This window comes from Mesocryomonas lacus (assembly GCF_055730135.2).
On record NZ_JBUZWE020000010.1, the window covers coordinates 1 to 57671 of the forward strand.

At 64.9% G+C, this 57671-nt stretch carries 48 protein-coding genes and 4 pseudogenes (1 of these 52 running past the window's edge); 29 read left to right on the forward strand and 23 right to left on the reverse strand.

Annotated elements, in window-relative coordinates; all coding sequences use genetic code 11:
• Both ACZLZY_RS15925 and ACZLZY_RS15930 read left to right on the forward strand, forming a co-directional pair.
• Positions 1-742 (forward strand): annotated as a pseudogene (locus tag ACZLZY_RS15925) (HlyD family secretion protein); the annotation flags it as partial.
• The gene (locus ACZLZY_RS15930; protein ID WP_472935186.1) at positions 739-2340 is read left to right on the forward strand and encodes an MFS transporter; all 1602 of its coding nucleotides are present in this window, start codon (positions 739-741) and stop codon (positions 2338-2340) included. The pseudogene ACZLZY_RS15925 and the gene ACZLZY_RS15930, both read left to right, overlap by 4 nt.
• Positions 2341-2492: 152 nt before the next feature.
• Here ACZLZY_RS15930 and ACZLZY_RS15935 read toward each other — a convergent pair whose 3' ends face one another.
• Positions 2493-4814, reverse strand: coding sequence for a putative bifunctional diguanylate cyclase/phosphodiesterase (locus ACZLZY_RS15935; RefSeq protein WP_472935187.1), 2322 nt, complete (start codon positions 4812-4814; stop codon positions 2493-2495).
• 246 nt (positions 4815-5060) lie between these two features.
• Here ACZLZY_RS15935 and ACZLZY_RS15940 point away from each other — a divergent pair, with 246 nt between their 5' ends.
• Positions 5061-5834 (forward strand): HAD family hydrolase, encoded by a 774-nt coding sequence (locus ACZLZY_RS15940; RefSeq protein ID WP_472935188.1) that lies wholly within the window; start codon positions 5061-5063, stop codon positions 5832-5834.
• A 777-nt stretch (positions 5835-6611) separates the two neighbouring features.
• Here the strand turns inward: ACZLZY_RS15940 and ACZLZY_RS15945 are convergent.
• Complete coding sequence (locus tag ACZLZY_RS15945; RefSeq protein ID WP_472935189.1) at positions 6612-7619, reverse strand: SDR family oxidoreductase; 1008 nt, start codon at positions 7617-7619, stop codon at positions 6612-6614.
• 173 nt (positions 7620-7792) lie between these two features.
• On the opposite strand from ACZLZY_RS15945, the gene ACZLZY_RS15950 reads away from it, so the two are divergent.
• Entirely contained in the window at positions 7793-8233 is a 441-nt protein-coding gene (locus tag ACZLZY_RS15950) for a DUF2383 domain-containing protein (protein ID WP_472935190.1), read from the forward strand.
• Between the two features lie 66 nt (positions 8234-8299).
• Here ACZLZY_RS15950 and ACZLZY_RS15955 read toward each other — a convergent pair.
• The 5 genes and pseudogenes from ACZLZY_RS15955 to ACZLZY_RS15975 form a co-directional block, all read right to left on the reverse strand.
• Positions 8300-8638, reverse strand: a pseudogene (locus ACZLZY_RS15955) (YciE/YciF ferroxidase family protein); the annotation flags it as partial.
• Positions 8639-8894: 256 nt separating this feature from the next.
• A complete protein-coding gene (locus ACZLZY_RS15960; protein ID WP_472935191.1) occupies positions 8895-9806 on the reverse strand; it encodes a hypothetical protein in 912 nt (303 codons plus the stop codon).
• Entirely contained in the window at positions 9803-10198 is a 396-nt protein-coding gene (locus tag ACZLZY_RS15965) for a phage holin family protein (RefSeq protein ID WP_472935192.1), read from the reverse strand. The genes ACZLZY_RS15960 and ACZLZY_RS15965 overlap by 4 nt, the downstream gene beginning before the upstream one ends.
• Positions 10199-10209: 11 nt before the next feature.
• Complete coding sequence (locus ACZLZY_RS15970; protein WP_472935193.1) at positions 10210-10776, reverse strand: hypothetical protein; 567 nt, start codon at positions 10774-10776, stop codon at positions 10210-10212.
• A gap of 50 nt (positions 10777-10826) precedes the next feature.
• Complete coding sequence (locus ACZLZY_RS15975; protein ID WP_472935194.1) at positions 10827-11864, reverse strand: hypothetical protein; 1038 nt, start codon at positions 11862-11864, stop codon at positions 10827-10829.
• A 419-nt stretch (positions 11865-12283) separates the two neighbouring features.
• On the opposite strand from ACZLZY_RS15975, the gene ACZLZY_RS15980 reads away from it, so the two are divergent.
• The gene (locus ACZLZY_RS15980) at positions 12284-13330 is read left to right on the forward strand and encodes a YihY/virulence factor BrkB family protein (RefSeq protein ID WP_472935195.1); all 1047 of its coding nucleotides are present in this window, start codon (positions 12284-12286) and stop codon (positions 13328-13330) included.
• A gap of 642 nt (positions 13331-13972) precedes the next feature.
• A complete protein-coding gene (locus ACZLZY_RS15985) occupies positions 13973-14719 on the forward strand; it encodes an SDR family oxidoreductase (protein WP_472935196.1) in 747 nt (248 codons plus the stop codon).
• Between the two features lie 115 nt (positions 14720-14834).
• Here the strand turns inward: ACZLZY_RS15985 and ACZLZY_RS15990 are convergent, their stop codons facing one another.
• Positions 14835-15089 carry a LysR substrate-binding domain-containing protein gene (locus ACZLZY_RS15990; protein WP_472935197.1) on the reverse strand — a complete coding sequence of 85 codons (255 nt, stop codon included), beginning with the start codon at positions 15087-15089 and terminating at the stop codon, positions 14835-14837.
• Positions 15005-15745, reverse strand: a complete 741-nt coding sequence (locus ACZLZY_RS15995; RefSeq protein WP_472935198.1) for a LysR family transcriptional regulator — start codon at positions 15743-15745, stop codon at positions 15005-15007. Before ACZLZY_RS15995 ends, ACZLZY_RS15990 begins: the two co-directional genes overlap by 85 nt.
• Before the next feature lie 88 nt (positions 15746-15833).
• Between ACZLZY_RS15995 and ACZLZY_RS16000 the strand changes: the two genes are divergently transcribed.
• Positions 15834-16319 (forward strand): MATE family efflux transporter, encoded by a 486-nt coding sequence (locus tag ACZLZY_RS16000; protein WP_472935375.1) that lies wholly within the window; start codon positions 15834-15836, stop codon positions 16317-16319.
• A 276-nt stretch (positions 16320-16595) separates the two neighbouring features.
• Here the strand turns inward: ACZLZY_RS16000 and ACZLZY_RS16005 are convergent, their stop codons facing one another.
• The 5 genes and pseudogenes from ACZLZY_RS16005 to ACZLZY_RS16025 form a co-directional block, all read right to left on the reverse strand.
• Positions 16596-19754, reverse strand: coding sequence for a PAS domain S-box protein (locus ACZLZY_RS16005; RefSeq protein WP_472935199.1), 3159 nt, complete (start codon positions 19752-19754; stop codon positions 16596-16598).
• Between the two features lie 39 nt (positions 19755-19793).
• Positions 19794-20183 carry a response regulator gene (locus ACZLZY_RS16010; RefSeq protein WP_472935200.1) on the reverse strand — a complete coding sequence of 130 codons (390 nt, stop codon included), beginning with the start codon at positions 20181-20183 and terminating at the stop codon, positions 19794-19796.
• 149 nt (positions 20184-20332) lie between these two features.
• A pseudogene (locus ACZLZY_RS16015) lies at positions 20333-21415 on the reverse strand (catalase family protein).
• A gap of 94 nt (positions 21416-21509) precedes the next feature.
• Complete coding sequence (locus ACZLZY_RS16020) at positions 21510-22040, reverse strand: DUF4142 domain-containing protein (RefSeq protein ID WP_472935201.1); 531 nt, start codon at positions 22038-22040, stop codon at positions 21510-21512.
• A gap of 44 nt (positions 22041-22084) precedes the next feature.
• Positions 22085-23149, reverse strand: a complete 1065-nt coding sequence (locus tag ACZLZY_RS16025) for an alpha/beta hydrolase (RefSeq protein WP_472935202.1) — start codon at positions 23147-23149, stop codon at positions 22085-22087.
• Positions 23150-23435: 286 nt separating this feature from the next.
• Between ACZLZY_RS16025 and lov the strand changes: the two genes are divergently transcribed.
• Both lov and ACZLZY_RS16035 read left to right on the forward strand, forming a co-directional pair.
• Complete coding sequence (lov, locus tag ACZLZY_RS16030) at positions 23436-24467, forward strand: blue-light-activated histidine kinase (protein WP_472935203.1); 1032 nt, start codon at positions 23436-23438, stop codon at positions 24465-24467.
• Positions 24468-24853: 386 nt separating this feature from the next.
• A complete protein-coding gene (locus ACZLZY_RS16035) occupies positions 24854-27280 on the forward strand; it encodes a hybrid sensor histidine kinase/response regulator (RefSeq protein WP_472935204.1) in 2427 nt (808 codons plus the stop codon).
• A 4-nt stretch (positions 27281-27284) separates the two neighbouring features.
• Here the strand turns inward: ACZLZY_RS16035 and ACZLZY_RS16040 are convergent, their stop codons facing one another.
• On the reverse strand, positions 27285-27632 hold the full coding sequence (locus ACZLZY_RS16040) for a response regulator (RefSeq protein WP_472935205.1): 348 nt from the start codon (positions 27630-27632) through the stop codon (positions 27285-27287).
• Positions 27633-28041: 409 nt separating this feature from the next.
• Positions 28042-29496: a diguanylate cyclase domain-containing protein gene (locus ACZLZY_RS16045; protein WP_472935206.1), complete on the reverse strand. Its 1455-nt coding sequence runs from the start codon at positions 29494-29496 to the stop codon at positions 28042-28044.
• 241 nt (positions 29497-29737) lie between these two features.
• On the opposite strand from ACZLZY_RS16045, the gene ACZLZY_RS16050 reads away from it, so the two are divergent.
• Together ACZLZY_RS16050 and ACZLZY_RS16055 are read left to right on the forward strand one after the other, a co-directional pair.
• Positions 29738-30232: a YciE/YciF ferroxidase family protein gene (locus ACZLZY_RS16050; RefSeq protein ID WP_472935207.1), complete on the forward strand. Its 495-nt coding sequence runs from the start codon at positions 29738-29740 to the stop codon at positions 30230-30232.
• 240 nt (positions 30233-30472) lie between these two features.
• Positions 30473-32260, forward strand: a complete 1788-nt coding sequence (locus ACZLZY_RS16055; RefSeq protein WP_472935208.1) for a sensor domain-containing phosphodiesterase — start codon at positions 30473-30475, stop codon at positions 32258-32260.
• 501 nt (positions 32261-32761) lie between these two features.
• On the opposite strand, the gene ACZLZY_RS16060 is transcribed toward ACZLZY_RS16055, so the two are convergent.
• The 4 genes from ACZLZY_RS16060 to ACZLZY_RS16075 form a co-directional block, all read right to left on the reverse strand.
• Positions 32762-33409: a YidB family protein gene (locus ACZLZY_RS16060; RefSeq protein ID WP_472935209.1), complete on the reverse strand. Its 648-nt coding sequence runs from the start codon at positions 33407-33409 to the stop codon at positions 32762-32764.
• Between the two features lie 62 nt (positions 33410-33471).
• Positions 33472-34404, reverse strand: coding sequence for a YsnF/AvaK domain-containing protein (locus ACZLZY_RS16065; RefSeq protein WP_472935210.1), 933 nt, complete (start codon positions 34402-34404; stop codon positions 33472-33474).
• The gene (locus tag ACZLZY_RS16070) at positions 34401-34805 is read right to left on the reverse strand and encodes a DUF2382 domain-containing protein (protein WP_472935211.1); all 405 of its coding nucleotides are present in this window, start codon (positions 34803-34805) and stop codon (positions 34401-34403) included. The genes ACZLZY_RS16065 and ACZLZY_RS16070 overlap by 4 nt, the downstream gene beginning before the upstream one ends.
• 20 nt (positions 34806-34825) lie before the next feature.
• Entirely contained in the window at positions 34826-34948 is a 123-nt protein-coding gene (locus ACZLZY_RS16075; protein ID WP_472935212.1) for a hypothetical protein, read from the reverse strand.
• Positions 34949-35246: 298 nt separating this feature from the next.
• Between ACZLZY_RS16075 and ACZLZY_RS16080 the strand changes: the two genes are divergently transcribed.
• Positions 35247-36167 (forward strand): hypothetical protein, encoded by a 921-nt coding sequence (locus tag ACZLZY_RS16080; RefSeq protein WP_472935213.1) that lies wholly within the window; start codon positions 35247-35249, stop codon positions 36165-36167.
• Positions 36168-36282: 115 nt separating this feature from the next.
• Here the strand turns inward: ACZLZY_RS16080 and ACZLZY_RS16085 are convergent, their stop codons facing one another.
• The gene (locus tag ACZLZY_RS16085) at positions 36283-37254 is read right to left on the reverse strand and encodes a GlxA family transcriptional regulator (protein ID WP_472935214.1); all 972 of its coding nucleotides are present in this window, start codon (positions 37252-37254) and stop codon (positions 36283-36285) included.
• Between the two features lie 97 nt (positions 37255-37351).
• Between ACZLZY_RS16085 and ACZLZY_RS16090 the strand changes: the two genes are divergently transcribed.
• The 8 genes from ACZLZY_RS16090 to ACZLZY_RS16125 all read left to right on the forward strand — a co-directional run bounded on the left by ACZLZY_RS16090 (position 37352) and on the right by ACZLZY_RS16125 (position 47244).
• Entirely contained in the window at positions 37352-37900 is a 549-nt protein-coding gene (locus tag ACZLZY_RS16090) for a cysteine hydrolase family protein (RefSeq protein ID WP_472935215.1), read from the forward strand.
• Positions 37901-37943: 43 nt separating this feature from the next.
• Complete coding sequence (locus ACZLZY_RS16095; RefSeq protein WP_472935216.1) at positions 37944-38846, forward strand: MBL fold metallo-hydrolase; 903 nt, start codon at positions 37944-37946, stop codon at positions 38844-38846.
• Positions 38847-39016: 170 nt separating this feature from the next.
• Positions 39017-40207 carry an MFS transporter gene (locus ACZLZY_RS16100; protein WP_472935217.1) on the forward strand — a complete coding sequence of 397 codons (1191 nt, stop codon included), beginning with the start codon at positions 39017-39019 and terminating at the stop codon, positions 40205-40207.
• 232 nt (positions 40208-40439) lie between these two features.
• Entirely contained in the window at positions 40440-41315 is an 876-nt protein-coding gene (locus ACZLZY_RS16105) for an arginase family protein (protein WP_472935218.1), read from the forward strand.
• A gap of 529 nt (positions 41316-41844) precedes the next feature.
• Positions 41845-43872 (forward strand): putative bifunctional diguanylate cyclase/phosphodiesterase, encoded by a 2028-nt coding sequence (locus ACZLZY_RS16110; RefSeq protein WP_472935219.1) that lies wholly within the window; start codon positions 41845-41847, stop codon positions 43870-43872.
• Positions 43873-44184: 312 nt separating this feature from the next.
• Positions 44185-45639 carry a diguanylate cyclase domain-containing protein gene (locus tag ACZLZY_RS16115; RefSeq protein ID WP_472935220.1) on the forward strand — a complete coding sequence of 485 codons (1455 nt, stop codon included), beginning with the start codon at positions 44185-44187 and terminating at the stop codon, positions 45637-45639.
• A 364-nt stretch (positions 45640-46003) separates the two neighbouring features.
• On the forward strand, positions 46004-46957 hold the full coding sequence (locus ACZLZY_RS16120) for a Na/Pi cotransporter family protein (RefSeq protein WP_472935221.1): 954 nt from the start codon (positions 46004-46006) through the stop codon (positions 46955-46957).
• Entirely contained in the window at positions 46954-47244 is a 291-nt protein-coding gene (locus tag ACZLZY_RS16125; RefSeq protein WP_472935222.1) for a hypothetical protein, read from the forward strand. The genes ACZLZY_RS16120 and ACZLZY_RS16125 overlap by 4 nt, the downstream gene beginning before the upstream one ends.
• Here the strand turns inward: ACZLZY_RS16125 and ACZLZY_RS16130 are convergent.
• A complete protein-coding gene (locus ACZLZY_RS16130) occupies positions 47235-47534 on the reverse strand; it encodes a hypothetical protein (RefSeq protein WP_472935223.1) in 300 nt (99 codons plus the stop codon). The genes ACZLZY_RS16125 and ACZLZY_RS16130 overlap by 10 nt on opposite strands.
• Positions 47535-47672: 138 nt before the next feature.
• On the opposite strand from ACZLZY_RS16130, the gene ACZLZY_RS16135 reads away from it, so the two are divergent.
• The 6 genes from ACZLZY_RS16135 to ACZLZY_RS16160 all read left to right on the forward strand — a co-directional run bounded on the left by ACZLZY_RS16135 (position 47673) and on the right by ACZLZY_RS16160 (position 51270).
• On the forward strand, positions 47673-48626 hold the full coding sequence (locus tag ACZLZY_RS16135) for a thermonuclease family protein (RefSeq protein WP_472935224.1): 954 nt from the start codon (positions 47673-47675) through the stop codon (positions 48624-48626).
• Complete coding sequence (locus ACZLZY_RS16140; protein ID WP_472935225.1) at positions 48623-48805, forward strand: hypothetical protein; 183 nt, start codon at positions 48623-48625, stop codon at positions 48803-48805. The genes ACZLZY_RS16135 and ACZLZY_RS16140 overlap by 4 nt, the downstream gene beginning before the upstream one ends.
• 44 nt (positions 48806-48849) lie before the next feature.
• A complete protein-coding gene (locus tag ACZLZY_RS16145; protein WP_472935226.1) occupies positions 48850-49212 on the forward strand; it encodes a DUF433 domain-containing protein in 363 nt (120 codons plus the stop codon).
• Positions 49213-49328: 116 nt separating this feature from the next.
• Entirely contained in the window at positions 49329-49529 is a 201-nt protein-coding gene (locus tag ACZLZY_RS16150) for a hypothetical protein (RefSeq protein WP_472935227.1), read from the forward strand.
• Positions 49505-50467, forward strand: a complete 963-nt coding sequence (locus ACZLZY_RS16155; protein ID WP_472935228.1) for a diacylglycerol/lipid kinase family protein — start codon at positions 49505-49507, stop codon at positions 50465-50467. Before ACZLZY_RS16150 ends, ACZLZY_RS16155 begins: the two co-directional genes overlap by 25 nt.
• A complete protein-coding gene (locus ACZLZY_RS16160) occupies positions 50467-51270 on the forward strand; it encodes a metallophosphoesterase family protein (RefSeq protein ID WP_472935229.1) in 804 nt (267 codons plus the stop codon). The genes ACZLZY_RS16155 and ACZLZY_RS16160 overlap by 1 nt, the downstream gene beginning before the upstream one ends.
• A 528-nt stretch (positions 51271-51798) precedes the next feature.
• Here the strand turns inward: ACZLZY_RS16160 and ACZLZY_RS16165 are convergent.
• A complete protein-coding gene (locus ACZLZY_RS16165) occupies positions 51799-52401 on the reverse strand; it encodes a TetR/AcrR family transcriptional regulator (protein WP_472935230.1) in 603 nt (200 codons plus the stop codon).
• Between the two features lie 104 nt (positions 52402-52505).
• Here ACZLZY_RS16165 and ACZLZY_RS16170 point away from each other — a divergent pair, with 104 nt between their 5' ends.
• The 3 genes and pseudogenes from ACZLZY_RS16170 to ACZLZY_RS16180 all read left to right on the forward strand — a co-directional run.
• Positions 52506-53618: an efflux RND transporter periplasmic adaptor subunit gene (locus ACZLZY_RS16170; RefSeq protein WP_472935231.1), complete on the forward strand. Its 1113-nt coding sequence runs from the start codon at positions 52506-52508 to the stop codon at positions 53616-53618.
• Positions 53619-53621: 3 nt separating this feature from the next.
• Positions 53622-56746: pseudogene (locus ACZLZY_RS16175) on the forward strand (efflux RND transporter permease subunit).
• Between the two features lie 48 nt (positions 56747-56794).
• Positions 56795-57671, forward strand: partial view of an MATE family efflux transporter gene (locus ACZLZY_RS16180; RefSeq protein ID WP_472935232.1) — the 5' portion only. Its footprint extends 530 nt past the window's final position; 877 of the gene's 1407 nt are visible here — the first part of the coding sequence; it begins with the start codon at positions 56795-56797; its stop codon lies beyond the right edge, outside the window.

Here is a 57671-nt window from a genome sequence, read left to right on the forward strand (position 1 = left end):
CGCCAATCTCGACAACCGGTTCGAGCTCCAGGAGGCGACGATCGCCCAAGCTGACGCCGCCCGCGGCGCGGCGCAGGCGACGCTCATGCAGGCGGAGCAGGAGTTCCGCCGCCAGCAGAGCCTGACACGCTCGGAATACGGCACTACGCAGAAGCTCGAGCAGGCGCAGACGTCACTCTCCAAAGCCGAGAGCGACCTTGCCGCAACCGAGGCGGCCCGTTCCGCGCAACGCGCCCAGCTCGCTGTCCTGAAGGGCACGAAGAAGCAGCGCGAGGCCGAGGTCGCGACTGCGGAGGCCAGCCTCTCGGCGGCTCAGCTCCGCCTCTCCTACACGGAGATCCGCGCACCGTTCGACGGCGTCGTTGGCGAAAGGCAGGTCCAAGTGGGCGACTACGTTGGCATCGGAGGCGCGCTCATCACGGTCGTACCCCTTCCCGACGTCTATATGGTCGCCAACTACAAGGAGACGCAGTTGACCCGCGTGGTGCCCGGGCAGCCTGTTGCCATTGAGGTCGACGGTCTTCCCGGCGAACGCCTTTCCGGAACGGTGGAGCGCATCTCGCCCGCCAGCGGGTCCCAGTTCGCGCTCCTGCCGCCCGACAACGCGACGGGCAACTTCACCAAGGTCGTCCAGAGGCTCGCGGTCAGGATCGCCCTCGATCCCGGTCAGGATCTCGCGACGCGGCTTCGCCCCGGGATGTCGGTCGTCACGACGATCGATGTCGGGAAAGCGATGCCGTGAGCACGGGAAGGGCTGACACCGGCCCGATCTCCGTCGGCCGCCGAACCCATCATCCGGTCTGCGCCGTGGGTGCCGTCCTGCTCGGGTCCTTCATCGTCGGCGTGCACGGCCGCCTCTTCGGGATCGGCCTGACAGATCTTCGGGGCGCGTTCTCTCTCGGCGTCGACGAAGGGGCCTGGTTGAACACCGCGGCCCTGGCTCCGCAGATCCTCGTCGCGCCCGCCGTGGCCTGGCTCGCCACGGCATACGGGGTACGACGCGTGCTCGCGGTCCCGAGCCTTGCCTACGCCGCGATCTCCCTCGTCATTCCCTTCGTCCGCAACTACGAGCTCCTCGTTGTCCTGCACGTCCTCCACGGGGCGTTGCTCGGTCTTTTCGTCCCGGCGACCATCATCGTGATCTTCCGCAACCTGCGGCTCTCGTGGTGGCTCCCCGCATTGGCGGTCTATGCGTTCCGATCGTCATTCAGCCTGAACTCGGGCGTATCCCTGGCGGGATGGTACGTCGACCTCAGCGGGTGGCAGTGGATCTACTGGCAGGACGTGATCGCGGCGCCGCTGATGGGCCTCCTGGTCTGCCTTGGCGCACCGCACGAACCCGTCAACCGCGGCCTTGTCCGCTCGGCCGACTGGGGCGGCATGATCCTCCTCGGGGCCGGACTGGCAATGCTTTTTGCGGGCCTCGACCAAGGCAACCGCCTGGACTGGTCTGAGTCCGGCACCGTCGTTCCCCTGCTGGTCGGCGGGACGGCGCTCCTCGTCGCGTTCCTCGTGAACGAACTCATCGTCCGCGAGCCCTGGGCCTGGATCGGCGTGATCCTTTCGAGGAACGTCGGCCTTGCCCTCGTCGCGGCGGTTCTCTTCACCCTCAGCAGTGTTTCCAACACCTCTCTCGTGCCGAACTTCCTGATCGGCGTCGGGCACCTCCGCCCCGATCAGATCGGCCCTTTGCTCATGCGGTATGGCGCCCTGCCGCTCATCCCGATGACGCTTGCCTGCGTGTATCTCCTTCGACGCGTGGACCCACGTCCGGTCCTCGTCGTCGGGCTTGCCGCGTTCGCCACGGCTGCCCTCCTCGGCACCCGCGTCACCCATGACTGGGCACCGGACGACTTCGTGCCGATCGTCCTCCTTCAGTCGGTCGGTTTCGCGTTCAGCTTCCTGCCGATCATCATCATCTCGGTCTCGAACCTGAATCCGGCCAGGGCGGTCGCCTTCTCCGCCTACATTCAGGTCATCAGGTTGGGCGGCGCGGAGATCGGCGTTGCCGTCATGGGAACGCTCCTGCGGGTTCGGGAGCAGTTCCACTCGAACAACCTCGGCCAGCACGTGGCGGAGGGCGACACGGTCGTCACGCGGACCCTGTCTGCCCTTACTGCCCGCTTCGTTGCGCACGGAGCCGCGGAAGCGTCTGCCCGGGGGGCGTCGTCGCTGGCCACCATCGTGCAGCGGGAGGCGAACGTTCTCGCTTATGCCGACGGGTTCTGGTTCGCGTTCTGGGCGGCTGTCGCGGGTCTCGTAGTGGCGGCGTTCATCGGCAGGGCACCCGTAGGACCATTCACACCAAAGCCCGTCTTGGCACGACGCACAGTCGCCTGAGGGTCAACGAACCGCGTCCAGTGCAAAGTGTTGGTTGCTGTCGCGTTTCATTGCTTGAATGTCCGCTTGCGAGGCGACCCATGGCCGACGTGAGTGTCTTAATTGGGTCGTGAGCTGCCGGAGCGACTGGCGGCTTCTGCTCCCGAATGCCGCTAAACTTCCTGGGTTTTGAGCAGGTCCTCGAAGTCCGACGCGGACATCGGCTTCCCGAGCAAATACCCTTGGACGGAGTGGCAGCCGATCTTGGCCAGTTGCGCCAACTGAGCTGCCTCCTCGACTCCCTCGGCGATGATGTCGAGGTCGAGAATGTGGCCCAGCCGGACTATCGTTTCCACGATCGCCAGTGTCCTCGGCCGCATCAGCATCTTGGCGACGAACGACTGATCGATCTTGATGGCGTCGAGCGGGTAGCGGTCGAGATAGCTCAAGGACGAGAAGCCCGTGCCGAAATCGTCGAGTGCGACGCGCACTCCCATGGACCGGATCCCGGTCAGAACTCCTTCCACGAGATCGGCATCCTCGATGAACACCCCCTCGGTTATCTCGATCTGTAGGTCGCGGGGAGCGAAGCCTGTCGACGCCAACGTCGTTTGAAGGCCCGGGAGGAAGTTCGCGTCCCGCAACTCCGGCGCCGAAGCGTTGACGCTGAGCCGCAGGGCCAGATCCGGGAAGCGTGTCTGCCAGAGCCGGGCCTGGCCACAGGCTTCGCGTAGGATCCAGCGACCGATGTCGCGGATCAAGCCGGAGGCTTCCGCCGCCTCGATGAACTCGGACGGCGGCACCGACCCGCGCTCCGGGTGTTGCCAGCGAACCAGTGCCTCCATTCCCGTCAGGCGCAGGGTTCCGGCGGCCCAGATCGGCTGGTACTCTATGTAGAACTCGCCGCGGCCGACAGCGTTCTGGAGGTCGGTCTGTGTCTCAAGCGCCTCCACGGCTGCGCTGTGCATCTCCTCCGCGAAAATAGCGTAGGATCCGGCTTCGGTCTTCTTCGCGCGGTACATGGCGATGTCGGCGTCGCGGATGATCTCCTCCGGGATGCGGTGCCGGGATGCGGCCTTTACGATCCCGACGCTGCAAGAGGAGAAGATCTCCTGCGCGCCGAGCCAGACGGGCTCGCGCATGACCTCGCCCATCCTCCTGGCCAAACCGACGGCTGTGGCCATCGCGTCAGCTCCCTCGATCAGGAAAGCGAACTCGTCGCCGCAGACACGCGCGATCGTGTCCCCGACCGCGACGCATGCCTTCAGACGGTCGGCTATCTCCATCAGAAGGAGATCTCCGGCACGGTGGCCGAGGCTGTCGTTGACCAGCTTGAACCTGTCGAGGTCGATGAAGAGGACCGCACATTGGTATCGACCGTCGTTCTGGGTCCGCCGGAGCGCCGACGTCAGGCGAGCGATGAAGAAGGCTCGGTTATGCAGCTTGGTGAGGTCGTCGTGCGAAGCGGTGTAGAGGAGCTCGGCCTCGACACCCTTCCGCTCCATGATCTCCGCCTCGAGACTGGCATTCTGCGCCTCGACGATGCGCGCGCGGGTTATCGTCTCCTCAAAGGCCTTCCGGTCACTGACGTCGCGTTGAACCGATACCCAGTGCGTGAACCAACCCTTCTCGTTCGCGACCGGCGCGATGCTGAGTTCGACCCAGAACTCCGTGCCGTCCTTGTGGGTGTTGAGGAGCTCCACCTCGATCGGTTTCCATGCCGAAAGAGCCGCGCGAAGGCGATCGAGGGCGCCTCGATCGGTTTTGGCCGATTGCAGGATGCGCGGCGTCAGGCCAAGTATCTCAGCCTCGCCGTAGCCCGTCGTGCGGGTGAACGCCGCATTGCAATACACAATCTCCGGCCCGGGAAGATTGATCGGCTCCGCCCTCGTGATCAGGATCGCGTCGTTTGCGTTGACAACGACGGACTCCAGCAAGCGCAGGCGCTGCGTCTCCTGTTCGCGCGATCTTTCCGATGCGACTGCGCGGTCCCTGAAACCTTCCAGGTCGAAGAAGGCTCCTATCTGGGCCGCGTGCGAGCGCAGCACGTAGGTCTTCGCTGCACTGAGTCCGGCTTGGGGCTTATGATCCGCCACCACCAGCACGCCGATCACGGCGCCGCCCCCATCCACCACGCGGACCGCCGCGGTAAATCGCAGGGGCGTGGTCTTGGGTTCGAAGTCCGTTAGCGCCGCCTCTCGACGTACGTCGTTGACGACACGGACATCGCCGTCGGCTCCGGCGGCGGCGGACGAAAGCAGGGCATGCCCGACCAAGCGGGACAACTCGGTTCCGTCGTCGAAGGAGATCACGCGATCGTACCCTTCCGCGCTTGCGACGTAGAAGGCTGCGGAAGGGCATTCCGTCGCATATGCGGAGCTCCGCACGATCCGGTCGATCGCGGGATCCATCGACACGCTCATGGACGCCTGTGCGGCCTCTTGATCCCCGGCGTACAGGGTCTCTGTACCCGCCTGCGGGTAGTCACTTTGCATTTAGCGCATTCTGACGGAGGGTGCAGACACCGCTATGGTCCCTGCATAAGCTGGAAATCGAAGTTGTAGCAGCAGAACGTTTCAGAACTCCCTCGATTATCGATGTCGTGAAACCACATCTGGGCTGGTTCAATATTGCAACTCGAATGGTCAATTCGCTCCGCCTAGAACTCGGCACGAGCGTTCGATGCCCTGTAAACATTGCGCGCCACTGGTATCGATGCGTCGCCAGCCGGGGCATTGGCCTTGGACATCGACCTTGGCCACATCGCAATTGAAGGGCTCGAGTTGTCCGAAAGGACGGAACAACCGGACATCGAGGTACTTGGGTCCGTAACCCAAGGGAACCTTATGACCGTAAAAGCCATCCTGTTCGACGTCGACGGAACGCTCGTCGATAGCAACGACCTGCACGCAGCGGCTTGGGTGGAAGCCTTCGCCGAGTTCGACATTGTCATTCCGCATGCGGACGTTCATGACCAGATCGGCAAGGGCGGCGACAACCTCATGCCCGCACTCCTCGACGAGAAGGTCGTGGACGAGCACGGCAAAGCGATTTCGGAAGCGCGCGCTCGCATCTTCAAGGAACGCCATGCGAGCAAGGTCGAGCCCTTCGCCGACGTCGCGACTCTCTTCCGGAGGGCGCGCAATGATGGCTGGAAGATTGTCCTCGCGACCTCAGGCGAGACTGACGAAGTCGAACCCCATATCGACAGGCTTGGCATCCGCGATCTTCTGGACGTCGTGACGACCGCGACCGACGCCGAGCACTCAAAGCCCGACCCCGACATTTTTGCCGCGGCCCTCGAGAAGGTCGGCGCCAAAGCTGCCGATGCCATCGTGGTCGGTGACAGCCCATACGACATCCAGGCGGCGGCAAAGCTCGGGCTTCGCACCATCGCCGTCCGGAGCGGTGGTTTCGACGACCAGGTGCTGACGGAAGCGGGCGCCGTGGCGATCTACGACAATCCTGCCGACTTGCTGGCCAGGTACGATACCTCCCCCTTGGCATCACATTAGCCCAAGGCTCGTGGCTCCAAGGAGGAGCAACCTCATGGCCGGCTCCGCGCCGTTCCCGCCCGGCTAACAACCCGAATGGCCAGCGCGACGACAAGTGCGTCCTCCACGACGCCTGTCGGCCATTGGCCGTAACGGGCAATGAAGCGTTTACGGACCTCAAGCGTGAAGTACGAGGATGCCACGGCCGCGGCTGCACCAACCACTGCTCCTGCCTTCTTGTCGGCGATGGCCGCTCCCGCGATCCCGCCCGTCATCAACCTGGCCAACATGCCGAGAGGGACGGTTCGGTCGGGTGCCGAGCGCATCTTGTCCCCAACAGTTCGGCGACTGTCAGCGCGATTGCGCCTGCAAAGACCCACGGGTTTGCAGGCAGCCTGACGGGAGGACTCCAGCCGGAAAGGCGGCGCGCTCGCGCAAGCAGTGAGACGGCGGCAAGCCGGGTCACCAATCGTGACCCGGCAACGACGCCCATGACGAGGGGCGCAATCATTCAGCGGGCCTTACATGCCAAGTAGATGGTTTCGTCCTCTGTCTTCTCCCATTCGTTCCGTGATCCGAACGGAGAGCGCGGCGCGGGGTTGCGACTCGAGAATATGTCGGCCCAGTCTCGCGACGACAGTCATCTTTTACGCTGTAGTGACCTGAAGGGTCCGGTTATAACGGCCGCCCCCGTAGCCACGTCGCCGCTGATCGTCGACTACCAGCGCGTTGCGGTGGCGGATTGGCTCGTGACGGTTCGGCCGCGGACCCTCCCAGCCCTCGTACTCGAGGCGGGATTTAGGGGAAACCCTTGCCACCATGCGCACCAACCGCCGTCCCCGTGCTGAAGGTCGCTTCGCCGGACGCAAGCGCGACATAAAGCGACGCCAGCTCGGCTGGCTGGCCGGCCCGCCCAAGCGAAGTCTGCTGGCCAAACTCGCCCATCTTGCCGGGTAGCTGGCCGCCCGCGACTTGCAATGGGGTCCAGATCGGCCCCGGCGAAACGGCGTTTACCCTGATGCCCTTCTTGGCGAGCTGCTTGGCCATGCCGCGGGTCAGGTTCTGGATCGCCGCCTTGGTCGAGGCGTAGTCGATCAAGTCCTCGCCAGGATCGTAGGAGTTTTGCGAGATCGTGTTGATGATCACCGAGCCGGGCGGCAGGCTTGGGATAGCCGCCTTGCTGAATCGGAACACGTGGAAGACGTTCGTCTCGTACGTACGGACGAACTGCTCGTCCGAGATCTCCATGATGTCCGCCTTGGACTGCTGGTAGGCAGCATTGTTGACGAGGAGGTCGAGACCGCCAAGTTCAGCGATTGCCTTGCGGACGACCTCCTCGCAGGCGGCCTGCGTCCGTATGTCGGCGGGGATGGCAACTGCCTTGCGGCCGGCCTCGCGGATCAGCGCGATCACTTCCTGAGCGTCAGACTCCTCGTCGGGATGGTAGTTGATGGCAACGTCCGCGCCCTCCCGGGCAAACGCGATGACCGCGGCCCGTCCGATCCCGCTGTCGCCACCCGTTACCAGGGCGCGGCGTCCTGTCAGCTTGCCTGAACCACGGTAGCTCTTCTCGCCATGGTCCGGCACCGGGTCCATCTTGCTCGCCAGCGCAGGCCAGGGCTGCTTCTGTTCGGGGAAGGGCTCGCGAGTAAACCTGTCGCGCGGATCGACGAGCGACGGCGCCGTGCCTTCGGCTTGGGCGCCCGCATCGCCGGTCTGCGCTGCGGCTGACGCGGCGGCACCGACGGCGAGGCCGACGGCAGCACTGCCGAGCACTGCGCGGCGGGTCATATGGTGATCGGTCATCTGGGGTCTCCGTCCGTTCGAAGGGTCATGTTTCACATCGCGAACGGCGTTGGAGGGAGATCGCTCCCCGTCTCATCATGATGTGACCTGACCGTACGGTACATGCCCCCTTCCTCGGCGAAACCGATTGCGTTCAAAGGCATTCCCCCATTCCAACCAACCGGAGAATTTCCATGGTCACGACCGTCGGCACCGAAAGCACGTTCGAGAAGCTCGTCCAGAACCTTCTCATCCTCGAGCATGACGCGATCGCCGCCTATGAGAGCACGATTGCCAAGCTGGACAGCGAGATATTCAAGACAAAGATTGCCGAGTTCAAGGCGGATCACGATGCCCACGTCGCCGAGCTCACCAAGATGGCCCAGCGTCTCGGCGTTAAAGCTCCGACCGAGGGAGACATGAAGGAATATCTGACCACAGGAAAGGTGGCGCTCGCCTCGATCATCGGCGACGGCACCATCCTGAAGGCGATGTCGACCAACGAAATCGAGACAAAGATGGCATACGACCAAGCCTCGAAGAACACCGCAGCTCCCGCCGAAGCACAGGCCTACTTCCGCAAGGCGTTCGAGGACGAAAGCCGTCACAAGGCCTGGATGGACGCCAACGCCTGATCAGACAAACGAAGGCCCGTCACAATTTCCGTGGCGGGCCCTCTGACTTCCGATCGTGACAGTCTGCTACTTCGAGGTGGGCATGTCCTCGGCAATCTGCGTCAGGAGATCGTCCGTCCGCTTCTCCTCCTGAAGGGTCTCGTCTAGCAAAGTCACCGCCTCGTCGTGGCCCAGCTTGGTAGCCCATGACTTCAACAGGCCGTAACGCGCGATCTCGTAGTGCTCGATGGCCTGCGCGCAGCCGATAAGGACATCGTCCGACGCCGCGGTATCACCGAAGTCCTCAAGGTCTTCTTCCATTTCAGACGTCAGGCCGACCATGGCTTCGCAGGTCTTGCCCCGGGCGGGTTTGCCGATGAGCTCGAACACCTGCGTCAGTCTTTCCACCTGGTTCGCTGACTCCTCGCGCCAAGGAGAATGCAGACGATCGGCAGCGACAGGGGCAGGGTGCGCAGTGCCAAGGCAGCCATGCCACTAACGCGATGAGGAGACCCGCCCCTGTTAGGATGAGGATGTAGGGGTCGAGACTGAGTTCGAGGGAAAGGTTCATGCCGCTCTTGCCGTTGATGGTCGCCACGCACGAAAACGGGAGGGACATGCCCTCCCGTCTCCAACGGATGTTCACAGCACGGACCGCTCGTTGGCGATCCCGACATGCGATCTAAAGCTTGCCGGGTGATGCCTCGGAAACGCTTTCTTTCGCGGCACTAGCCACGTTGCCGACCCGGTCCTTCAGGTCGGCAGCAACCTCTCCGAGCTTCGCCTTCGTCAGGCCCTGCGCCTCGGCTTCGCGTGAAACCTCGTTGAGCGCTGTCGCCGCCAGATCTTTGGCTTCGCCGATCTTCTCGCCAACCAGCGAGCGCGCCTGCGCCTTGAGCTCGTCACTGGTCTCACCGAGGTATTCCCGCTCGATCTCCGTGACAGGAAGCAGTGCTGCGACGCCCGCGCCCAATGCAAGTCCGAGCACGCCAAGCGCCAGAGGCTGGTCCTCGAAGAACTCGCCGACTGTCTGCTGCACGTGTCCGGCTTGGCTCCTTGCGATCCGCGAGCCAGCCCGACCTGCGTCGTAGGCGTGCGACCCTATGTAGGAAGCAGCGTCGCCGGCATAGGAGGTGGCGGCGTCGTACCCTTGGGATGCCGCGCCGGCGATTGACGATGCCCCGCTGGCGATACTGGATCCTGTCTGCTGGGCACCATAGCCGACGGCATCCACGGCATCGTTGGCGGCACTGCCCACACCGCTCGTCATGGCGCCGAAGCGGTCGGACGCGCGACCAACGTGACGCGGCGCCTCAAAACGCATCTCGAAATCGTCACGCTCCGACCGATGGCGGTTGCGATGACCGTGGTCGCGATCGTCGTCTCGCTTCGAGCCGAACAGCGACGTCTTGCTTCCACCGAAGAACAGCCAGGCGACACCCATGCCGATCAGCGCGGCAGACGCCGGGTTTTCGCGGACAGCATCCGTGAGGCTGGTCCCGAAGTCTTTCTTCGTCACCGTGTTCCGGGCGTTGGGGATGGTGGGATCTTCCGCATATGTGGAAGGGACTGGACGTTCGTATGTATGGCTCATGGCTGGTTTCCTTTCGCCGCTTGGGCGTCCATCTGGACCTGATGCACCGTGCGCTCGGGCACCATTGTCTCGGACTTCAGTTTCTTGACGCCCGCCGATACGAGCACCGCAGCCACCACCCCACCCACGATTGTCGCTAGCAGGAACGCAAGCCCTGCGCCCATGCCCGCCTCGACGAGGAAGGTTGCGACGGTGGTCAAGAGCATCACCAAGGTAGCCATCGCGAAGGCCACCCCGCCGACCATCAGTCCGATGGCCATGCCGGCATTCGTTGCCTTCTTGGCCATCTCCGCCTTTGCGAGCTGGATCTCGCTCCGGAAGAGGGCCGAGAGCTGCTCGAGGCCGTTGGAGATCAGCTCCGAGAAGCTTCTGTCGTCGGGGGACGTGGCCATCCGATCCCCCTTCAGCTCAGTGTGCCGCGGACGGGCAGCGGCCGGGGTGCGCCGACATGGTCCGCATCGCTCTTCCAGTCACCGACGTTCGCCTCGCGTGTGCGCTTCTGGGCTGAGGTCGACAGGAACCGAGCAACGACGAAGCCAGCCAGCGCGGTGGCGCCGAGGAACACAGCCGGCTGACGGCGAGCGTAGTCGTGAACGACACCGACGAGATCGGCGAGGTCGCGATCTTTTACGGCATCGGCCAAGTGCTCGATCTCGCCCGCTGCCTTGCGGGCAAAGTTGGCGACCATCGGCATTTCTTCGTCGAGGCTGTCGGCAGCGCGGTTGATCGACCCGGCATAGCCCTTGAAACGGTCAGCCCCTGCGGCCTTTTGCTCTTCGGCGAGACCGCGCACATGATCTGCCGCGTCGAGAACACCCTGTTTGGCACGGTCACCGAGATCATTCACGGCAGCCTTCGCCTCGTTTGCAAGCGAGCTTGCCTCGGCACCGACATTATTGGCGGCGGCTTTCGCCTGATCGGTGATGTCCGGCTTCGCGGTCTGGTTCTGGCTGAAGGTGGTGTTGCTCATGTTGGTCTCCATGCATTTGATTAAGGGTTGTCGCTGGCCTGACGGCCCGTTCAGTGATCCATTGGCCGAGTCGTAATGGGCTTCTCCGGCTCGTCGTCCGGCACGACCACATTCACGCCAGCATCGACGACGGCTGCCGCGCGCTCGCCTAAGTCACGGATCGCATTCTTGCCGGACTTGACGTCGAGGCCTTCGTTGGAAGCGGCGTCCACGGTCGATGCAGCCACTCGCTCGCCGACGTCTATTGCAGCGTGCAGACCTTCGCGGGCAGTCGCCTCGGCCTTCTGCCTCACTCGCGAGCTCGCGTCGCCGAACAAGCGGGATTCGGTGCGACTGTGCGGAATAAGCGCGGCAAGTGCAGCACCTGCAAGCGCGGTCAGCGCGCCGACCAATAAGGGGTTGCGATAGACTGTATCGACCAGCGTATCGCGACCCTGTCGACCAAGCACGACCGCCTGCTCGGCGACTTCGCCAACCGCGTGTGTGGCATCGTGATAGGTCATCCGGGCTTGATGGGTCACGGCATCGGCCGCGTCCGTCAGGCTCTGGGTCGCATCGGTCAGGGTGTCGGTCACCTTGTTCGCGGCTGCCGATGCGGCGCCGGTTACGCGGTTGGACACATCTTGGGCGGCAGAGGTAACGGAGGCCGCGGCGGCCGATGCCGTGTCCGATGCCTTGCCCGCCAGTTCGAAGGCCTTGTCGCTGCCTGCCGAGACCGCACCGTTGACCTTGTCTCCCGAGATCAGTCCCGAGAAGATGTTGTTGCGGCCGGACAGAGCCACGCCCGCGCCCATCAGCAGGATCGGAGCGGGGATGCTCCGAAGAATGCCGATGATCGGATAAGCTAGACCAGCTCCGATCGCTGCGGTCTGCAACGGGTTATCCCGTGCTGACCGCTCGAGCTTGGCAAGCAAGTCCTGGCCCGATTGGACAATGCTGTCCTTGACGTCAGCTTTGATGGTATCGGGCGAGAGGCGGTTCCGCAGCTCTCCAACGGTGTCGGCCAGCCCGGAGCGTAGATTTTCGTTCCGGGCCTCGATCGCATCCAGGCTCGGGTCGCCGATCTCGGTTCTGTCGGTTGAACTCATCTTCTTCTCCTCAGCAGCCCGTGCTTTTAGAAGGCCACGTTCACTATTCTGAGAACTTTCGTAGGAGTCGCTTAGTTCCTCCAGCAACGTCTGGGCTGCTCGCGCAAATAGTATAACGCGACCGATATCTTCGAGGCTTCCCTGAGCTTTCAATGTCCTGAACGACATCCGATAGTCCTGTTCCGTTCAACGAGAGACGGGAACGATCGACTTTGTGAGGAATCCAGCATGACCCGCGACGGCTTGCCCGATCAACAGAATGCCGAACGACGCCAGTTCGACATGGTCGTCAGGGAGGCCGTGCCGTCCGCTCGAGCGTTCTCGATCTTGGCCAATCCCTTCAGATCAAAGGAAACTCGTGGTTACCGGATCATAACGGCGTCCCGAATGTTTATCCGTGCGCCAGCGAGAGGATAGGCATGACGGATACAGGTTTTGCTCCGGACCAGGACAGCCCACCCACCCCGGCCGAGAAGCAGGTCTTGGACGAACAGAAGCAAGTGCACGCTGACGCGGCGTCAGAACGGGGCCGGGGAAGGGAAGCGGCCAAGCCCACGGAGATCCCCGCGACTGGCTGGAAGGACATCTTCTGGCGCGTCTACGCCGAGTTCTCCAACGATCGCCTGATGCTCGTGGCCGCTGGGCTGACCTTTTACCTGCTGCTCGCGCTGTTTCCTGCGATCACGGCGTTCATCTCCATCTACGGGCTCTTCAGCGACTTGGGCACCGTAAACGACCACTTGCAGTCGATGTCGGGAATTCTGCCGTCCGGGGCGGTGCAGATCATCGGCGAGCAGCTCGAACGCACGGTAAAGAAGGGCGACGTCACGCTCGGATTCGGTTTGGTGTTTGGCTTGGGCGTCGCCCTCTGGAGCGCGAACGCGGGGATGAAGAGTTTCTTCGACGCCCTGAACATCGTCTACGCCGAGAAGGAGAAGCGCAGCTTCTTCAGGCTGACACTGATCTCGCTCGCGTTCACGCTCTCGATGCTCGTTTTCATCGCCTTCATGCTCGGTGCCGTCATCCTGATGCCGATCCTCTTCGAGTACATCGGCCTTGGCGGTCTCGAGACGTTCCTCCTGATCTTGCGCTGGCCGATATTGCTCGCGATCGTAGCTGTTGGCATCTCGATCATGTTCCGTTACGGGCCGAGCCGCGCGAAGGCGAAGTGGCGCTGGGTCACACCCGGGGCTGGCCTCGCAGCGATCCTCTGGGTCCTGTTCTCCATCGCGTTCTCCTTCTATGCGACGAACTTCGGAAGCTACGACGAGACGTATGGAAGCCTCGGCGCCGCCATCGGCTTCATGACCTGGACGTGGCTATCCTGCATCGTGGTGCTGTTCGGCGCCGAGCTGAATGCCGAGCTGGAGCATCAGACCGCCCGCGACACGACACACACTCCCGAACGTCGGTTGGGAGAACGCGGAGCCGAGATGGCGGACACCGTCGGTGAGGCCACCTCGTGAAGTACTGAGGAAAGCTCATACTCAGTCGGACGGAGAGTCTGCTGGGACGCTCGGCCCGAACGGCATCGAGACACCGATATTCATTCAGCCGCTGGCCAGAACACACATGGATAAGAGCACATTGAAGGCACTCAAGAGCGAAGTCATCCTTGAGATACTGAGAGCTTCCCCGAGCATCGGTTTAGCCGAACTTTCCCGGCGTATCTACGGAATGGAAGGCAAGGCGTGCATCGCGCGCACTAGGCAGCAGATCAGCATCCTTCGAGGGGCCGGTCATCCCATCGACTACGACAGGAGGTCTAAATCGTTCTCGTTGGGCTATCTGGCTCCTGCGGGGGAGTAGACCCGATGGAAAATTCGGCATTCTCCATTGCTCGATTCCCGATTGGCGGAGTGTTTCTGTGGGGATGCGGTGCCGCGGCCTGTTTCTCTAAGCTGGTAAGGTCGAACTAGTCGCGCCACTCATGATCTTACATTGGATTTTACATTGTCGATTACGCCGGGCGCGAACGGGGACAGCGTCAGTTTCTCCTGTCACTCCCTCAACGAACAGAAAGCTCGACGACCGAAGATCCTCGCACCAGTCAGCCCACCACCTTCCCCGGCGAGTCCCAGCAGGCCAGCCCGGGCTTCGAGACGGAGATGCGGACCAAGCCCGATCACGGCGAGGAGTCGTATGTCGGAAAGGCCCTGCTCGAAGGCCGCGTTGCGCTGATCACCGGCGGCGACTCCGGCATCGGCGAGGCGGTCGCGAACGCCTACGCTCGCGAAGGTGCCTATGTCGCGATCTCCTCTCTTCCGGAAGAGCAGGCCGACGCCGACGAGACGCAGAAATTTGTCGAGAAGGCCGGCCGGCGGTGCCCACAGTTGCCGGGCAACATACGCGACCGCGACCACTGCGTTTCGCTGGTCGAGCGGACCGTCGCCGAGTTTGGTGGCATCGATATGCTGGTCAACAACGCCGCCGCGCAGACCATCAATGAAGACCTCGGCGACATCGACGACGACGAGATGCAGGGCGCGTTCGAGGCGAACGTCTACGCCATGATCCGTCCTGCGAAGGCGGCTGTACCTTACATGCAGCCCGGCTCGTCCATCGTGAACACCACGAGCATCCAGGCGAAGGTCGCGACCGAGAACATGATCGTCTACGCGACGACCAAGGGCTCGATCTCAAGCCTGACGATCGAGTTGTCGAACTTGCTCGCGCCGAAGGGCATCCGCGTGAACGCCGTCGCCCCGGGTCCGGTGTGGACGCCGATCCAGCCGATCGCCAAGGAGCCGGAGGAGCTGGAGAAACTCGGGCAGAACACGCCGCTCGGCCGGGCAGAGCAGCCAGCCGAGCTCGCGCCTGCTTACGTGCTGCTGGCGTCGCGGGAGGGAAGCTAGATGTCCGGAGCGGTCGTCCCGGTAACGGGCGGGTTGCCGATGTACTGAGGAAGGTTCCGCAGGTGCTGCGGGTTGAAGTGCGCCTCTGATGCCTTTGCAGGTGCGCTTGCGGAGCTTACTCCAGGTAGGGCGTCAGAACGCCCTCCATCCAACCCATGAAGGCGCGCACGCGTTGGGACAAGTTGTTGCGGTGTGCGACGACCAGCGACACCTCGAGCGGCCCGGGGCGTAAATCGGGCATGATCTCCACCAAGGCCCCGGTCTCCATATGCTGCCGCACCCCGATCAGGGCTGCTTGGATGAGCCCCAGACCTGCGACGCCCGCGGCTTCGTACGTTTGCACGCTGTTGACCTGAAGGGCACTCGCCAAGGCAGCGTTGCATAGGTGCCGTCGGCACCGTCGGGGTACTCCCACCCGTAGGGCTTGGCCCCTAGCGTTCGGCTGTAGTGGATCGTTCGATGACCCTGGTTCCTCAGGTTGTCGATCGATCGGGGAATGCCGTGTCGTGCGAGGTACGCGAGGCTGGCGACGTTCACCATGCGCAACTGTCCCAGCCGCCGGGCAACCAGTGTCTCGTCCCCGATCGGTCCGAGCCGCAGGACGCAGTCGAATCCCTCCTCAACGAGGTCTACCTGTCGGTCCGTGCTTGACAGCTCCAACTCCAGTTCGGGATGGACCGCCAAGAAGTCCGGTAGGGCAGGGACCATCGTCGTGCGTGCCATCTCCGTCGGCAGGTCGACGCGTAGACGCCCCCGGAGCGCGACGCTCTCGCCCGCGAACATCGAATGCAGTTCGTCGACGTCGGCCAACACATCGCGGGCACGGGCATGGAACGCGCGACCGTCTTCCGTCAGGTGCACGCTGCGCGTCGTTCGGTGCAGCAGCCCGACGCCGACTTCCTCCTCGAGCCTGCGGACAGCCGTCGAGGCGTGTTCCTTCTGGATGCTGAGGCTTGACGCCGCCCGGGTGAAGCTTCCCATCTCGGCGACCCTGTTGAAGATGAGGGTCAGCTCCAGGTTCTGCATCTGCGGTCTCTCCATTGGCCAAGCCTGAAGGAACAATGCGTTCCTGGGGGACCTCGGCAACCGTAGAAGTCGTTATCTCCTCATCCCACTGGTTTTCGGGTTCGGGGCGCCGCTGGTGCCCATCGTCGGCACCAATGGCGGCGCGGGACGGGTCGATCGCGCGAAGCGGATCGCGTTCGCCGGCGCGGTCCTCGCCCTCCTCGCGGCGGAGACCGTCGGCCTCCTCGGTGCCGCCTTTCCGGTCGCTTGGCTCGGGCTCTTCGGTTCGGATCCCAGCATGATTGCCGCCGGGGCCGGCTACCTAAGGATCGTCGGGCCGACCTTTGGGTTTTTTGGCTTCGGCATGGCGCTGTACTTCGCCAGCCAGGGCGCGGGCCGGCTTGCGTGGCCCCTCGCTGTCACCGTGCTGCGCACGACGATCGCGGTCGGTGGCGCCGTCGCGGTCGACTGGGCAGGCGGCTCCCTCCGGACAGTCTTCACCGCAGTCGCCGTCGGCCTCGTCGTCTACGGGCTGTCGATGGCCGGCGTAATCGCCCAGACGGACTGGCGAACCCTCCAACCAACCGAGCCTTAAGGCGCCGAGCGGCCGTTGGGTCCGGCGTTGCGATCGGAGGAAGCGCTCCTACGGCTTCGCCCAGTCCGGACGTGCATGGCGATGCAGCCGACGAATGCCCGGACTTTTGGAACCCGGAAGCGGCTGGCGGGCCAGAGCATCGTGAGGACACTTGCCTCGTCGGGTGCCGCCTCGAGGATCGGCACGAGCGCGCCTCGCGCGAGGGCATCCCGCACGGTGCCGGAAGGACGCTGGCCCTTGATGCGGCAGCCGATCGCAAGCGACAGTTCGATGGCCTCAGTTCTCGAGCCTCTGAAGCTCTGCAAGACCCGCGACGATCAGGCACCGCAAGCCGTCGGGCGCGTACTCGAGGTCGACGCTCGCGTCCCCGGCGTTGCCGAGACCCATCTTGATCAGCCGCGTGCCGAAACTCTTGGTCGCAGGCGGCGTCACCACGGGCCCACCGCTCTCTTGCCAAGTCCACGACAAGATCGGGTAGCCCGTAGCCACGTCGCGGTTAACTGACCAAGTCACGTCGACCGCGCCCTCGGGCACAGATAGCGCGCCGTACTTGCTGGCGTTGGTCGCCAGCTCGTGAACAATCAGCGACAGCGTCAGCGCGGCCTTCGGGCCTATCAGAATGCTGCGTCCCTTCAACCGGACGCGCTGTCCGTCGTCGTGGATCGCCAAGGCGCCCTCGACGATCTTGGTGATCGATCCCGCGTCCCGCTGCCCGGTGAGGAGGATGTCGTGAGCCTTGGACAACGCTTGCACGCGGTCCGTCAGTGACTTGCGGGCTGTCTCCAGGTCCGGGGCCGTCCGCAGCGTCTGTGTGGTGATCGCCGAGACGATGGCGAGCGTGTTCTTCAGGCGGTGGGAAAGCTCGGCGTTCAGGATGTGGCGCTGTTCCTCGGCGTTCACGCGATCGGTCACGTCACGGACCGCACCGATGAAGCGCCTTGTTCCGCTCACCTTGCGAACGACCCGTCCCCTAAGGGCCACCCAACGAACGATCCCGTCGTCGATGCCGATCGCGCGGAACTGCATGTCGAAGTCTGCGCCCTCCAATGTCGCCGCGAACTGGCGATCGAACTCTGCCCGATCGTCGGCGTGGATGGAGGCGAGCTTCGCGTCCCGTGTAACGGGCACCCCCGGGGGCAGGCCGAAGGCCGCGCGGACCCGATCGTCCCAGATCAGCTCGCCGCTGTCGAGATCGAGGTCGAAGACGCCGACCTCGCCCATCTCGGTGGCAAGCCGCCGACGGTCCTCGCTCTCGCGCAGAGCATTCTCGGCACGTAGCCTCTCCGTCGCGGCGCGCGTCCGACGCGCGGTTTCCTGCACGAACAGGACCTCTTCCTCCGTCCAGTGCCGGGGGCGGTCGTCGTTCACGTAGAGAACCGCCACGGTTCGTCCGTTCTCGACGATCGGGTGGTTGAGCAGGGTTCGGACCGCGAGGCTTTCGAGCGGGCCAGTTTCGCCATTCGTCCGGCCATCCAGCCTGATGTCGTCGATCACGACAGTCACGCCGTTCAGCAGGTCCTCGGCGTATCCGCCGTAGTCGTCCAGCTTATAAGCCCCGGCAAGACTCGGAACCCCCGGGGCCGTCCAGTCCTCCGCTACGGTGAGGGTCGCTCCGTCCTCCGCGACCAGTCCGTAGCCTACCCGGCCAACCCCGAGCGCCTTCCCGATCAGCGCAGCGGCAGACCGCGATAGCGCGACATCCTCCGCCTGACCGAGAAGGACCCCGTTCAGCTCGGTCAAGGCGTCCCGACGGCTCTCGGCGGCGATGCGGTCGGAGACCTCGAGGAAGAAGATGGTGAAGCGGTCTTCCCCGACAGGCTGGGCGGCACCTTCGTACCAGCGGCCGAGCGTGCCGACCTGGCGGGTGAACGTTCTGGCCTCCCCGCACTCGACGACATCGGCGATTTCGTCGATCCATATATCCTCGATGCCCGGAAACACCTCGCGGATGGTGCGGCCGCCAGCGGTCCCGAGAGGAACGCCCGTCAGCTCGTGCCAGGCACGGTTCACTTCCTCGTAGCGCCAGTCGACGATCCTGCCCGTCGCGTCCCGCACGACCCTGCCGAGTATGAACCCCTCGTGCAGGAGCTCGAAGATCGACCGCCACTTCTCCTCGCTTTCACGCAGGCGCGTCTCCGCCTCGACCCTTGCGGTCACGTCACGGGCGACGCCGAGGAAGTGGGTTGGCCGCCCGGCGGCGTCGCGTTGGAACTCGCCCTTCCGCGCGATCCAACGGATCTCTCCCGTGTCTGCCCGACGGATGCGGTACTCCACGTCTTTCGGGGAGTCCGCGGCGCGGCGCGTGGAGTTGGTGGAGATCAGGTTTTGATCCTCGGGAACGACGAGAGCCTCGAAGTCCTGAGCGGGCCGCTCCGGCGTTTCCGCCAACCCGTAGAGGCGCGAGAACTCGGGAGTACCGCTGAGGATGCCGGAGGTCACTTCGACGGAGAACACGCCGACGCCGCCCGCCTCCTGCGCTTGCGTGAGCCTGGCCTCGGCCAGGCGCAACCGTTCGCCGTAGAGGTGCTCGGACGTCCGGTCCCGAAGTATCTTCACGAACCCAGTGTGCTCGCCGGCGTCGTTGCGGAGCGGCATCATCTCGCCGCTGGCCCAGAATCGTGTGTCATCCTTTCGGAGGTGCCAGCGCTCGTCGACGGCGCTGCCGTCACGGATGGATAGGTCCATCTCGGTGTCGGCCTGGGATTGCGCCCGGTCCTCCGGCGTGAAGAAGCGGTCCGCCCGGTGACCGAGCATCTCCGCCTCGGACCAGCCGAAGATGTTCTCGGCGCCCCTGTTCCATTCGGTGACGAAGCCGCCGCGGTCCAGGACCACGATGCCGAAGTCGATGGCGCTGTCGAGCACCTGCCTTGCGCGCCCCCGTTCCGCTCGCCTCAAGACAAGGGCGTCTTCCCGCTCCCGTAAAGCCTTTCGCAGTTCGAGCTGGGTCATGACCTGCCGGGCGAGGGCCTCGAGCGAGACCCGTTGCGCGGAGGTGAGACCTTCCGGACGCGGTTCCGGCCCGATGACGCAGAGGGTGCCCAGAATGTCCCCGCTCGAAGTGACGAGAGGGGCGCCCGCGTAGAACCGGATATGGGGTTCGCCCGTGACGAGCGTATTGTGCATCGTGCGTGGATCGAGCGTGAGGTCGGGGATCACAAGAAGGTCGGCCTTGCTCAGGGCATGGGCGCAGACCGATTGCTCCAGCGGAGTCTCGCACGGTTCAAAGCCGATGCGTGCCTTGAACCACTGACGGTCTCGGTCGACCAAGCTGACGAGAGCCACCGGGGCCGCACATGCCTGCGACGCAAGCATAACCAGGTCGTCGAAGCCCTGTTCGGGCGAGGTGTCGAGTATTGCGTAGGACGCCAGTGCCGCGAGCCGGGCATCGTCGGCGGCCGAGACTTCGGCACCGGGGCGGTCTTGGCCAGTGTTCAAAGGTCCTGCCTGCCTGGAGAGTGCGGTATGGCAGCCGTTCTACAGTTGTTCTGTGGCCGGATAAAGCTCCTTGTGCACCGGATCCAGGGCTTGAAGTATCTGGCGGGCGACGAAGGGCTTGTCGATGAAGCCCACGGCATCGAGAACGGACGCAGCAACACTTGCGCTCGCCTCGATGTTGGCGCTGACGAACAGCGATCGGACGCCGTGCTCCTCCCGCAGACGCCGTGCGGTCTCGATCCCGTCCGGAAGCGTCGCCAGCTCGATGTCCATGATGGCAACGTCGACCCGCTCCCTCGCGGCGACCGCCAAAGCGCCCGGCATGGTGTCGACGCATCCGACCATGCGGTGGCCCGCGTCTTCGAGGATAGTCTGGAAGTCCATTGCGATCAGCGGTTCGTCTTCCACGACAAGGACGTTGAGGGGCATCTGCATTACCTTCGCTCGGGGCGACAGTGCGTTATGGTCGAAAACGACCGAGCCAGTCGCCCATCAACGGAGCCCGGCGGCCACCGTTCCCCGTTGGACCTCGTTCAGTGCCTTAGGCTCAGCGTCTATCATGAAGGCCCCGACTGGTATTACGCTGGGATCGCTTCGATCAACGTTGAATCCTGCTCGGCAATCCGGTTCTCCCGGTGCCGGAACTCCGACAGCGCCTTGTAGACCTGGAGCCGGGCGCGCATTACCGAGCCGAGAGGCCTGTGAGCGGCGAGGCTGTGGGCCGGCCGGAACGTCATGACGTCGTCGAAGTACCGCCGACGCGCCTCGGTGTAGGCGTCCTGCGCAGGAAGGCGGATCGTCGCCACCGTGACATAAGGGCTCTCGTCGACGGGCCACTCGACGGAGGCGTCCTCGATCGGCTGCGTCTTGGCGTTCGTCCAAAGCTGTGCCCTGATCTCGAACACGGCCTCGCTCTTCCGGAAGAACTCGATGGCAGCGTGGCGGAAATCGTCCTCGTCTTGGTGGGGATCGAGACGCCAGTCATTCAACTACTGCTGGACGACCGAAGCCGGAAACGCATCGATCTTTGCAACATAATTGACGAAGCGCATCGGCGCTTGGCTGAAGTAAGCGTCGGCCAACGGATGGCCGAAAGGATGGCCGAAGAAGCCCGCCAGCGGACTGTCCGTTCCGATGGCGTGAAGGACCCTGTTGAAGTTGCGGGCGGCGGCGGACACAGCGCTATTGATCACCTCGGGCAATCCCGCAGAGCTGCCGATAGCGGTACCGTCGCGCAGGAAGCCATGTGCCGTGCCCGAAGGAAACGTCGTTCCGGTGGCGAGAACGAAGTCCTGCGTGTCCATGTCGTGGCCCAGAAGCTTCTCTCCCCGGGCGCCGAACACATTGATGGACATGCCGCGATGCGTAGAGACGCGGTCACCGAGCGTCTCGCCAAGTCCTTGCGCAAACCGGACGGCGACTGGGAAGACCCCCGCTGCGGCGAAGAGTCCCTGTACCAGTTCCGGCGGCTAACCCAGCGCAACCGTCATCTCGCCGACCGCACAGGCAGTGCTCTTGGCATGGCTCGCGCGGACCGCGTGCCCCTCGCGCCTTTCGACCATCTCGCTCTGCCCGGTCATCCCCTTGATGATGCCGTCGATCGTTTCCTGCTCGGCGGTCTCCGGGGTCTCGATGTCGGTTGAGTAGCGTAGTGGTGTCATCAGGGCTTCGTCTGGCAGGGGATGCTGGTCAAGTCGGCGGCGCATGCAGAAAGGGGTCCAGCGCGAACCGGACCCCCTCGAAGGCGGACTGTCCTCAGTACGACTTCACCAGTTCCTTGACGTGCATCATGTGCATCTCAAGCGTCGGCAGCGTTTCCTTGGCGAATGCCACCACGGCCTTGTCGTCACCCGATCCTGCATAGGTGCGGAAGAGGGCGACGGCTTCCATGTGGGCCTGGGCCTGCATGTCGATGTAGAGGGTCTGGAAGTCGGCACCCTCGGCAGCCTCGAGCTGCTTCAGCATCGCCGCGTGCTTCGGCGCCAGCTCCGGAGCGGCGGGAGCCGCAGCCTCACTTTTGCCAATCGCGGCCTTCAGGTCCGTCCCGGCCTTGGTGTGGTCCTTGATCATCGCCGCAGCGAACGTCTTCACGTCGGAGGCCTCGGCCTTCTTCTCCGCCATCTCGCTGGAGCGGATCTCGAACTGGTCCGAGCTCATCACCGTCTTGGCGAAGTCGGGCGTCGCGACCATCATGATCGGATCGGCGGCGTCGGCCTTCTTCGCATCGGCCGCGAAGGCGGCTGGCGTCGAGAGAAGCAAAGCTAGCGTAAGGGTTAGAGTCTTCATCGGGTGTCGACCTTCGGTTGATGGGGTAGAGGAAAGGCTGGCGGTCACTGGCCGGCCTTGGCGAAAGCCTGCTTTAGATCGGTCGTGGCCATGTCCATGGCTTCCTTGGCCGCGGGCACGACCTTGCCCATGCCGAAGAACTCGTGCGTCACGCCCGGGAACGTCTTCTCGTTCACCGCGACGCCGGCGGCCTTCAGTTTGGCGGCGTACTCCTCGCTCTCCGAACGCAGCGGATCGATCTCGGCCGCGATGACCGTTGCGGGAGCGACGCCGGCAAGGTCCTTGCGGTCGACGAGGTCTACACGCGGATCGGACGTCTCGTCCTTGGAGGTGAAGGTCTTGTCGACGAACCAGGCGATGTCGGGAGTCGACAAAGGCGCGGTGTCGGTGAAGGCCTTCTTCGACTCCGTGTCCATCGCGTTCGACGCGATCGGATAGACGAGAAGCTGGTGGACGGGTTGCGTCGCCTTCATCTCCTTCGCCATCAACGCGACGGCCGCCGCGAGATTGCCGCCAGCGCTCTCGCCGGCGACGGCGATGCGCTTCGAGTCCCCGTTCTGCGAGCCGATGTTCTCGACCACCCAGACGTAGGCGTCGTAGGCGTCCTGATGCTGCGCGGGGAACTTGGCCTCCGGCGCATGGCGGTAGTCGACCGAGACGACGATCGCGCCGGAACCGAGCGCCAGGCTTCGGGCAGACCCGTCATAGGTGTTGATGTCGGCAATGACCCAGCCGCCGCCGTGATAGTAAACGACGACGGGAAGGGGACCCTTGCCCTCTGGGATGTAGAGGCGAGCCGGGACGCTGCCGTTCTTGGTGGGGATCGCGATGTCCTTGGTCATGACCTTGGACTCAGGAGCGGGAGAGACCTTCTTGTCGCGCTGGACGCCCATGGCGGCATCGGCGGCACTGGCCTGCATGCGGGCTTCCGGCACCGTGAGGGTTGCGACTGGTTTCGCCTCCAGCTCCTTCAGCTTGTCGAGAACGGCCTGCATCTCCGCAGTGGGCTTGGGGGCTTCCTGGGCCGAAACGGCCGATGCGGACAGGAAGGCGACGGGAAGCATGACGGCAAGCGCAAGCGCATCGCTCTTGAGGCTTTGGAATAGCATAGTGAGCTTTCAGCGTTGATGGTCGAAGTCCAAGGCTCAGGAGCTTGATCCGTTCCGACGGGACGGAGGCGGTGCACCATCAAATGACTGTGTGGCTGATCCCCCTCGGTGCGGTGTCGCTCCTGGCTCCATGATTGGCGCGCCTGCACGGGGCCCACCACGTTGCCGCAGGGGGTCCCTGAAGAGCTCCTGCGTAAGCGACGCCGGGTTCCCCTAGCCGACAAGACGACCGCTCCCAGTTGATGCTCGTAACGCAAGCAGTGCGTGCGGTGGACGGATGTACGAGATGAGCCAAGTCGATCCCGGAGCTTCTTTTGTCGGCGATCCTCCCCGTGTCGCCAAGAAGGAGGTCTTGCACGACCGCCGGGAGCTGGCCCTCGTCGCGGTGTCGAGGACGCGCATGCCGATGGTCGTCAGCGACCCGCGTAAGCTAGACAACCCCATCGTCCTCGCCAACGAGGCGTTTCTCGAGCTGACAGGGTATCCGGCCGAAGAGGTCATCGGACGCAACTGCCGTTTCCTGCAAGGCAAGGACACCGATCCGGCGGCGGTGGCCGCGATCCGGGATGGCATCGAGGCCCGGTCGGAATACGTGGACGTCGAGATTCTCAACTATCGCAAGGATGGGTCGGCATTCCTGAACCAGTTGTACATCAGCCCGGTCTTCGACGCCGACGGCGAACTCCTCTACCACTTCGCGTCTCAGAAGGACGTCACGGCCGAACGGCGCGCGGAGGAGCTGGAAGCCGCCGAGCGAATGCTGCTCATGGAGGTCGACCACAGGGCCATGAACGCGCTGGCGCTCGTGCAGAGCTTCGTGAACATCACGCAGGCCGAAACGGTCCCCGACTTCGCCACCGCGATTCGAGGTCGGGTGCAGGCGCTCGCCCGCGCACACCGCATGTTGGGCGAGGCGAGCTGGTCGGGTGCCGACCTCGCGAGCCTGCTGGCGGCCGAGGTGCCCGACCACCTGCGGGCGCGCGTCGTGTCTGACGGACCTCCCGTCCTCCTTCGGACGGCTGCCGTGCAGCCGTTGGCCCTCGTGCTGCACGAACTCCTGTCCAACGCTGCACGCCATGGTGCCCTGGCGGCACAAACAGGATCAGTTGCGATCGAGTGGTCGGTGGGGGCGCAGTCGCTGCACATCAAGTGGACGGAGAATGGCGCGTCGGGAGTCACCGAGCCGGCGGCACCCGGCGTCGGTCTGCGCATGCTGGAGAGTGTCGTGAAGCAGCAACTTGGCGGAAGGGTCTCCATGACGTGGGGAAGTGATGGTGTCCGCGCCGAGATGTCCCTTCCCATAGAGACCGCCCTTTAGCGTTCAAGCGCATCCTCAATACCAGCAGGGTACGGCAGGGATCCGCGTCCCTCCTATCTTCCGGTCAGGCGGTTACCTAGCCGCGCGGGACTTCGACCCGCACGGACTTACCTATCCTCTCAAGGGTTCGACACATGAGCAGTCATGACAGGCGACGGTCATACTCGCCTTTGGTCGAGGCTCCATGTATTGGCCGAACAGGAGGACCGCGGCTTTCTTGAACGGACGGCCTTACCGTTTGCCGTTACCCACACCGCTTCGATTCAGCCGCCGTCCGGCGTTCGGCAACTCCCTTGGCCCAACTCCGTTTGGGGTGACGCTTGGCCTTCCGACATGCCTCCCATCCCGTCTGCGAGCGGAGCGTCTTCGCAGTTTTAGGAGCATCCATGCAGAGCTTCCTAGTCGGTACGAGCGAGATGGCGAATCGCATCCGGGAGTTCGACTGGACCGCGACGCCGCTTGGCCATCCCGTGTCCTGGCCGCAGTCGCAGAAGACGATCGTCGGGATCATGCTCGGCGCCAACCAGCCGATGTTCGTCGTCTGGGGAGCCGGGCAAGGACTCATCTACAACGACGGCTATGCGCGGATCCTCGCGAACAAGCACCCGTCCGCACTTGGCCGGCCGTTCCTCGAGGTGTGGTCGGAGATCGCGGGTGACCTCGTGCCGATCGTTCAGTCCGCCTATGCCGGGGATCCCGTCCACATGGACGCGATCCGGCTGATAATGGAGCGCAAGGGCTTTCCCGAGGAGACGTTCTTCGCCTTCTCCTACACGCCCGTCCGCGATGTCGGGAACGTCATCGAGGGCTTCTTCTGTGCCTGCAACGAGATCACCGGACAGGTGCAGGCGGAGCGGCAGCTCCGGGAGAGCGAGGCTGCCCTGCGCGCACGCGAGGCGCAGTTCCGAACGCTGGCGCAGGCAGTGCCGAACCATGTCTGGACCGCGACGGCGGATGGGCTTCTCGACTGGTTCAACGAAAAGGTCTACGCCTACAGCGGTCTTTCGGAGGCGGACCTCCTTGGAAACGGGTGGGCGCGGCTCGTGCATCCGGACGATCTGGATGTCGCAGGTGCCGCGTGGGCACGGGCCAGACAGGCCGCCGAGCACTACGAGACGGAGTTCCGCATCCGCCGCTACGACGGAGCCTACCGCTGGCACGTCGTGCGGGCGGAACCCGTGCGGGAGGACGGCGGCGAAGTTCGCTGGATCGGGACGAACACCGACATCCACGAGCAGAGGACCGCCCTCTCGGAACTCAGCGCCGCCAAGGACACGCTCGAGGTTGAGGTGGAACAGCGCACGCGCGAGCGCAACCGTCTGTGGGAGAACTCGCAGGACATCTCGATCGTCATCGACGAGGAGGGCCTCTTCCGCGCCATCAATCCGGCGATGACCCGCATTCTCGGCTGGCATTCGGAGGACATGATCGGGCGCCCGGTATTCGACTTCATCGTCGAGGACGACCTCGACAAGACACATGAGGCGCTGTCGGTTGCGACCGACAGCGCGCTGGACACGACGGTCGTGCGCTACCGTCACAAGGACGGCGGTATCCGGTGGATCTCGTGGGTCGCGGCGCCCGAGGATGGGCTGATCTTCGCGACCGGCCGCAACGTCACCGCTGAGGTGGTGGCGCAAGAGAAACTCGCGCTCGCACAGGACGCACTCCGCCAGTCCCAGAAGATGGAGGCGGTCGGCCAGCTCACTGGCGGCATCGCGCACGATTTCAACAACATGCTGGCCGTCGTCATTGGGTCCCTGGATCTCCTTGGTCGGCGAACCGACGGTACCGATCCACGGTCACGCCGCCACATCGACAATGCGATGGAGGGCGCCCGTCGGGCGGCTACCCTTACCCAACGGCTCCTGGCCTTTTCGCGCCAGCAACCCCTTAGCCCCGAAGCGGTGGACGCCAATCGGCTGGTGGCGGGCATGTCGGATCTCCTGCGCCATACCCTCAGCGGAAACATTCGGCTCGAGACCGTGGTCGGTGGCGGGTTGTGGCCCTGTCTGGTCGACCCGAACCAACTTGAGAACGCGCTCCTTAACTTGGCGGTCAACGCGCGGGACGCCATGCCGGAGGGCGGACGCCTGACCATCGAGACGCAGAACGCCCACCTCGACGACCGCTATGCAGCCTCGAACATCGGCTTGTCCCCCGGCCAGTACGTGCTGATCGCCGTAACCGACAGCGGTACAGGAATGCCGGAGAGCGTGATCGAGAAAGCATTCGACCCTTTCTTCACGACCAAGGAAGTCGGCAAGGGGACGGGGTTGGGTCTCAGCCAGGTCTACGGCTTCGTGAAGCAGTCCGGCGGACACGTGAAGATCTACTCGGAGCCGGGTCACGGTACGAGCGTGAAGATTTACCTTCCGCGTCACCACGGTGAGGCTGCCGTCGTCGATCAGGACAGCGGCTCCCTGGGCATGCCCCTTGAGGACACGGCACAGCTCGTCCTCGTCGTCGAGGACGACGAAACCGTCAGGCGAATGACTTTGGAAGCCTTCCGGGAGCTCGGCTACCGAACGCTGGAGGCTGACGGTGCTGGCGAGGCGCTGCGCCTGCTCGACCTGGATCCGTCCGTCGACTTGCTCTTCACCGACATCGTCATGCCCGAGGTCGACGGGCGTCGTCTCGCGGACGAGGCGCTGAAGCGCCGTCCGGACCTGAAGGTCGTGTTCACCACGGGCTACACGCGAAACGCCGTGGTCCACAACGGCGTACTCGACGCGGGCGTGGACCTGCTAACTAAGCCGTTCACGTTGGAGGAGTTGCTGGCCAAGGTGAGGGGCGTCCTCGAACGCTCTTGAGCCCTCAGGAACCCTTGGCAACCTTTTCTATGATCTTGGAGTCGTATGGCTTTGATACCAACGGCCATTCGACACGGTCCACGTTGACGTAGCCCGACACGAGGACGATGCGCAGGTGTGGCCAGCGTTTTGAAGCGGTCTCGGCAAGCTCTGGTCCGGTCATTCCCGGCATGCGGCAATCAGTGAACAGGAGGGACACGTCGGACCTATCCGACAGAATTGAGAGAGCCTGCGCACCGCCGCTTGCTTCGAGAACCTCGAAACCCAAGTCCTCGAACATGTCGACGGCGTTCATGCGAACCAGCGGTTCGTCATCGACAACCAGAACGACATTGCGACCCTCACCAGTCATGGCCTAATTCTCCTGCTCTGCCCGATACCTATTCGCATGGCGACCAGGAACCGGACCTGAAAAGGTATCGGCATCAATTGATTGCAAACCGCAGGTAATGTGTGAGGTAGTGCCGAATCTCCGTTGTGCAATGTCCGGAAGAGCACATGGTGCGCGGCCGCGAAGCGCGATAGCGGAATGGGCGGCCACGACGGAGCGTTTCCCTAGGTATTCAAAGGCGAACTCCCCTACAGCCGGGTTCCTTGTGCAAGGCCGTAGGGATCCGTCTCTTCCAGGGCTACTGTTTTGCCCGCCCGGCGTTCGCGGCATTGCCGTTCATGGGATCAGCTTCCATGTAAGCGCTCCAGTTGTCTGCCTAAGCTGAAGGGCCGGCTTTGGCTTGATCGGCTCGGAACCGATCGCCGTCGCCTTATGCTGCTTTCCAGTGATCCGCTATGGTCTCTTTGAAGGTGCTGGCGGTTCCCTTGCAGGACCGCTTGGCGACGTAGAGCGCCGCGTCCGCACGGCGAAGCAGTGTCTCCCGGTCGGTTGCGGCTCCGCACGACCATGCGATCCCGATCGTCCCCGTCACGCGTGCGATCTTGCCGGAGTGCTCCGTCACGATATGAAGATCGCGCAGGAGACGATCGACCTTAGCCTCGAGGTCCTGCCGCCCGAGGGGCCGAAGGCTGACGATGGCGAACTCGTCGCCGCCGAGCCGGGCGGCGAAGCAGTTCGAGAGAAACGGCGCCCGCAGGCAGTCGGCGACTTGGCGGAGCACATCGTCACCCGCCGCATGGCCAAGAGCGTCGTTGACGTCCTTGAAGCCGTCAAGGTCTATGATGAGAACGGCCACTGCCTCACCCGCGGCGTCAGCCTCCGTCAGTCGCTCGTCGAGCGTCCGGTTCAAGGCAGCACGGTTCGGCAACTGAGTGAGGTCGTCCGTCTGGGCATAGCAGAGAAGTGCCTGCTCCATTCGGTGCCGCTCAGTGATGTCCTGGATCAGGCCGACCAGGGCAACAGCGTTCCCTTCGTGCCACTCAATCTCCCCAGCACACCTGACCCTACGCATGTTCCCCTTTGCCGTGACGAGGCTGAGGTCGAGCTCGAAGGACTTGCCTGTCTCGATCGACTGCCTGCATGCCTCTTCCAGCTTCGCCGCATCCATATCTGGGAAGAAGTCGAGAAGGCCATGCTCGGGAAAATCGGAGGTTTGGGCAACTTCGTGGATCGCGAACGCTCCCGTCGACCATGCGGCCCGGTGTTCGATCAGGTCGTACCTCCACGAACCCATGTCGGCCATTTGTTCCGCGCGGCTGAGCTGCCGTCGTTCGCGCTCCGAGCGTTCCGCCTCGATCCGCCTGTCTTCGGCGAGCAGGACGGCTCGCCGTGCGACGGAGCGTGCCTCGACCAGTGCCTCGGCGACACAGGCGAGATCGGCCAGGATACGGAGGTCGTCGGCCGTCGCTTCGCGCGGCCGGTCGTCCAATACGCAAAGCGTACCGATCGCAACGGAACCGCCGTCCACAAGCGTCGCACGGATAGGCACCCCGGCGTAGAAGCGGATGTTCGGTTCACCGACGACGAATGGATTGGCTGCGAAGCGCGCGTCGAGGCTGGCGTCCCCAAGCACCAACGGAGCCTCGGTCTCCACCACCACGGTGCACAGGGCAGGGCCGCGTTCCGTTTCCGGAGCGAGGGGCCCGCAGCGCGCCTTGAACCACTGACGCTCTCGGTCGATCAGCGTGATCGACGACATGCGGGTGCCGAGCAGCCGTTGCGCGGTCTCGGCCAAGACGTCGAACTCCCGCTCCGGCGCCGTGTCTAGGATGGCGAGGTCAGCCAGCGCCTTCTGGCGAGCTGCTTCCCTCTCGGCGTCCAGCATGCTTTTTCCTCGTCATCGCTCGCGGGAAGTGCGGTCGCATCGCCGTCATCCACAACCCAACGGCCCAGCGTCTGTTTGGACCCGTTCCATTCTTGGCGATCGGAGCTTCTTCCACGAACTGCGTGACCAAAGGAATAACGTCGCAGAGGAACGGACAGGATCTGGAACAGGGCGTCCCGAACAGGGTTTCCGGATCGTACGGCTAGCGCGTCAATTGTGCCGTTTGAACCCGGGAGACAACATGAGCGACCAGACCCTGAATGACCTGTTCCTTCACCAGCTCAAGGACACCTACTTTGCGGAGAACGCGATCCTGAAAGCGATACCAACGCTGATGGACGCATCGACCTCGGATGATCTGAAACTGGCATTGGGCGTGCACCTCGACGAGACGAGCGGCCAGATCAAGCGCCTTGAGGACGTCTTCGCAATCATCGGTGCCAAGCCGGAGGGCGTCGAATGCAAGGCTATCCTTGGGATCATCGCGGAAGGCCAGGAAGTGATTGAAGAGTTCGCCGGGTCCGAAGCCCTCGACGCCGGGATCATCGCGGCGGCGCAGGCCGTGGAGCACTACGAGATCACCCGCTACGGAACTTTGTATGCCTGGGCAAACCAGCTCGGTCTCGAGGAGGCTGCCGAACTCCTTAAGGACACGCTCATCGAGGAAGAGAACACGGACCAGATCCTGTCGGATCTCGCCGAGTCCTCGGTTAACGAGGAAGCTGACCAAGACTGATCGGCTGGAGGTGTAGTGACCAACGTTGCCACACCTCCACCTCGACCCGGGTGATCGGGCACGCCCACGGGCGTTGAACTGGCCATCCACGCGACTGTGGACCGTTGTCCTTGGTGTTCAATCGAACTTGGTCCGCTTGCGTAAACCTCCCGCTTACCATCGCGACGTCGAGCGCACAAAAGGCAGACCAATTTAACCTCCGTGCCCGTAGCTTGTCCCCCAAAGCCCAAGGGACATGCGATGACCTCCTACGTAATCGACGCCGTCAGAAACGAAGAGGCGCGCCTTAATGCGCTGCGCGACCTCAACCTCCTCGACACCTCTCCGAGCGACAGTTTTGACCGATTGACGCGCCTTGCAAGCAAGCTGCTCGACGCCCCGGTTTCGACGATCTCGCTCACCGATCGCGACCGCCAGTGGTTCAAGTCAAAGGTAGGCGTCGACATCACCGAGATACCCCGTGAGCAGGCGCCGTGCAGCTATGCCATCGGCGACAACGAGATCTTCGTGGTTCCTGACCTTCAGGCAGATCCGCGCTTCGTGGACAGTCCCTTGGCTCTCGCCGGAATCAGGTTCTACGCCGGGGCTCCCCTCTTCACCCGTCAAGGCTATGGCCTCGGCACACTTTGCGTCGTCGACGACAAGGTCCGCGATCTCGATGCCGAGGGGCAACAAGTGCTGCGCGACCTCGCGGGCATGGTGATGAGCCAGATCGAGCTGAGCAACACGATCGGCCGTTCCGACGCCGTGACCGGGCTTCCGAACCAGCACCAGATGTTCGAGGACCTCGAGGACCTCGGCCGACACCACGCGGGCGAGACGATGACGGCCGTGATGTTCGAGCTGGTCTCCCGGAGCCAGTCCGGGCACGGCCAGCGCGTGCTTGGCGGCAGCTTTACCGAGGCGCTGGTCCGCGGCGGGGCGACCCGGCTTCGGCAGAGCCTCGGCAACTCCTCCAGGCTCTATCACGTAGGCCCGACCAGGCTGGCGGTGTTCGTGACGCCGGAGTTCGGCGGGGACCCCGATACCTTGACCGCAGGCCTGGCCGATCTCCTGCGCGCGCCCATCGAGTGCGAGGGGATCCCGGTGACGCCGACGCTCGCCGTTGGGTCCTGCTTGTTCCTGCTCGGCGAGATGCCACCGCGTGACGTGTACAGGCGTATGCTGAACGCCGTGGAGGATGCTCTCCTGTCGGATGACGGCCACGCGGACTACTCGCCCGCGCACGACCTCAAGCATGCGCGCAGCTTCATGCTGTTGAACGACTTCAAGGCAGCCCTCGAGGCTCCTGACCAGCTTCGCCTGCATTACCAGCCGAGGATCGATCTCGCGAACGGGACATGCATCGGCGTCGAGGCCCTTCTTCGCTGGACCCATCCGCAGCTTGGACCGATCCCGCCGTTCGAGTTCATTCCGAACGTCGAGCAGACCGCGCTGGCCAAGCCGCTTACCGAATGGGTCGCGCGTACTGCCCTTGCCCAATTGTCGGCATGGCGGGCGGGCGGGCTACAATTGACCATGTCGATCAATGTGTCGGCCCTCAACCTCGACGAGCCCGACTTCGCGGAGCGGATGCTTGAGATCGTCCGGGAGTCAGGTGTAGCGCCCGACGCGCTCGAACTTGAGTTCACGGAAAGCGCGGTCGCGCGGAATGGCTCCCGGGTGGTCCGCCAGCTCGAGACGATTTGTGCCGCCGGGATCGTTATCGCGATCGACGACTTCGGCAGCGGGTACAGCAACCTTTCCTATCTCCAGAACCTGCCGGCGACCGTACTGAAGGTGGACAGATCGTTCGTCGGCAACTTGGAGGGATCGGAACGCGACCGGACCCTCGTCCGGTCAGTCATCGACATGGCTCATGACCTTGGGTACCGGGTCGTGGCCGAAGGTATCGAGACGGACACGACCTATGAGCTACTGAAGCTATGGGGATGCGACGAGGGACAGGGCTATCTCATGGCCCGCCCGCTGCCAGCCGCTGAAGTCGAGAACTTCATGCGGGAAGGAACGCGCGCGGCGGCAGCCTGACGGCGCCAAATCGGCCGGCGCGGTCGGCGTTCAGAACCCGGGTTGTCGAGGCGGGGGCGACGCATCCATCTCCCGCTCGATGCACGCCATCAAGATCGGGTAGGAGCCTCCCGCGACCTCGGCAACCTCACCGCAGTATGCGGTCGTGCTCGGAGGAAAGGCCATCCATTCATCTTTCAGTTGGGCGTAAGCATCGCGCTGACTTTCGAGGCACCCCATCCGTGCCCGTTTCGATTCACCGGCGAGGCTTGCAAGGTTGCGGCAATAGTCCGCAGGATCGTACCGAGGGACGCTGTCCGCCATCGAAGGGTGAGACGATAAGATCAGAGTTGCGATGGTCGTTGCCGCAGTAAGGGAGCGCAACAAGTCGGTCATCTTCCTTTCTTGGCCTGGGGGAGGCGACGCTGATTAAGCCTGCATAGAAGCGGCGTGGATGACTGAACCAGCCAACTGCACCCGATAACGGAGCCACACGAAGCGGCCCCGCCGTGACTCGGGTTCCTACCAGTTCGTTGTTTCGTTGCGATCCGGAAGGCGACCGTTCGGCGTCAGCTTGTCGATCACTCCCGGTAGGAGTTCCGACAGTTGTGAGAGGAGGTCGCCCTGCGACATCCCGGTCTGGGTCGACAAACGATCGACGGTGTCGTCCCCCAGCGCTTGCTGAAGCTCGTGCGGGGCGATGGGTTCGTTGCTGCCATGACCGACCCACGAAGCCGCCTTCTGCCCATGCCCGGCTTGCTCGAGACGCTCGAGAAGGCCGCCGGGTCCGGTATGTCCGCCGCTGAATTCTCCGCGGTTCGCGAGACCACCTTCAGACGGCTGCTCGAACCGATCTTCAGGCTCCGGCTGCTGGATTTGCCCGGAGCCACCGATCTGGCCCATGCCACCCGACTGCCCAGTCAAGCCCCCGAGGAGATCGCCAAGTCCGCCGCCGCCAAGGCCGCCGCTGCCGCCGTGACCCGACATCTGCTGTGTCAGCAGGGCCATCAATGCCATCATGATCGGCGACATGCCGCCCTGCGATCCGCCGCCGAGCATCCCGCCGAGCCCGCCCGGGAGTCCGCCCTGCGAGCCACCACCCTGCTGCAAGCCGCCTCCACGTTGTTGTCCGCCGAGTACGCTGCCGATCACGTCTTCAAGAATGCCCATCGATACCTCCCGAATAGAAAAAGGGCCGGAGGGGAGATCCCCGCCGGCCCGACTGTCCGCCCTTAGAGGCCGCGGCGTACCCGCTCGGCGTCCGTCAGGGTCTCGCCGACACGCTCATCGGCAATGTCGACCTCGGTATGGCGCACCGTATCCGACACCGTCTCTGTGCGGTCACGGACGTCGCGCTTGAGGTCGATCTCCTCGACGACTCGGGCCTCCTTGGAGATCACGGCTTCCTGAGCCGTCTCCTCGAGCTCAATGGTCCGCTCCGCGAAAGCATCGGCCGCACCGACCGGGCGGTCGACGGTACGACGGGAGATCTCGACGTTCTCGCTGCGCAGGTTCACATCTTCGGAGACGTTCTCCTCGACGACGTATGACCGAACGCGGACACGGCCGTGGCTTACGTCACGCTTGCCGACGCGCAGGTTCTCCTGCACGACCTCGATGGTCCCGTCGCGGTCCTTCGAGAGGTCGGTACCGAGGGTGTCGCGCTCGGAGTAGCCTGCGGCGCCCGATGCGGCTGCATACGAGCTGCCCGTCGGGGAGCCGATGTCCGTGGCCGCAACAGGGCTGTCACCGAGCGGATTGATCGAGCCGCCCGAGTAGGCCCGGCTCCCGGAGGCCGAGGTGCCCTCCCAGCCTTCCGATCGCCAGGTGGCGGCGCGCTCGTCGATGTCGGCTGCACCCTCGCCCTCGAGGACGTCAGCGATTTCCTCGAAGCGGCTATCCGGAGCGCTCACGGTCACCACAGTGCCACCGCGGCGTACGCCCTCGGCATACGTGTGGCGGTCATCCTCGTCGTCGCCCATGAAGAAGTCCCCGATGGCCTCAAAGAAGCCCTTGTCCTCGTTGGCCGTCGTGCCGCGCGAGGTAAGAGTGGTCGAGTCGGCGATGCGGACCTCGGAACCGGAGATGCCGATGCGAGCGAGCTTGTCGATCGCGGCCTGGGCTTCGGTACGGGTGTCGAAGTAGGCAGTGATGGTCTGTGTCATTGTTCGTCTCCCAAAGGTTTAGTGATCGTTGAATCGTCCGTCGCCTGCGTCCGTTCCACGACCGCATGCTGTTTTCGCAAGTTGATCGAGGTCTCGATACGTTCGGTCGACTTGATGCGGCGGATGTGGATTTCTTCGGTGACGACCAGACGCTTGGTGACGACGATTTTTTCCTCAACGAGCGAGACGATCGTGACGTCGCCCTCTTGGCGTATGGCGGGTGCCTCGGCGACTTCGCGGTCCACACTTACGCGGCTAAGCTCGACATTCTCGGCGTCGAGCTCTTGGACAACGACGTGGTCAGTCGCCTCGGTAACCGTACGTACCCGTACGTGGCCTGTGACCACGTCCTCCTTCCGGATGCGCACCGTCTCTTCGACAAGAGAGATCACATCGGACATATCTTCCTCCCGTGTCATCGTCAGATGACCCGGCGCGAGAGTATGACGCGGTTGTTGACGCCCGTGCGGGCGGCGCCCGCTGCGGTCGCTCCGGCTTCCAGTCCGTCATGATATAGTGTGCGGGTTGTAGCGGTCGGGGTCATGGCAGGTCCTCCGTTCGGCGTGCGGAGAGCGCGCTCCATCAGGGCTCAACATCGTTGTCCGCAAATCGTTCAACCGATGCTCCCGACGGCGTCATTCACCTTTCTTGCAGGCTGTCCCCTTCACCACTTCGGTGGCGCCGAAGGCGACAGAAGTCGCGCAGATCCGACAGTCGGTGCGCTCCCGTTGGCGAGACACGTCCGGGGTACGCTCGGTTCCGGGTGTTGAGATCGACGGATGTGACCCATGTCTTGCGATGGGTCCCTTGACCCGCCCCGACAAGGCTGCTTTGCCCTGAGCATGAGCATTCCCCTCTGGGCGGGGTTCGAGTCAGGCCATCTCGGTCGGTCGAACCACGATCTTCTCGTCACGACCCGGCACCTGCCTGATGACCGCATGGGGGAGCACTACGCCATCGCGCGGGCCCACGGCCTTCTGCGCGCGCGGGATGGTTTGCCTTGGCGGCACGATCCGGCCGCGCGCCTGCGGCTTGCCGAGGCGTCGGGACTGGACGTCACCTGGGACCTTGCCCATTTCGACCGTCCGCCGGACCCGGTTGCCCACGCCATCGCAGTGGCTCGCGCCGCGGACCCCGGTCGGACGCTGAACCTCTGCCCGGTCAACGAGCCCTCGATCTACCCAATGCTCGCGGGCTTGCCTTGGGAGGTAGCTGTCGACATGGGGATTGCGATGGCACGGGCCGCACGCGACCACCACGGCGATGTCCGACTGCTCGCGTGCGACCCGATCAACGGCATCGGCGAGCGGCAGTTCGCGGCGGTCGACAGGCTGGTGGCCGCCGACGTCGTCGACACCGTCGGCATCAACTCCTACCCGCACACCGCGCGGGCGCCGCTCGGCCGCGCGATCCTGAAGAGCTGGCGGCGGTATAAACTTCCGATCCTGATCGCGGAGACGAGTTGGCACGATGGTCACAACGCGCAGCGTCGGCGCTTCCCCGGGTTCGACAAACGGCGCTGGCTGGAGCACGCGCTGGCTGAGGTCGAATGGGCTCAGCAGAGGGGCGCGCTGGTTCAGGGCCTGTGCTGGTATCCGATCGTCGACTGCCCGCCATGGCCCCATCCGGGGTCCGCGCATCGCTGGCGACATGGTCTGATCCGCGAAGACCTCGGCCTTGACCCCGTCCTCTCGGAAACGCTTCGAGGCCGAATGGGTGTGGAGCTAAGTTTGTCGACGGGACAGCTCAGCCTCGCACTCTGACCCTGTTCAATCCCACGGCTTTAGCGGGTGGAAAGGGGACCTTCTGCTTGCGGATGATCGAATGCGGATACGGAAATTCGGCATAAGGGCCGAGCCCACTGAGCGCCGGGTGGTATCATGCTCGAAACCGCCGTCTATATTCCGCGGGCGTTAGCCCGACGATGCGCAGGAACACCTTCCGAAAGGCGCCGCTGTCGGTGTAGCCGACCTCCCACGCCACTTGGTCAGGCGAGCACGATCCTGACTGGAGAAGTTCGCGGGCCCGGCCGACGCGCAACCGCTGCCAGTACTCGGTGGTGGTCAGTCCCGTCGCCTTCTGGAAGCGGCGTAGGAACGTGCGTTCCTCCAACCCCGATTGTCTGACGAGCGAGGCGAGGTCGACATCGCGGGCATCCGTGGCGGCGAGCCAGCGCTGGACGTCGAGGACCGGAACGTCGCCGTGGTTCATCTTCGGCGTGAAGGTGCTGTAGTAGCTCTGCTCCCGGCCCGGGGGATCGATCACGAAGGCCCGCGCCGTGTCGAGCATCGCGGCCGGCCCCAGGAAACGGTCGACCAGGCGCAGCGCGAGATCGGTCCACGACATCACCCCGCCCGCGGTGATTATGTCTCCGTCGTCGATCAGTAGGCGGTCGGCGTCGACGCGCGTAGCGGGGAACCTCGCCTGGAAGTCATCCTCGTAGGTCCAGTGTGTCGTGACCGTCCGGTTGGCCAGCAGACCCGTCTCGCCAAGCAGGAAGGCCCCCTTGCAGACCGAACCGAGAGCGACGCCCTCGCTGTGACGTTCGCGCAGCCACCCTGCATAGCGCAGCGCCTCCTCGGGGGTCGGCAGGTCGCCAAAGGCTGGCGGAAGAACGAGGACAGCCGGCGATCCTTCGGCGCCGAGAACGGTGTCGAAGACCCTCGAGGGATCGTCCTCTCCGGCGCCCCATTCCCAGTGGCTCACACGGAGGAGAGGCTGTGCAGGATCGGCATGTGACTGCCGTGCCAGACTGTCGGCGGTCGTGAAGAGGTCGGTCATTCCGAGCACCGCCGCCATCTGCGCGCCCGGGAACTTCAGGATGCCGATCTCGGTAATTTCCTCAGCCATGTCGATACCGCCACCCATTCTGTCGATAGCGCCACTTCATACAGCAGGCTGGCGGCCCTATCCATGGTCATCCAAGCCATCCTTTGAGGAGCACCCCATGGCCAATCGTGCCGTCATCGTCGTCGACTTCCAGAACGAGTACCTCCCGTCCGGCAAGTTGCCCCTCGTCGGCATCGATGCCGCCGTTTCCAACGCCGCCCGCATCATCGACGCCGCCTGTTCGAGCGGCGACACCCTCATCCACGTGCGCCACGAAAGCCCGACGGCGGACGCGCCGATCTTCGCCGCGGGTTCGGACAACGTGAAGATCATAGAGGCTGTCGCGCCCCGGGAGGGCGAGACCGTTGTCGTGAAGCAGTACCCGAACGCGTTCCGCGAAACGGCACTGAAGGCCATGCTCGACGAGCGGGACGTGAACGAGGTCGTCGTCATAGGCGCGATGAGCCACATGTGCATCGACGCGACGAGCCGGGCCGCCGCGGACTTCGGCTATGCCGTCACCGTCGCTCACGACGCCTGCGCCACGCTCGATGTCGAGTTCGGCGGCAAGACCGTCCCGGCCGCCGATGTCCATGCCGCCTACATGTCCGCGCTCGGCTGGGCCTACGGGAAGGTCGTATCGTCCGACGAGCTCTTGGCTCGTTGATCGCCTCGCCCCCGCAAGAACCAGACGATCAGAGGATTCTCATATGACCGACAGGACCAACGGCTTCGGCTGGATGAACCGCCGCCAGGCGCTGACGCTCGGTGCGGGCGCGCTCGCCGCCTCCCTCACCGCTGCCATCGGGCTACCGACGGGCCGGGCGATGGCAGCCGCCGGCGGAAACTCGCTGACCCAGGTGCGCAACGCCACGCTCCGGATCGGCTACGGCGGCGTTCGCTTCCTCGTCGATCCTCTGCTGGCAGACAAGGGCGCCTATCCGGGGTTCGAGGGATCGGCCAACAGCGAACTCCGCAATCCGCTCGTCTTGCTTCCCATGCCGATCGAGAAGATCGTCGACGTGGACGCCGTGATCGTGACGCACCTGCATTCAGACCACTGGGACGACGCGGCGAAGGCAAGGCTGCCGAAGTCGATGCCGATCTTCGCTCAGAACGAGGAGGATGCGGCGACCATCCGCAGCACGGGCTTCACCGACGTGCGCGTTCTGACCGAGACGACGGAGTTCAACGGCGTCCGGCTGGCGAAGACAGCCGGCCAGCACGGCACCGACGACACGATGAAGGCCATTCCGCCCCTCGGACAGGTCTGCGGCATCGTCTTCAGCCGACCGTCCGCGAAGACCCTCTACGTCGCGGGCGACACGATCTGGAACCGCCACGTCGAGGATGCCATCGCCACGCATCGGCCGGACGTCATCGTCTTGAATGCAGGCAAGGCCGTCATGACCGGGTTCGCGCCCATCATCATGGGAGAGGCGGATGTCCTGGCCGTCCATAAGGCCGCGCCCGAGGCGGTGCTGGTCGCGAGCCACATGGAGGCGATCAACCACTGCATCCTCAGCCGGGCGGACCTGCGCGCCTTCTCCGAGGCGGAGGGTTTCGCATCGAGCCTTCTGATTCCGGCAGATGGCGAAAGCATCGCGGTCTGAGAGTGATGCAATCGGTCATCATTGAGCTGACCAACGTGACTGGAGCGGTCGGCCGTGCCAACTAACGGTCTGCCGCTTCCGTCAAGCCGCTACCTGCGTAGAAGCGGCAAGTGCCGCCGTGACGGCGGTCCGATGCCGGATGAGCCCGCCGCCTGCTTTGGAGCTTTGATATGAGTGTGTTCGGAACGGGACGCGGTACCGTCTGGCGCCTGTCGGCCGCTCAGGCCGTGGCGGGGTCCCATGCCACCGTGCTCTTCGCGACCGGCGCGGTCGTTGGACAGCACCTCGCGCCAACGGCCGCGCTTGCGACCTTGCCGATCTCGGTCTTCGTCGTCGGCATGGCCGCGAGCACCCTGCCGGCGGGCATGATCGCGACACGCCACGGACGGTCGAAAGTGTTCCTGATCGGCGGGCTTCTCGGCATCGCGTCGGGCCTTCTCGCCGCGGCGGCGGTCTGGTTCGAGTCGTTCGCCCTCTACTGTCTGGCGACGATGCTGGGAGGCGCCTATGCGGCGGTCGTCCTGACATTCCGCTTCGCGGCGACTGATGGCGTGCCTCCTGAAGCGAAAGCCCGGGCCCTGTCGACTGTGATGGCAGGGGGCGTGCTGGCGGGTCTGGTCGGCGGACAGCTCGTCAGCCTGACGATGGACCTCGTCCCGGGACGCGACTTCGTCGGCACCTATCTCGCAAGTGCCGTTCTGGCCGCCCTGACGTTGCTGCTCCTGCGAAGGGTCGACCTTCGAGCCCCCATCGCCGGGACGCAATCGGCGGGACGTCCGTTCCGGGTCATCGCTCGCCAGCCGCTCTTCATCGCGGCGGTCACGTCGGGGCTGGTGACGTACCTCCTCATGAACTTCCTGATGACCTCGGCGCCGCTCGCCATGCGCATGCATGGCCTGGCGCAGCACCACGCCAACACGGCGGTGCAGTGGCACGTGGTGGCCATGTACGCGCCGAGCTTCGTCGTCGGCAGCCTGATCACGCGCTTCGGCGCCGGGGTCGTGACGACAGCGGGACTGTTCATCACCGCACTCGCGGCCTTGATCGGGCTCCTGGGCATGACACCCGGCCACTTCATCGTCTCGCTGATCGTCCTTGGTGTCGGCTGGAACTTCGGGTTCGCGGGTGCCTCCGCCATGGTGCTAGAGACCCATCGTCCGGAGGAGCGGGCGCGGGTGCAGTCCGCCAACGACTTCATAGTGTTCGGCTCGGTCGCGATCGGGTCGTTCCTGTCGGGCGGCGTACTCGTGACCTATGGCTGGGAGGTCGTGTGCCTGATCGCCTTTCCGCTCGTCGTTGCGGCGCTCGGAGCCCTGCTGTTCCTGCGTCGCAGACATGGGCCGATAGCTTCTTCCGTCTGACGAGCGACCGTTCCAAGGTGTGTGACAGTCATCAGCCTCTTCCCACCTCGGCAGCGTCGCTCACAGGACGTCGACAAGCTGAAGCGCCGCAGCTTTACCCGCGCCTGAACAGCTCGCCCCGAGGCGAGGTGCTGCGTGACTTTGACCCGTCGCCTCTCAGACTAGTAGCCGACATCGAGAAGCGCGAGCTGGCGCTCCAAGTCAGCCAATCCTTCCCTTGAAAGGGCCGTGAATGAACGATCAGCAGAAGACTCTCCGCCTCGTCCTGCCGCACTGGCAGGGCGGGAACAAGCCGACCTACCAGCTCGGTTCGCGCCTTCTCGCTTGGCTCGCGCCCGAGAACGGTGATCCGACCGAAGAGGTCCCAATTGCCGAGCCGGACGGACACCCGCTGCCTCTCGAGGACGGAGTCGTCGGAAAATCACAGGTCCTGAATGCCGCCAGGGCTGCGCGCGAGATCATCGAGCGCCACCAGCCCGACCGCATCGTCACCTTCGGCGGCGACTGCATGGTCTCGATCGCCCCCTTCTCCTACCTCGCCGACAAGTACGAAGGGGACGTCGCGGTCCTCTGGGTCGACGCCCATCCGGACGTGACCATGCCGGAAGACTACGCCAACTCCCATGCACATGTGCTGGCCAACCTACTGGGCGACGCGGATGCCGATCTGGCTCAATTCGGAAAGACGACACTGCCGGGCAACCGCATCCTCTTCGCCGGCCTTGCTACGGACGCTCTAAGCGACAAACAGCGGGCCTATATTGAGAAGGTTGGCGCGGCGGTGATGAGCCCCAGCGATCTCGACGCCGACTTCGCCAACGTCGTCGCGTGGCTGAAGGACAGCGGCGTCTCGAAGCTGTTGATCCACTTCGACCTCGACGTCCTAGACCCAAAGGTCTTCCGCTCGCAGCTCTTCGCCCCGCCCGGCGAGGTCGACAGCGAGGTCGCCTCGCACGGAAGCGGCAAGTTGACCTTCGAGCAAGTGACAGGATTGATCGCCCGGGCCAGCGAGACCCTGGATGTGGTGGCGCTTTCCATCACCGAGCACCTGCCATGGGACGCCGAGAACCTGCAAAACACACTCCGGAAGCTCCCCCTTTTGGGGTAGCCGAGAGCGCAGCCATATTTCAGGCCGCACCAATAGCTTCAGCAACGTTGGTGTCGCCAATGCAGGGGACGAGAGCGCAGTCACGCTACCGATTCAGCGCCAGCACCACTTCTACGTGACGGCAAGAATTACTTGCTGCACCACAAGCGATGCGATTGCCGATGTCCGCTTTTGGAGTGAACCATTGTCGAGCGGAGGGTCTTAGAAGGGTCGTAAGCGGAAGGCCAAACTTCGGGCGTCTGCTCCCGGGCACCAACCGTCTCGACCGAGCGGATAGCTCCCCGACAGATTAGGACGGCTTCGCAAGGAAGTTGCCGTTCGACGCGAAGCGTAAGTGAGCTATACGCTTTCGGTCGGCATCAACGAAGGTTTTCCGGCGGAAACTGCTGAACCAAGGCGGACTGTTGGTCCTTCCCTCCGTCAAAACGTGAGCGGTTCGTTAACTTCGATGTCGGGGATCATCCGGTCTTGCTTCGGATGTTAAGATGCATGGCGCAGGACTGATCGTCCTCAACCGGATCCGTCGACCATGCGCGTCATCACCTGCCTCGCTTTCGAGCACAATCTCTGGCTCGTGCTGCTGGCCGCGGCCATGTGCGCGATTGGATCCTTCGTGACGGTGAACCTCGTGCGGCGCGCCGTCTCGACGACGGGACTGTCCCGCAACGGATGGCTCTTCCTCACCGGGGTCTCGTCGGGCTCGTCGATCTGGGCGACCCACTTCATCGCCATGCTCGGCTACCAGGTGCCCGTGGGCGTCACCATCCAGCCCGTCCTGACGATCGCCTCGGCGCTGATCGCCATCTTCGGGGCGGGGCTGGGGTTCGCCGTCGCGTCGCTCCCCCGCTCGCGAGCCAGCGTCGTTCTCGGGGGCGGCATCGTCGGACTGTCCGTTTCGGCGATGCACTACACGGGCATGTTCGCCTATCGCGTCGAGGGCATCGTCACTTGGGACACGTCCTACGTCGTCGCCTCGCTCGCGTTGGCCTGCCTCCTGTCCATCGCCGCCGTGGACGCGGTCCATCGTTGGTCGTCCGGCAAGCGCAGCCACGCGGCGACCTTGCTTCTCATGCTCGCGATCGTCAGCCTCCACTTCACCGGGATGGCTGCGTTCCAAGTGGAGCCGCTCCTGGCCTCCAAGACGGGCCTTGGCGCCGATGCGCTCTACTCGTTGGCACTTGCGGTCCTCATCGTCGGCCTCGTCATCCTGGGAACGGGCATCTCGTCCTACCTAATCGACGACCGCAACCGTGCCAGCTCGAGCGAGCAGCTCCGCCGGATGGCGTTCCATGATCCGCTGACGGGCCTTGCCAACCGACGCGGCTTGCATGGTCGCATGGATACGCTGCTGTCGGGGGAGGCCGTCTTCTCGCTGCTCCTCCTCGACCTCGACCACTTCAAGAACGTCAACGACACCTACGGCCATGCCGTCGGGGACCAGCTCCTCGTACAGGTCACGCGACGCCTTTCGGGACTGCTGTCGGGGGAGAGCTTCGCGGCCCGCATCGGCGGCGACGAGTTGGCGGTCCTCGTCCCGGGATCAAGGGACAACGGCTGGAGCGTGGCGCAGGCGGCGGTCCAGGTGCTCGGGCAACCCTACCTGATCGAAGGACTGAGCGTCGTCGTTGGGTGCAGCATCGGCCTGTGCGCCTTTACTGACGCCATCGACCAGGAAGGCATGATGCGGCAGGCCGACATCGCCCTCTACGAAGCCAAACGTCTGGGGCGCGGCCGGGCCTTCTTTTACGAGCCGGGCATGCTGGAGGCGGCGACCGCCCGCTACGAACTCGAGAACGACCTCAAGGCCGCCGTCCTCAACAAGCAGTTCTTTCTCGCATACCAGCCGTTGGTCGATCTTCCGAGCGGCGACACGATTGGGTTCGAGGCGTTGATCCGGTGGCAGCATCCCGTCCGCGGGCTCGTCTCGCCCGCGGACTTCATCCCGTTGGCTGAGGAGTGCGGCTGCATCGTAGAGATTGGTCAGTGGGTCCTCGCGGAAGCGTGCCGAGAAGCGATGAAATGGGACAATCACTTGACCGTCGCCGTGAACGTGTCGGCCGTCCAGTTCAAGACGACAGCCTTCCTTAGCCATGTCACGCAGGCGCTCGCAGCCAGCGGTCTTCCCGCCCATCGGCTCGAGATCGAGCTGACCGAGACCGCGATGGTGACCGACGGGATCAAGGTGGCGCAGGCGCTGTCCGCGCTCCGCATGCTTGGGGTCAAGATAGCCATGGACGACTTCGGCACGGGCTACTCGTCCCTCGCGCACCTTCGCGACCTTCCCCTCGACCGGATAAAGATCGACCGCTCCTTCGTTGCGGCCGCCCTGTCCGATCCGAACTCCATGGCGGTCCTTCAGGCCATCACGCAGCTCGGCCGCACGATGGGGATCCCGACGCTGGCCGAGGGGGTGGAAACCGAGGACCAGGTCGCGATGCTCCACGGCCTGCGATGCGACGCGGTCCAAGGCTATCTGTTCGGCCGGCCGAAGCGGCCTGTAGAGCCACTGCCGGCACCCTGCGAGCGAACCGATCGCCAGCCTCGTTTCGGGACCTAGCGCGATCTTTTTTGGAAACCGGCCGCGCCAGGGCATCCGTCCCTTCAGGCGTCGGAACAGGCCCCGTTCGCTCAAGGCCTCGAACATCTCCTCCGGCCCCTCGGGATCGAGCACCTCGGTGTCGGTGAGCCATTCCTCGACGCCCGTCAGGTCGGGCGTCTCGTAGGGGCGCAGACTCTTGCCCAACGCACCACGGCTTGGGTTTACGATTCTTCAACCGTACTTCTTTTCTGAAAGTTGGCCTCGGCCGTGCGAAGGCACCATTGCCGGACAGACGCATTGAGCGTCCAGGATCGGTGCAGGACGCATGGCATGTTCGATCATCACAGGGACGCGGAACGCGCTGCGGCGCTCATCGGGCTGGAGATCCTCGACACGCCGCCGGAGCGCGAGTTCGATGCCTTGGTGTCGCTCGCCGCTCGCCTGTTCGGGACGAAGTCCTCTACGATCACGCTTATCGACGGCGACCGCCAGTGGTTCAAGGCTCGCGTGGGCATGCCCTCGCCTGACACAGCGCGCGGTCCCGCTCTCTGCAACTGGGTCGTCGAGAACGAACGTTCCCTCGTCCTTTCGGACGCCAGCCTCGACCCGAGGTTCGCCTCCAGCCCTCTTGTCAACGGCGACCCCGGGATACGCTTCTACGCCGGGGTACCCGTGTCGGCGCATTCGGCCGACGGCGGTTCGGTCCCCGTGGGGACCATCTGCGTCATCGACGACGAACCACGCGAGATCCGCGGCGGTGAACTCGCGGCGCTCGAGGACCTTGCGTGCATCGCAGAAGCTTTGCTCGAGGCGCGGATGACAGCGCGGCGGGCCGTCGAGATCGCCGAAGCCAAGGAAGAAGCCAACCGGGGTCTCGCCCGCGAGCGCCGCCTCTTCAAGCAGGCCGAGCGGATCGCCGACATGGGGTCGTGGCGCTTGACGCTGGACGACAACCGCACCGAATGGTCCGACGGGATCTACGCAATCCATGACTTGCCCGTCGGGCGCAAGCCGTCGCGTGACGAAGCCCTTCTGTTCTACCCCGAGGCCGATCGCGTGCGCCTGAACGAGACCCTCTCGGCGGCGGTCGAGAGCGGTGAGCCATTCGAGATCGAGGCTGACTTCGTGACGGCGAAAGGTAGCCTGAAGCGGGTCCGCTGCATGGGGGAAGTCGAAAGGGTCGCAGACAGGCCCGTCGCGCTGGTCGGCGTCCTTCACGACGTTACCATACGCCATGTCATGGAGCGGGAACTGCTGCGGATCAGCCGTACCGACGACCTCACAGGGCTCGCCAACCGCGCGGAGTTCAACCGCGTGCTCGACGAGCGACTGGTGGCGGCGAACGTTATGGGCGAGGACCTTGCCGTCCTTCTGATCGACCTCGACGGGTTCAAGGCCCTGAACGACAGGCTCGGCCACGCGATGGGCGACGAGGGACTGCGCCGCGTCGGCGAGCGCCTTCGGGGTGCCAGTTTCGACGGCTGTTTCTCCGCCCGCCTCGGGGGCGACGAGTTCGCCATGATCGTGCCGGGGACGGTCGGGCCCACGGCCTTCGAGCGGCTGGTCGACACCCTGTTGACTAACCTTCGCCTTTGGATCGGCGAGCCGGGCCGGATCCTCCCGGTCACCGGGACGGTGGGCTGCGCATGGTCGAGCGATGTCCCCGGGGGACGCGAGAGGCTAATGAAATGCGCCGATGAGGCCCTGTATGCAGCCAAGCGGACGCGCAAGGGAACGGTTTGCACCTACGACCCGCATAGGCTGCTCCCGACAGCGGTAAGATGACGCGACGCGGATGCGGCGAAATGCGAGTCGGTTGCCTTTCACGGTGGCACCCGGCGAGCAGGTCCATCGGGGCATAGCCGGAATCCGATGCCGCACGCGAAGCATGCCGCGGGTGTCCAAGCGCCGCACCCCGTCACGCAGCCTGGCGCGAAACGTCGCTTGGGAGCGCCATCCATCGTCCCGCACCAGCGCACCAGGAACCTTCTTTCGATCTTGAAGCGCATGCGGCCTCCGTTCGACAGATCGTGGGCACAGCCCGATCATCTGGGACTCTGCGCCTTCATGCACACCCTTGGCGTGTTCCATTCATCACCCTGTCACGGGAAGCACCTGAGATGGGCCATCCGGGACGGGGGGCGTTGGGATGGACTGGACAGCACTGGCGATGGGCGTTATCGGCGGCCTCGTCCTCTTCCTCTACGGCGTTCACGAGCTCTCTCACGCGCTGAAGGCGGTCGCGGGCGAGCGGATGAAGAACCTGATCGGACATGCGACGGGGGATCGCTTTCGCGGTCTCGGCGCCGGAACGGTCGCGACCGTCCTTCTCGACTCCTCCTCGCTGACGATCATCCTCCTCATCACCTTCGTCGACGCGGGGCTCGCGACCTTCGTCCAGGCTCTGCCCGTCGTCCTCGGCGCCAACATCGGCACGACCTTCTCGAGCCAGGTCTTCGCCGTCGGCATCGATGAGTACGCACCCGTCCTGATGCTCGCCGGGTTCCTGCTCCGGATGACGGTGAAGAGAAACCACGCCAAGGATTGGGGCTCCGCCATCTTCGGCATCGGCCTCGTCCTCTTCGGCCTCCACACGATCGGCGAGGCGGCCGAGCCGCTGAAGGACCAGCCGGCCGTGACGGAGTGGCTGAAGACCATGGCGACGCCCGTCTACGGCATCCTCGCGGGGGCCGCGATCACGATCGCCATCCAGTCCTCGTCCGCCATGCTCGGCATCATCATCACGCTCGCGGGGCAGGGGATCATCCCGCTCGAAGCAGGCATCGCGATGATGCTGGGCGCCGAGATCGGCACCTGCGCCGACACGCTCGTCGCCACGATCGGGCGCTCGCGGGACGCGCTCCGCGTCGGGCTGTTCCACCTTCTCTTCAACATCGTCACTGTGCTGATCGGTGCCGTCCTCGTGGAACAGATCGTCCTCTTCGCGACCTGGACGAGCGACGACGTCGCCCAGCAGATCGCCAACGCCCACGTCGCCTTCAACGTCGGCGGCACCTTGCTCTTCCTCGGCTTCGTTCGGGTCGTCGGGCGGCTGATCGAGCGTGCGGTGCCGGAGCGCACGGAAGCCTTCCCGGCCGAATGAAGCTCGTCGCAGGACGTCGTCACCTTTCGAAAGGGGGCCGCCGCATGACGAGGCCTACCAAGTTCGGTACCGCAAGCGAGCGCTTCCGCTGGATGGCTGAAGAGCAGGGCCGGGAGGCCGAGGTGACTTCTCTGCCTCGGGTCCGCGAGCGATGCCTCGCGGCGGAACGCTCCTTCTTTATCATGGCCGCCCGCGCCGACGCCGTCGAACGGGACAGGGAAGAGCGGGCGGCGGCGGTGATCCCGAGGCCCGCCTCGTCGCGGCGCAGTCGGTTCGGCTATGCCTGACGGGCGCCCGGCGCGGACTTGCGCTTGCGCTTGGCGTTCTTGGGCTTGTCGGAGCCGGACGAAGTTTCGTCGTCGGTCCCGCGTTCGGCGATCGCCATTTCGTGGATGCGCTTTGCCTTCTCCGGGTCTTCGTCCATGCCGCCCGTCAAGGCGAAGAACGCGGCCTGCACGACGTCCTTCTTCGACACGCCGGGATGGCGTTCGCGGACGGCGGAGATGATGTCTTTCGCCTTCTCGCCGGGCTTGGCGAACTCCTGAACGGTCGCCGCAAGGGCATCGATCTTCGTCATGGGCGGATCCTTTGTCATTGAACTGTCATGAGGCCTTCCGCGAGGCCGCTGTCACAGTCAACGGTTGCGCACTTGGCACCGTCGCGGGAACGTCATCTTGAGGACTTACGCTGGGCTCGAACCTGCGGAGGAAACGTCATGCCGTACCGCCTCGTGAACGGCCGCTACCGGGTCGTCGCCTACTCGCCGGACGGCGACACCATCCGCTTCGAGCCCGACGACCGGGAGGCGTTCGGCGATCTGCTGGAAGACGCCCGGTTCAACGTACGCGGACACGTTCCGTTGAGGCTGGAAGGCATTGACGCTCTGGAAAGCCATTACTCGCCACCGTCGGGCGGCGGTGCGCTCAGCCAGCCGATGCCGCTCGCCCGGTCCGCCACCGACTTCCTTCTCGACTTCGTCGGGATCCGGGACGTCGTCTGGACAGCCGAGCGGCGCTCGATCGCCTCGGCGGTCGATGGGGTGCCCGGCCACATCCTGACCCGTTCGGTAGACAAGTACGGCCGCGTCATCGCCTTCGCCTTCGCCGGAGATGCGGACGAAGAGGACGGCGACGATGTCTTCCTCGACGCCGACGGGCTGGCGACGAGCTATAACCTCGCGGCCCTCACGTCCGGCCTCGTCTACCCGACGTTCTACTGGGGCCTCTTCGCCGACCTCCGGAGCGTCATGGCAGACGCGACGCGGACAGCTCGCGCGGAGCGCAAGGGCGTCTACGGCGAGGACGCGACGCAGACGGGCGTAACGGTGACGTCGCTGTCCTCCATCACGGACGACGCCGTGATCCTGCCGAAGCTCTTCCGCCGGCTGTCCGACTTCCTGGTGGCGACCGGATCGGTCGAGGACTTTGACGCAGCGATGGAGGCCAACCGCGAGCCCGTGCTCGACCTGACGACCAGCAACTTCACCCACTTCGACACCTTCATCGAGCAGGACGGCGACATGGTCCGCATGACGCGCCTGCCCGAGGAGATCGTCTTCGATCCGATGCCGAACCGCGAGACGGCGAGCCTCGGCACGATGCTGGAGATGGCGATGGTCGAGGGCGACATCATCGACGAGACCGAGACCGACCAAGGAGTGACCGCATGAGCAACACACCTGGCATCAGCCCTATCACGACCGACATCGAGGACGTCCGCCACTCCGACGAGGACGGGTTCTTCGGCGACGAGGGCGACGGCAACGTGCCCGACGACAAGACAGACGAGGACGACGACGAGGCGAACAGGATCATCGATGACGGGCAGGGCCGCAACGTCAATCGTTGAGGTCTGTGCGCAGCACCTACGGGTCGAAGCGTCCCGACATCGCAATGACATCGACCGTTGCTATGGAGGTGGCTCGCTTTGCAACCACGGCGGTCGATGCCATGCACACGTCCCATCCGGTCTTCGGGGACCTCATAACGTCGAACAGGTTAGTGCGCGGCGGGCGCTGGGTCTTCCGCGGTACCATTGTCCCGTTGGACGACGTCCTTGCCGACCTCAGCCGGGGGATGACCCTGCAAGGCGCGTGGGAGAAGCACGGGGCTCTGGACCGCCGTGACCTCGAAGCGGTCGTGTGGATGGCGCTCGGAGAACATGCCCATGCGCTCCGCGGTCGCCATGGCGACGACGCAACCCGCGAGGGCAGGCGCGAGGACCGAAGCGAACCGGGGCGCCGCGTCGCGGCATGATGTTGCCGATCGGCGCCTCATTCTCCGAGCAGCCCGCTTGGTGTCGTATCCACACCGGGCCAACGAAGCGTAGGCGCTCGGCCAGCCAAACTCGAGCTTGAACGATGGAGCCGCCGATGCCCCCGAAGCGGCCGCCGGCCGACGCCATGACCCTCCACGAGCTCGGTGTCTCCGACCCCGACTGCGGTTTCGACCCTGACGGCTTCCTCGATGGCCCGCCTGCGGATGCGGATGACGGCGTGTCGTCCTCGGAAGCAACTGACGGCGCCGATCCAGTCGCCGGTGGTGAAGGTTGGCCGCAGTCGGCGCGACCGTGAACGGTCAGTCCGTACACGTCGTCTTCAATGCCGGAGCGGGGTCGGCTGCAAAGCTCGGCGTGTCGCCCCGATCCCTGCTCGATCGCTTGCGTTCGGCGGGGGCGGGTTCCGTCGAGGTCGATGCAGATGCGGCCAGACCGCTCGCCGAGCGAGTCCGTGCGGCGGCAGGCGGTGACGCGGACATCGTCCTCGCCGCAGGAGGCGACGGGACCGTCACGGCGGTCGCCTCGGGCCTCGTTGGCACGGACAAGATACTCGCGCTCTTGCCCCTTGGGACCGCCAACCTCCTTGCACGCGACCTGAAGATCCCGCTCGATCTCGACGAGGCGATCGCCGCCTTGGCGGAGATGAAGCCGTTGACGATCGACGTCGGGGAGCTGAACGGCAGCGTTTTTTTGCACAAGGTCGTCGTCGGCTTCGCGCCGGCCGTCGCGGCTGGCCGCGAACGGATCCGGAAACGCGCCGACCTCCCTGCGCTCTTCGGCTTCGTGCGCTACTTCGGCCGCCAGGTCATGAGGCCCCACGACCTGCGGCTGGAGTTGGAAGCCGACGGCGGGGCGCCTGAGCCGATCCGCGTCCGGTCCATTGCGGTGGCCAACAACGCCTACGACGAGGGGCTCGGACTTCTCTTTTCCCGCTCCACGCTGGATGGCGGGCACCTGACGGTCTACACCGCGCGCCACCTTGGCATGTTCGACATCGTCCGCCTCGCCGCCCGGATGGCGCTCGGTTCGTGGCGCAAGGACGAGGCGTTGAAGGAGCGCAGGGTCTCGTCGACAGTCCTCCGTTCGCGACGCAAGCTGCTCCAGGTCATGATCGACGGCGAGGTCGAGAGAATGGCCACGCCGCTTCGGTTCCGCATCCGTCCCGGCGCGTTGCGAGTACTGGCACCTGGTGTGGAGCCCGATGCCGTACGCAACGTCGAGACCGTGACCTGATGCGCTTGGCACACCTGTCCGACCTGCACTTCGGCCGCCACGATCAGCGCCTCGCCGAAGCTCTCGTGCAGGACCTACAGGCGCTCGCGCCCGATCTCGTTGTGGTCAGCGGGGACTTCACACAGGACGGGACCGAAGCCGAGTTCCGACTTGCACAAGCCTTCCTTGCAGCATTGTCGCTCCCGACCTTCTGCGTACCGGGCAACCACGACGTTCCCGCCCGCAACCTGTTCGAGCGGCTGACGCAGCCCTACCACCGCTACCGTAGCTTTATCGCGGACGATCTCGAACCCTTCGTGGAAACGGGCGAGGTCGCCATCGCCGGGGTCAACACGTCGAGGGCATGGCGGGCGGAGCTGAACTGGGCGCACGGTTCGATCAACCGCAGACAGCTCGATGCCTTGGCCGAGCGGTTCGAGGCAAGCCCGGCCAGCGTGCGGATCGTGGTGGCCCACCATCCCTTGGCTCTGCCCGAGATGCCCTTCGGCATGCGCGTGGTCCGGCGGGCCGACGAGGCGCTTGCGGCCCTCGCGCGTCTGCGGGTCCGCCTCGTGCTGTCCGGCCACTTCCACCTCGCCTATGTCCGCGAGCACGGCACCGCGGGCGAGGTCCGTGACGGGCAGCCGCCCGTTGGGGTTCGACGTGTGGCCAACAGGCCGATCCTCGTCGCCCAGGCTGCAAGCGCGATCTCGACGCGGCTGCGCGGGGAGCCGAACGCTTACAACCGGATCGAGATCGACGACGGCCGGATCTCCGTCTCCGTCCGGACTTGGGACGGGACGGCATGGGGAGAGCGGTCCTAGCCCGAGCAACCGGGAGCCATATCGGCGCGCTTCGGCCCGAGCATCGAGGACGTCTGGCGCAGACGCGCGAACGGGACATCCCACGTCTTCAGGGCAGGTGCCTTGTCCGAACCGGACTGTCGCAGCGAGATTTCGTCTTGCCGCACCATGCTCTCCGACCACGGCCGCAACCGCATCCAGGCCGCGATACGGCCGACTTCCCCGCGGTAGTCGTGCCGTTTCCCCGTCAGGGCGTCGGCGACGGCACAGCCGAGATGAAGCGCGACGATGAGCGGAAGCGTGGACTTAGATCTCGCGCTGCCTCAGTCCGCTTTCGAGAACGTTGCCATAGCATACGGAAATTCTCGAAAGGGTCGATAGAAGTCGGGCTGATTTCCGTAGTGCATGACCAGCTCGAGCATCGGCCCGCCCCCCGCGACAGCCCCCCATGAAAATGGGACGACGCGCCGATTGGGAGTCGACGCCTCGCCGTCGACGCCGCCGAGGGGGTCGGGCAGCGGCGCCATTCGGGAACTGTAGGTGCAGTCGCTAGGACACCAATTGCGCGCTCCTGCCGACAGCACCGGACCGCTCGATCACGTCGCGCGCCGCGGCGTCGAGGATGCTCCTCGACAGCGCATCGTCAGTTACCGTGCGCGACAGGACGAGGGCGCCGATCATCGTCGAGGCGATCGCCATGGCACGCTGGCGACGGTCCCCGCCGTCTTCCGGCAGCAGCGCCTCTAGGTAATCCAGATGCGCCGTGATGCCTTCCTCGAGCGGCGCACGGACCGCTGGACCTGCTCGGGCGGCGTCCGCTCCGAGGGCTGCGATCGCGCAGCCCTCCGCTGTTGCGTCACGGTGTTCGACAGACAAGTAGGATCGCACCAGGGACGCAAGTGGCCGCTCCGGGTCACGGGCAACGAAGGCACGCCAGTGCTCCTGCATCCCCGCTACGGCACGCGCGCAGGCCTTGGCCGCCAGGTCCTCCTTGGAGGCGAACTGCTTGTAGAAGCCGCCCTGCGTCAGTCCCGCGCCCTTCATCAGATCGTTGAGGCCAATGCCGTCGAAGCCATGCTGGCGGAAGAGCCGACTCGCGACGTCGATCACCCGCTCGCGGTTCTCGTCGGCCTGTGCCCGGGACACTCTCATGCCGATCTCCATTTTTAGATTGTGTTCGAACTCTATATCAGACATAGAGGGTCATCGCAATTTATAAATCGCCGTCGGAGCGATCCCGGCAGTGAGGTGATCCCATGAAACCTATCCGCCTCACTGCTTATGCCATCGTCGCTCTCGCGGCAGGCGGTGCCGCTGTCGCCGCCTACGCATCCGTGGCAGGCAGGGATCGCGAACAGCGGGTTGTCGCCGACGCGCGTCTTGCCCCGCCGCTGGTCGCCACCGTCGAGGCCAACTCCATCGGAGCGACCGAGCGCGCCTTCACCGGATCCGTCTCGGCCCGCATCCAGAGCAATCTCGGCTTCCGCGTGCCCGGCAAGGTCGTCGAGCGCTTCGTCGACGATGGCGACGAGGTGAAGTCGGGACAGCCCCTGATGCGCATCGACGACCGCGACCTGCGCCTCGCCCTGACGGCGCGGAGCAAGGCCGCCGACGCCGCCCGTGCGATGGCGGTCCAGGCCCGGGCGGACGAGAAGCGCTACGCCAAGCTTCTCGATCTCGGCCAGTCGCCCCGCCAGCGCTACGAGCAGGCCAAGGCCGCACTCGATGCGGCCGAGGGCCAGCTCTCCGCGGCAGAGGCGGAAGCCGACGTCGCCCGCAACGAGGCCGGCTATGCCCTGCTCCTCGCCGACGCCAACGGCTCGGTGGTCGAGACGCTCGGCGAGCCCGGGCAGGTCGTGTCCGCGGGCCAGGTCGTCGCACGGCTTGCCCATAGCGGCCAGCGCGAGGCGACGGTCTCGTTGCCCGAGACGGTGAGGCCCGCGATAGGGTCCACGGCCGAGGCCAGCATCTACGGCCTCGGCGAGCGCCGATGGACGGCGACCTTGCGCCAGTTGTCCAATGCGGCTGATCCGCAGACGCGGACCTACGAGGCCCGATACGTTCTCGATGGCGATGCGGCGCTAGCCCCGATCGGCTCGACCGTCACCGTCTGGATCAAGGATCCCGCCGCCGCGACCTCGGCCGAAGTACCGATCGGTGCCATTCTCGATGAGGGCTTCACGACGGGCGTCTGGGTCGTCGACCGGACGACCTCGAAGGTGAACCTGCGCAAGGTGACGCTACTCTCGCTCGGCGAAGAGACGGCCATCGTCTCCGGCGTGGAGCCGGGAACGCCCATTGCCGCGCTCGGCGCTCATCTCCTGCACGAGGGCGCACCCGTGCGCATCCTCGCCACCAAGGGGTTCTGAGCCGTGAAACTCAACCTCTCCGCCATCGCGGTTCGCGAGCGCTCCGTCACCCTGTTCCTCATCATCGTGTTCGCGCTCGCTGGCGCCTACGCGTTCCTGCAACTCGGGCGCGCCGAGGATCCGGCCTTCACGATCAAGACCCTCGTCGTCACGACGGTCTGGCCCGGCGCGACAGCGCGCGAGATGCAGGACCTCGTCGCCGAGCCGCTGGAGAAGCGGCTCCAGGAGCTTCGCTACTACGACCGCGTCGAGACGATCGCCCGGCCGGGCCTCGCCTTCCTGACCCTCACGCTGAAGGACGACACCCCATCGAGGGACGTGCAGGAGGAGTTCTACCAGGCGCGCAAGAAGCTCGGCGACGAGGCGCGCAACCTGCCGTCCGGCGCCTTCGGCCCCTTCGTCAACGACGAGTTCTCCGACGTGACCTTCGGGCTCTACGCGCTGAAGGCCAAGGGCATGCCGATGCGCTCGCTGGTGCGTGAGGCCGAAGCCATGCGCCAGGAGATCCTCGACGTCCCCGGCGTCAAGAAGGTCAACATCCTCGGCGAGCGGCCGAGCGCATCTTCGTCGAGTTCTCCTATGCCAAGCTCGCGACCCTCGGCGTCTCCGCGCAGGACGTATTTCTTGCCCTCCAGCGACAGAACACGGTCTCGCCCGCCGGCTCCATCGACACCGCCGGCCCGCAGGTCTTCCTGCGCCTCGACGGCGCCTATGACGACGTCCAGAAGATTGCGGACACGCCGATCGTCGCCTCCGGGCGAACCTTGCGCCTCTCCGACATCGCGAGCGTGCGCCGCGGCTACGAGGATCCCGCGAGCTTCCAGATCCGCACCGAAGGCGAGCCCGCCCTCATGCTGGGCGTCGTCATGCTGGACGGCTGGAACGGCCTCGACCTTGGCAAGGCGATGGAGGCGAAGACCGCCGAGATCGGCGAGCGGCTGCCCCTCGGCATGAGCCTCTCCAAGGTGACGGATCAGGCTGTGAACATCTCGGCCTCGATCGACGAGTTCATGCTGAAGTTCGTGATGGCGCTCGGCGTCGTGCTCGTCGTCAGCCTGATCGCGCTCGGTTGGCGCGTCGGCATCGTGGTCGCGCTCGCTGTGCCGCTGACGCTGGCGGTGGTGTTCCTCATCATGCTCGACACCGGACGCTTCTTCGACCGCATCACGCTCGGCGCGCTGATCCTCTCGCTCGGACTTCTCGTCGACGACGCCATCATCGCCATCGAGGTCATGGTGGTGAAGATGGAGGAGGGCATGGACCGGATCGAAGCCGCAGCCTTTGCCTGGAGCCACACGGCCGCGCCAATGCTGTCGGGAACGCTCGTCACGGTCATCGGCCTGATGCCCGTCGGCTTCGCGCAGTCGACGGCGGGCGAGTACGCCGGCAACATCTTCTGGATCGTCGGCTTCTCGCTGATCGCTTCCTGGTTCGTTGCGGTGGCCTTCACGCCCTATCTCGGCGTCAAGCTCCTGCCCGACATCAAACCAATCCCGGGCGGCACGCACGCCATCTACGACACGCCGAACTACCGCCGCCTGAGGGCGGTCATCACGGCCGCGGTGCGCCACAAGTTCCTCGTCTGCATCGCCGTCGTTCTTGCGTTCGGGCTTGCGATCGTCGGCATGGGCGGGGTGAAGCAACAGTTCTTCCCAACCTCCGACCGCCCGGAAGTCCTCGTTGAGGTGCGGCTGCCCGAGGGCACGAGCATCGAGGCGACGACGAAGACGGTGGAGAAGCTGGAGGCGTGGCTTCAGGCGCAGCCCGAGGCGGAGCTCGTGTCGAGCTACATCGGGCAGGGCGCGCCCCGCTTCTTCCTCGCGATGTCGCCGGAGATGCCCGACCCCGCCTTCGCCAAGCTGGTCGTCCTCACCAAGGATGCCGAGACCCGCGAGATCCTGAAGCACCGCATGCGGGATGCCATCGCCGAGGGCCTTGCACCGGAAGCCTATGTCCGCGTCACGCAGCTCGTCTTCGGTCCCTACACGCCGTTCCCGGTGGAGTTCCGCGTCATGGGGCCGAACCCCGAGGAACTCGTCCGGATCTCCGGCGAGGCGCTGTCGGTCATGCGTTCGGTGCCGGACGTACGCCAGGCCAACAGGGACTGGGGCAGCCGGACGCCGAGCCTGCGCTTCGTGCTTGACCAGGACCGCCTGAGGCTGATCGGCCTGTCGCCGACCGAGGCCGCCCAGCAGCTCCAGTTTCTCCTCAGCGGAATCACGGTGACGCAGGTCCGGGAGGACATCCGCACCGTCGACGTCGTCGCCCGCAGCGCCGGCGAGGAGCGCCTCGACCCGACGCGGCTGAAGGACTTCGCGCTGACCAGCCGCGAGGGCAGGCTGATCCCGCTTGATCAGATCGGGCGGACCGAAGTGCAGATGGAGGATCCGATCCTGAAGCGACGCGACCGGACGCCGGTTATCACGGTGCGCTCCGACATCGCCGAAACAGCGCAGCCGCCGGAGGTCTCGACCGCCGTCATTGCGGCCCTCCAGCCGTTGATCGCCTCGCTGCCCTCCGGCTACCGCATCGAGACCGGCGGCTCGATCGACGAGGCGGCCAAGGCCAATGCCGCGCTCGCTAAGGTCTTCCCGCTAATGATCCTGTTGACCCTCGTCGTCACCATGTTCCAGGTCCGGTCCTTCTCGGCGACGATCATGACCGTGCTGACCGCGCCGCTGGGCCTCATAGGGGCCGTGCCGATCCTGCTCGCCTTCGACCAGCCCTTCGGCTTCAACGCCATCCTCGGCATGATCGGGCTTGCGGGCATCCTCATGCGCAACACGCTGATCCTCATCGAGCAGATCAAGGAGAACAAGCTGGCGGGCCTCGACGACTACCACGCCGTCATCGAAGCCACCGTCCAGCGCACGCGGCCCGTCATCCTGACGGCGCTCGCCGCGGTGCTGGCCTTCATCCCGCTGACGCACTCGGTGTTCTGGGGGTCGATGGCCTACACGCTGATCGGCGGCACGGCGGGTGGAACCGTGCTGATCCTCCTGTTCCTGCCCGCGCTCTACGCGACGTGGTTCCGCATGAGGAAGCCGAAGGACGCCGACGTGCCGACGCTGCCCGCTACCGAGCCAGACAGGCCCGGCGCGGTCCCCGGAGCGGTTCCGGCTGAGTAGGCCTCCACACCTCTACGCATGCCACCTCAATGTCGAAGGATTCGACCCATGAAGCACTCCGCCGTCGTTGCTGAACCTGGGGTGCAAGAGCCAGCGCTCCTCGACGCACGTACCCGCGCCCTCCTGACCGATCCCGTCGTGCCGCTCATCCTGCGGCTCGCCTGGCCGAACCTCGTCGTCATGCTGCTTCAGGCCTCTACCGGGCTCATCGAGACCTACTGGGTGGGACGACTTGGACCGGACGCTCTTGCGGGCATGGCGCTGGTGTTCCCGCCGTTCATGCTCATGCAGATGCTCTCGGTCGGCGCGATGGGCGGCGGCGTCTCATCTGCGGTCTCCCGGGCGCTGGGCGCGGGACGCCGTGCGGACGCGGATAAGGTCGCCTTCCATGGCGTCGTGCTGCTGGCCGCCATCGGTCTCGCCTTCTCGATCCTGGCACTGGCCTACGGGCGCCCGTTCTACGCGATGCTCGGAGCGGAGGGCGGCGTCCTCGAGGCAGCCGTCACCTACTCGAACGTGGTGTTCGCGGGGAATGTCCTGCTCTGGGTCATGAATGCGTTGGCGAGCGCGCTGCGGGGCACGGGAGACATGCTGGTGCCCGCCGCCGTCGTCTCCCTTGGCGTCGTGCTGATCGTGCCGCTGTCGCCGCTCCTCATCTACGGGTACGGCCCGCTGCCTGGGTTCGGCGTCGCGGGCGGCGGGCTTGCCATCGTCGCGTTCAACGCGGTGGGCTGCGCCTACCTCGCCTGGCACGTCTTCTCGGGGCGCGGCCTCCTGCGTCCTCGACCGGGCCGGCTCGAGCGACGTCTGTTCGGCGACATCCTGAGGGTCGGCGCGCTGGCGTCACTGACGGCCGTCCAGACTAACGTGATCTTTGTCGTCGTGACGGCCGTGGTCGGGCGTCTCGCTGGCGAGCAGGCCTTCG

Coding starts and splice junctions, on each gene's coding strand:
- ACZLZY_RS16100 (WP_472935217.1), top strand. CDS start 39,017: ATGAGTGTGTTCGGAACGGGACGCGGTACCGTCTGGCGCCTGTCGGCC.
- ACZLZY_RS15975 (WP_472935194.1), bottom strand. CDS start 11,864: ATGAGTTCAACCGACAGAACCGAGATCGGCGACCCGAGCCTGGATGCG.
- ACZLZY_RS15945 (WP_472935189.1), bottom strand. CDS start 7,619: ATGACCGATCACCATATGACCCGCCGCGCAGTGCTCGGCAGTGCTGCC.
- ACZLZY_RS16010 (WP_472935200.1), bottom strand. CDS start 20,183: ATGCCCCTCAACGTCCTTGTCGTGGAAGACGAACCGCTGATCGCAATG.
- ACZLZY_RS16110 (WP_472935219.1), top strand. CDS start 41,845: ATGCGCGTCATCACCTGCCTCGCTTTCGAGCACAATCTCTGGCTCGTG.
- ACZLZY_RS16065 (WP_472935210.1), bottom strand. CDS start 34,404: ATGACACAGACCATCACTGCCTACTTCGACACCCGTACCGAAGCCCAG.
- ACZLZY_RS16095 (WP_472935216.1), top strand. CDS start 37,944: ATGACCGACAGGACCAACGGCTTCGGCTGGATGAACCGCCGCCAGGCG.
- ACZLZY_RS15970 (WP_472935193.1), bottom strand. CDS start 10,776: ATGAGCAACACCACCTTCAGCCAGAACCAGACCGCGAAGCCGGACATC.
- ACZLZY_RS16060 (WP_472935209.1), bottom strand. CDS start 33,409: ATGGGCATTCTTGAAGACGTGATCGGCAGCGTACTCGGCGGACAACAA.
- ACZLZY_RS16105 (WP_472935218.1), top strand. CDS start 40,440: ATGAACGATCAGCAGAAGACTCTCCGCCTCGTCCTGCCGCACTGGCAG.
- ACZLZY_RS16020 (WP_472935201.1), bottom strand. CDS start 22,040: ATGAAGACTCTAACCCTTACGCTAGCTTTGCTTCTCTCGACGCCAGCC.
- ACZLZY_RS16070 (WP_472935211.1), bottom strand. CDS start 34,805: ATGTCCGATGTGATCTCTCTTGTCGAAGAGACGGTGCGCATCCGGAAG.
- lov (WP_472935203.1), top strand. CDS start 23,436: ATGAGCCAAGTCGATCCCGGAGCTTCTTTTGTCGGCGATCCTCCCCGT.
- ACZLZY_RS16025 (WP_472935202.1), bottom strand. CDS start 23,149: ATGCTATTCCAAAGCCTCAAGAGCGATGCGCTTGCGCTTGCCGTCATG.
- ACZLZY_RS15950 (WP_472935190.1), top strand. CDS start 7,793: ATGGTCACGACCGTCGGCACCGAAAGCACGTTCGAGAAGCTCGTCCAG.
- ACZLZY_RS16120 (WP_472935221.1), top strand. CDS start 46,004: ATGGACTGGACAGCACTGGCGATGGGCGTTATCGGCGGCCTCGTCCTC.
- ACZLZY_RS16135 (WP_472935224.1), top strand. CDS start 47,673: ATGCCGTACCGCCTCGTGAACGGCCGCTACCGGGTCGTCGCCTACTCG.
- ACZLZY_RS15965 (WP_472935192.1), bottom strand. CDS start 10,198: ATGGCCACGTCCCCCGACGACAGAAGCTTCTCGGAGCTGATCTCCAAC.
- ACZLZY_RS16090 (WP_472935215.1), top strand. CDS start 37,352: ATGGCCAATCGTGCCGTCATCGTCGTCGACTTCCAGAACGAGTACCTC.
- ACZLZY_RS16035 (WP_472935204.1), top strand. CDS start 24,854: ATGCAGAGCTTCCTAGTCGGTACGAGCGAGATGGCGAATCGCATCCGG.
- ACZLZY_RS16130 (WP_472935223.1), bottom strand. CDS start 47,534: ATGACGAAGATCGATGCCCTTGCGGCGACCGTTCAGGAGTTCGCCAAG.
- ACZLZY_RS15935 (WP_472935187.1), bottom strand. CDS start 4,814: ATGCAAAGTGACTACCCGCAGGCGGGTACAGAGACCCTGTACGCCGGG.
- ACZLZY_RS15985 (WP_472935196.1), top strand. CDS start 13,973: ATGCGGACCAAGCCCGATCACGGCGAGGAGTCGTATGTCGGAAAGGCC.
- ACZLZY_RS16045 (WP_472935206.1), bottom strand. CDS start 29,496: ATGCTGGACGCCGAGAGGGAAGCAGCTCGCCAGAAGGCGCTGGCTGAC.
- ACZLZY_RS16075 (WP_472935212.1), bottom strand. CDS start 34,948: ATGACCCCGACCGCTACAACCCGCACACTATATCATGACGGACTGGAA.
- ACZLZY_RS16145 (WP_472935226.1), top strand. CDS start 48,850: ATGACATCGACCGTTGCTATGGAGGTGGCTCGCTTTGCAACCACGGCG.
- ACZLZY_RS16050 (WP_472935207.1), top strand. CDS start 29,738: ATGAGCGACCAGACCCTGAATGACCTGTTCCTTCACCAGCTCAAGGAC.
- ACZLZY_RS16170 (WP_472935231.1), top strand. CDS start 52,506: ATGAAACCTATCCGCCTCACTGCTTATGCCATCGTCGCTCTCGCGGCA.
- ACZLZY_RS16160 (WP_472935229.1), top strand. CDS start 50,467: ATGCGCTTGGCACACCTGTCCGACCTGCACTTCGGCCGCCACGATCAG.
- ACZLZY_RS15995 (WP_472935198.1), bottom strand. CDS start 15,745: ATGCAGAACCTGGAGCTGACCCTCATCTTCAACAGGGTCGCCGAGATG.
- ACZLZY_RS16140 (WP_472935225.1), top strand. CDS start 48,623: ATGAGCAACACACCTGGCATCAGCCCTATCACGACCGACATCGAGGAC.
- ACZLZY_RS15960 (WP_472935191.1), bottom strand. CDS start 9,806: ATGAGCCATACATACGAACGTCCAGTCCCTTCCACATATGCGGAAGAT.
- ACZLZY_RS16085 (WP_472935214.1), bottom strand. CDS start 37,254: ATGGCTGAGGAAATTACCGAGATCGGCATCCTGAAGTTCCCGGGCGCG.
- ACZLZY_RS16150 (WP_472935227.1), top strand. CDS start 49,329: ATGCCCCCGAAGCGGCCGCCGGCCGACGCCATGACCCTCCACGAGCTC.
- ACZLZY_RS15980 (WP_472935195.1), top strand. CDS start 12,284: ATGACGGATACAGGTTTTGCTCCGGACCAGGACAGCCCACCCACCCCG.
- ACZLZY_RS16125 (WP_472935222.1), top strand. CDS start 46,954: ATGAAGCTCGTCGCAGGACGTCGTCACCTTTCGAAAGGGGGCCGCCGC.
- ACZLZY_RS16165 (WP_472935230.1), bottom strand. CDS start 52,401: ATGAGAGTGTCCCGGGCACAGGCCGACGAGAACCGCGAGCGGGTGATC.
- ACZLZY_RS16080 (WP_472935213.1), top strand. CDS start 35,247: ATGAGCATTCCCCTCTGGGCGGGGTTCGAGTCAGGCCATCTCGGTCGG.
- ACZLZY_RS16115 (WP_472935220.1), top strand. CDS start 44,185: ATGTTCGATCATCACAGGGACGCGGAACGCGCTGCGGCGCTCATCGGG.
- ACZLZY_RS16055 (WP_472935208.1), top strand. CDS start 30,473: ATGACCTCCTACGTAATCGACGCCGTCAGAAACGAAGAGGCGCGCCTT.
- ACZLZY_RS16040 (WP_472935205.1), bottom strand. CDS start 27,632: ATGACTGGTGAGGGTCGCAATGTCGTTCTGGTTGTCGATGACGAACCG.